A 56,181-nucleotide genomic window follows, 5' to 3' on the forward strand; every position below is an offset into this window, starting at 1 on the left:
AGCAGTCTGGAAGCAGGTTTGCCGCAGATTTGCCGCTACCGATGCAGGTAGCATTTTGTCAAAGCGCGCCATTGTACTGCAAGCCGTTGCCGCTGTCTGCGTTTTTCTGCGCGGACATTTTCTGCTGCGAATCCATCGGTAGTACCATGCCGGCTGGCTTATCACGGACCGGGAGTTGCATGACACGCTATCGTCATTACAAGGGCGGCATTTATGAATATGTCGATGAGGCCATTCTGGAAGCTGACCTGACGCCCATGATCATTTATCGTGCGGCCGATGGGCGCTTGTGGCTGCGCCCGCGCGAGGTGTTCTTCGAGATGGTGGAGGTGGAAGGCAAGCAGGTGCCGCGCTTTCAGAAGATCGAGGAATGAGGCAAGGCACGGCGTCTGGATGGCAAAGGCGATGCAAAGCTGTGTCGCGGAGCGGCGGAGCTGAACAATGCTCGGCGCTGTCGGTCTATCTGCAGAACCTTCCCTTAACTTATTCAGCTTTTCATCACTTTATATGAATCTTCAAACATGCCTGCGGGCTGGGGTGGCCTTTTCCGCGGTGCTTCTCGCTGTTGCTGTTGCGCCGCTGGCTTCGGCGGAAGAACTGGCCGATGTCAGCACGGCTTTCCGCTGGCTGGGCAAGAATGACCGCGTGGTCATCGAGGCCTATGACGATCCCAAGGTGGTCGGCGTGACCTGTTACGTGTCCCGCGCCCGCACCGGTGGCGTGAAGGGAACGGTGGGTCTGGCGGAAGACAAGTCCGAGGCCTCCATCGCCTGCCGCCAGGTGGCGCCCACCGTGCAGTTCCAGGGCAAGCTGCCGGTACAGGAAGACGTCTTCAGTGAGCGTATGTCCATCCTCTTCAAGCGTCTGCATGTGGTGCGGGTGGTCGATACCAAGCGCAATACGCTGGTCTATCTGACCTATTCCGACAAGCTCATCGATGGCAGTCCGATGAACGCCGTGACGGCCGTGCCGGTGTCGCCGTCCACGCCGATTCCGGTGAAATAGCGGAAATTTCCTTCTTGCTCTCCCTGTGACCGGGCCGGCGAGGCGGGCAAAGCTCTGTCGGCCCGGCCGTAGCCCGCCTGGGCGCTGGTCGTACGGGATATGCCGGGTTTTTGCAGCTGTTTGCAGGGTGGCAAGCCCATTTTTGGACTATCGGCGGTTTTTGCGTATAAAATAGAGAGCTTTAGCGCGGCCGGGCAGGGCGCTTGTCGTCTGCAGTCATTCGACTGGGACACAGCAGGAATGCTCCGGCTTACGGAATTCTTAACATTTGGACGATTTAAATGGCAACTGCAGTCGAAACCCTGAGCAAACTCGAACGTCGTATGACCCTGTCTTTCCCGCTGGCCGATGTTCAGGCTGAAGTGGAAAAGCGCCTGAAGGTGCGCGCCCGTACCGCCAAGGCGCCGGGTTTCCGTCCGGGTAAAGTGCCGATGAAGATGGTTGCCGCCCAGTTCGGCTACCAGGTCGAAACCGAAGTCCTGAACGACAAGGTCGGCCGCGCATTCAACGACGCCGCGGTCGAGAACAACCTGCGCGTGGCAGGTTTCCCGCGTATCGAACCTAAGACCAGCGAAGAAGCCGGCGAAGGCAAGCTGGCCTTCGACGCCACCTTCGAAGTCTATCCGGAAGTCACCCTGGGCGATCTGTCCGGCGCTGAAGTCGAGAAGACCACCGCTGCGGTCTCCGACGCTGAAATCGACAAGACCATCGACATCCTGCGCAAGCAGCGTGTGCACTACCACGTCAAGGGCGAGCAAGGCGCGCACGGCGACGGCGGTGCCGACCAGTCGGCGCAGAACGGCGACCGCGTAACCGTGGACTTCGTCGGCAAGATCGACGGCGTGGAGTTCCAGGGCGGCAAGGCTGATGCCTTCCCGTTCGTCCTGGGCGAAGGCCGCATGCTGCCGGAATTCGAAGCCGCCACCATCGGCCTGAAGGTCGGTGAATCCAAGACTTTCCCGCTGGCCTTCCCCGAGGACTATCACGGCAAGGACGTGGCCGGCAAGACCGCCGAGTTCACCATCACCGTCAAGCAAATCGAATGGGCGCACATGCCTGAAGTCGACGCAGTCTTCGCCCAATCCCTGGGTATCGAAGACGGCGATCTGACCAAGATGCGCGAAGACATCAAGAAGAACCTGGAGCGCGAAGTCACCGCCCGCACCAAGGCCAAGACCAAGGACAGCGTGATGAACGCCCTGATCAAGGCTTCCGAGCTGGAAGTGCCGAAGGCCCTGATCGACCAGGACGTTGAGCGTCTGTCCGAGATGGCTCGCCAGGACATGGCCCAGCGCGGCATGGATCCGAAGGGCATGCAACTGCCCAAGGAACTGTTCACCGCCCAGGCTGAGCGTCGCGTGCGCCTGGGTCTGATCCTGGCTGAAGTGGTCAAGCAGAACAAGCTGGAAGCCACCGAAGAACAGGTCAAGGCCCAGATCGAAGATTTCGCCCAGAGCTACGAAGATCCGCAGCAAGTGCTGAAGTATTACTTCTCCGACCGTCGTCGTCTGGCCGAAGTCGAAGCTCTTGTTTTGGAAGAAAACGTCGTCAACTACGTTCTCGGCAAGGCCAAGGTCTCGGAAAAGCCGGTTTCGTTCGACGAACTGATGGGTAATCAGGCGCAAGCGTAATCCGGTTTTCTCTAGTAGTATCAGAAAACTCTTACGCTTAAGGATGCATACATGACAGGTCTGATGAAGCAATCTGCACTGGATACGCAAATGCTCGGCATGGTGCCGATGGTGATCGAACAGAGTGGTCGTGGCGAACGTGCCTACGACATCTATTCGCGCCTGCTGAAGGAACGCATCATTTTCCTGGTCGGACCGGTCAATGATGCGATGGCCAACCTGATCGTAGCCCAGCTGCTGTTCCTGGAAAGCGAAAACCCGGACAAGGACATTTCCCTGTACATCAACTCGCCTGGCGGTTCGGTTTCGGCCGGCATGGCGATCTTCGACACCATGCAGTTCATCAAGCCGCAGGTGTCGACACTGTGCACGGGCCTGGCCGCCTCCATGGGCGCTTTCCTGCTGGCCGCTGGCGCCAAGGGCAAGCGTTTCTCGCTGCCGAACTCTCGCATCATGATCCACCAGCCTCTGGGCGGCGCCCAGGGCCAGGCATCGGATATCGAGATCCAGGCACGTGAAATCCTGTACCTGCGCGAGCGCCTGAACAGCATCCTCGCTGAAAAGACCGGCCGCAGCGTCGAGCAGATCAGCAAGGACACCGATCGCGACAACTTCATGTCGGCCGATGCCGCCGTGGAATACGGACTGATTGACAAGGTGCTGACCGAGCGCGGCTGAGTTGTCTGTATTTTCTGCAGCGCAAGTCTGAAAAATGCCCGAACGAAACATGTTCGGGCATTTTTTTTAGGTAAATTCTGATGAAATTGGCACAGAGCCAGATTTCCGCTTCTGTTTGCTTGATAAATGGCACTTGCGCTGACATATAACGGTCATACGGCAGTCCTGTGAAGCATTAAGGGGCAGCTTAAATGACCAAGCCGTGACGAATCCGGATTTCGCGGGTATGATCGGGTCGTAACTTCTATCCTAGTAGCTCTATGTCTGAGAAAAAATCTTCCAGCGGCGAAAAACTGCTTTACTGCTCCTTCTGCGGCAAGAGCCAGCATGAAGTCAAGAAGCTCATCGCCGGTCCTTCGGTCTTCATCTGCGACGAATGTATCGACCTGTGCAACGACATCATCCGTGATGAAGCCGCCAGCGTGGAAAGCGTGACCGGCGCCAAGTCGGATCTGCCGACTCCGCAGGAAATCACCGACCTGCTGGACCAGTATGTGATCGGACAGGCTACTGCCAAGCGCATCCTGTCGGTGGCGGTGTACAACCACTACAAGCGCCTGAAGCACCTCGGCAAGAAGGACGATGTCGAGCTGGCCAAGAGCAACATCCTGCTGGTCGGCCCCACCGGCTCCGGCAAGACGCTGTTGGCGCAGACCCTGGCACGCATGCTCAATGTCCCCTTCGTGATCGCCGACGCGACCACGCTGACTGAAGCCGGCTATGTCGGCGAGGACGTCGAGAACATCATCCAGAAGCTGCTCCAGAACTGTAATTACGAAGTCGAGAAAGCCCAGAAGGGCATCGTCTACATCGACGAGATCGACAAGATTTCCCGCAAGTCGGATAACCCGTCGATCACCCGCGACGTGTCCGGTGAAGGCGTGCAGCAGGCGCTGCTCAAGCTCATCGAAGGCACCATGGCTTCGGTGCCGCCGCAAGGTGGCCGCAAGCATCCGAACCAGGACTTCGTGCAGATCGACACGACCAACATCATGTTCATCTGCGGTGGCGCCTTCGACGGTCTTGCCAAGATCATCTCCGATCGCTCGGAGAAGAGCGGCATCGGCTTCTCGGCCAGCGTGAAGAGCCAGACCCAGAAGAGCAATTCCGAAGTGCTGCTCAATGCCGAGCCGGAAGACCTGGTCAAGTTCGGGCTGATCCCGGAACTGGTCGGTCGTCTGCCGGTGATCGCCACGCTCAACGAGCTGGACGAGGAAGCGCTGATCCAGATCCTGATCGAGCCGAAGAACGCCCTGATCAAACAGTATGCCAAGCTGTTGCAGATGGAAGGCGCGGAGCTGGAAATCCGTCCGGCCGCCATGCATGCCATTGCCAAGAAGGCGCTGGCGCGCAAGACTGGCGCTCGCGGTTTGCGTTCCATTCTGGAGCACGCTCTGCTGGACGTGATGTACGAGCTGCCCAGCGAGCAGAACGTCGCCAAGGTCGTGGTGGATGAAAACACCATCACCAATGGTGCCAAGCCGCTGTTGATCTATCATGACCAGCCCAAGGTGTCGGGCGGCTGATCGCCCGGCCAGCACTGCATTGAAGTAGTAGGCAGGATGGCGCAGTCCGTGAGGCCGTACCATCCTGCAGCAAGAAGCCACCCCGAAGTCCGGTCACCGCAAACACGGTAAAATAAACCGGCGCACAGACACTGGCTTCCATCGAAAAGCCACCCGGAGCTAGCTTCGCGTGTGGCTTTTTTATTTTGTTGCGATCATGACAACGCGCAACCGGCGAATATTTAGTCTGCCGGACTTGTGTTTTGGTCACTCGTGCCAACATCATTCACAGTACTTATTGATAAGGCCCGCCATGACGACTCCTATACTCACAGAACAATCGCAATTGCCGCTGTTGCCCTTACGGGATGTGGTTGTCTTCCCGCATATGGTGATCCCGCTCTTCGTCGGCCGCCCGAAGTCGATCAAGGCGCTGGAAGCGGCCATGGAGCAAGGCAAGAGCATCATGCTCGCCGCCCAGAAGGCTGCCGCCAAGGATGAGCCTTCGGCCGAAGACATCTATGAAATCGGTTGCGTGGCCAACATCCTGCAGATGCTGAAGCTGCCCGATGGCACCGTGAAGGTGCTGGTCGAAGGTGCTCAGCGTGCCCGCATCCATCACATCAGCGAACTGGAAACCCATTTCGTCGCCGACCTGACCCCGGTGGAATCCGAGCAGGGCGACGAGGCCGAAGTCGAAGCCATGCGCCGCACCATCGTGCAGCAGTTCGACCAGTACGTGAAGCTGAACAAGAAGATTCCGCCCGAAATCCTGACCTCGCTGTCCGGTATCGATGATGCCGGTCGCCTGGCCGACACCATTGCCGCGCACCTCCCGCTGAAGCTGGAGCAGAAGCAGGTGATCCTGGAGATCTTCAATGTCGCCAAGCGCTACGAGCATCTGCTCGGCCAGCTGGAAGGCGAACTGGATATCTTGCAGGTGGAAAAGCGTATCCGTGGTCGCGTCAAGCGTCAGATGGAAAAGTCGCAGCGTGAGTACTACCTGAACGAACAGGTCAAGGCCATCCAGAAGGAGTTGGGCGAAGGCGAAGACGGTGCCGATCTGGAAGAGCTGGAAAAGAAGATCCTGGCTGCCAAGATGCCCAAGGAAGCCCTGGAAAAGGCGCAGTCCGAGCTGAAGAAGCTCAAGCTGATGTCGCCCATGTCGGCCGAGGCTACCGTGGTGCGCAATTACATCGACACCTTGGTCGCGCTGCCCTGGAAGAAGAAGTCCAAGGTCAACAACGATCTGACCAATGCCGAGAAGGTGCTGGAAGGCGACCACTATGGCCTGGAGAAGGTCAAGGAACGCATCCTGGAATATCTCGCCGTGCAGCAGCGCGTCGACAAGCTGAAGGCGCCGATCCTGTGCTTCGTCGGTCCCCCGGGCGTTGGCAAGACCTCGCTGGGCCAGTCCATTGCCCGCGCCACGAACCGCAAGTTCGTGCGCATGGCGCTGGGTGGTGTGCGTGACGAAGCCGAGATTCGTGGCCACCGTCGTACCTACATCGGCTCCATGCCGGGCAAGATCCTGCAGAGCCTGTCCAAGGTGGGCGTGCGCAATCCGCTGTTCCTGCTTGACGAGATCGACAAGCTGGGCATGGATTTCCGTGGCGATCCGTCGTCTGCCTTGCTGGAGGTGCTGGATCCGGAACAGAACCACACTTTCTCCGACCATTACATCGAAGTCGATTTCGACCTGTCGGATGTGATGTTCGTGGCGACCTCGAACTCATTCAACATCCCGCCGGCACTGCTGGACCGGATGGAAGTGATTCGCCTGTCCGGCTACACCGAAGATGAAAAGACCAGCATTGCGCAGCGTTACCTGCTGCCCAAGCAGATCAAGAACAACGGCCTGAAGGAAGGCGAGATCAGCGTTGCCGAATCGGCCATCCGCGACATCATCCGCTACTACACCCGTGAGGCGGGTGTGCGCTCGCTGGAACGCGAAGTCTCGAAGATCTGCCGCAAGGTCGTGAAGATGCTGCTGCTGAAGAAGCAGGAGAAGAAGGTCACCGTCACCTCGCGTAATCTGGACAAGTTCCTAGGTGTGCGTCGCTTCGACTTCGGCATCGCCGAGAAGGAAAACCAGATCGGCCAGGTGGTCGGCTTGGCCTGGACCGAAGTGGGCGGCGATCTCTTGACCATCGAGGCGGTGAACATGCCCGGCAAGGGCCAGATCATCCGCACCGGTACGCTGGGCGATGTCATGAAGGAATCGATCGAAGCCGCCCGCACCGTGGTTCGCAGCCGTGCCCGCAAGCTGGGCATCAAGAGCGAAGTGTTCGAGAAGAGCGACATCCACATCCACGTGCCGGAAGGCGCGACACCCAAGGACGGCCCGTCCGCCGGTATCGCGATGACCACCGCGCTGGTATCGATCTTCAGCGGCATTCCGGTACGTGCCGACGTGGCGATGACTGGCGAGATCACGCTGCGGGGCGAAGTGCTGCCCATCGGCGGTCTGAAGGAAAAACTGCTGGCAGCGCATCGTGGCGGTATCAAGACCGTGCTGATTCCCGAGCAGAACGTGAAGGATCTGGCTGAGATTCCGGACAACGTGAAGAACAAGCTGGAGATCATCCCGGTGCGTTGGATCGACAAGGTCCTTGAAGTCGCCCTTGAACGTCAGCCGGTACCGCTGAGCGAAGACGAGGCCATTGTCGACACAGCGGTCGCCGCCAAGGAAGGCAAGACCGATCCTGTCGTCAAGCACTGAGATGCCTCGTATGTCCGACTAGCTGTGCAGGTAGCCTGCTGCACAGTGACTTGTCAAAAGCGCCTCTTGCGAGGCGCTTTTTTTTAAGCCTGTTCGCTGGATGATTCACGTTCCTGCGTCGTGGGATGAAGGGAAGAATACTCACTGAAAATCGCGGCAATGGCGGAAACCGGCTTGACACCTGGGGTTGCGGCTTGTTTAATAGCCGCTGCGGAATTTTTCCGTAAGGCAATCGACGGGCAGCAGGGCTCAGTCGTGATTTGTCCAGAGCCCGGATGTTGTCGTTTGAATTCAACAAATCAAATACTTGTTCGAGGGGCGTAAGTGAATAAAGGCGAACTGATAGAACACATTGCCGGTGCAGCGGATATTTCCAAGGCAGCGGCGGGACGTGCAGTGGACGCATTCATTGGGGCAGTCAAGACCACGCTGAAAAAGAACGGTACCGTGACCCTGGTGGGTTTCGGCACCTTCGCCGTCGGCAAGCGTGCAGCGCGGACTGGACGCAATCCCCAGACCGGTGCAGCCCTCAAGATCAAGGCATCCAAGGTTCCTAAATTTAAAGCTGGCAAAGCATTAAAAGATGCTATAAAATAATGTTCTTTCGTTGCAGCGGTAACAGAGCAACGAGACTGTTAAGGTTGCCGGGCGCTTAGCTCAGTTGGTAGAGCGGAGCCCTTACAAGGCTTAGGTCGGGAGTTCGAGCCTCTCAGCGCCCACCAGCATCTTGCAGTCGGCACCAGTTTAGGAGCGGTAGTTCAGTTGGTTAGAATACCGGCCTGTCACGCCGGGGGTCGCGGGTTCGAGCCCCGTCCGCTCCGCCAGATAAAACGCCCCGTTCGCAAGAACGGGGCGTTTTTGTTTTTGCGCAGCAAAAACATGCGGAGTGGAGAGAGCCGCCTGCGCGGCTCCCGGCGGGGCGAGAAGGGAATCGCTTGCAAGCGATTCCGCGGCCTGCGCATGTGTAGGAGAGCCCCGTCCGCTCCGCCAAATAAAACGCCTCGTTCGCAAGAACGGGGCGTTTTTGTTTTTGCGCATGTATAAGCAAGCGGACTAGCCGCGTTGCACGTGGTCTTCGCCGGGTTAGCCCGCGGCCGTACGTATCCATTCCCGGAATGCCTTCACCGCCCGCATGCCCGCGTCTCCCCGGCGATAGCACAGGAAGTGCATTTCCTTCTGGATGGACTTGAAGACATTCTCGTCCAGCCGTACCAGGTCTCCGCGCGCCAGTTCGGTCTCGGCGAAACGCGCCGTCTCCAGCGCCACGCCCAGGCCATCGACGGCGGCGGCTACCGCCAGCGAGCCACGGTCAAAGGAGGGATGGGCGCGCGGCGGCAGGCGTATGCCGTGCAGGTCGAACCAGTCCTTCCAGCGTACCGGATTGAGCTTGGATTCGATCAGGGTGAGTTCCAGCAGATCCAGCGGCCCCCGGATGGCATGGCGCTGCAGCAGAGCCGGGGCGCATAAAGGTACGGTCGGTTCCATGCCCAGGGCTTCGACGAGGACACCATCGCGGTGCGGCGGGGCGCCGTAGGCAATGTCGATATCGATGGCGGCATCGCGCTGCAGGTCGATGGGCTCGGCGCTGGTGGACATCTGCAGGGTAATCGCCGGATGCGCCTGCATGAACTGCCCCAGGCGCGGACTCAACCACTTGCTGGCAAAGCTGGGTGCGCAATGCACCGCCAGCACGGCCCGCTCATCGGCCTGGCGGAATACCGCACAGGCGTCTTCGATCGCATCGAAGGCCGGGGAGAGCTTGCCCAGAAACAGCTGCCCCTGGAGGGTCAGCGTCACCCGCCGGGTCTGGCGGATGAACAACTCCTTGCCGCACCACTCCTCGAGCGAGCGCACCTGGTGACTGATGGCCGATGTGGTCAGGTGCAGCTCCTGCGCCGCCAGCGTGAAGCTGCCCAGCCGGGCAGCAGCCTCGAAGGCGCGTAGCGAGAAGAAAGAGGGCAGTTTGCGCATGGCGGATGGCTGGCAGGGTGGAGTGTGCGGCGGATCGGCTTATGGTTGAGCCGGATTCAACAATCGGTGAAAACAGGTCTTTTGTCAACGCGCGGACGTACTGCCACCATGGCAGCCAGCCGTCAGGAAGACTACCTGCGCCCCTTCATTCCCGATAACAGGAGACCGCATCATGCTCGACACCGTCAAACGCACATCCGTCTACCAGCCCGAGCAATTGGGCCTGAGGTTCCCCGAGATTCCCGAGTTCAAGAGCTTCGACGAGCAGCGTCTCTACCTCAAGAAGCGGCTGGTCGCGGCTTGTCGCGCCTTCGCACAGCAAGGCTTCGACTACGGTTTCGCCGGCCACCTGACGGTGCGTGACCCGGAACGTCCCCACCTGTATTGGACCAATCCGATGGCCGTGCATTTCAATCAGGTGCGTATGTCCAACCTGATCCTGGTGGATCACGAAGGTCGCGTGGTCGAAGGTGACTATGCTGTCAACCGCGCCGGTTTCGTGTTGCATGCCGCCGTGCACGAAGCGCATCCCGAGATCGTCGCCATGTGCCATGCCCATACCGAATACGGCACCGCTTTCTCCACGCTGGGCCAGCCGCTGTTGCCGATCAGCCAGGATGCCGCCGCCTTCTTCGAAGACCACGTGGTCATCGGCGACGAGGCTGGCCAGGTCGCCGTCGAGGTCAAGGCCGGGCATCGCGTGGCCAATGCCTTTGCCGGCGTGAAGGCGGCCATCCATCAGAACCACGGGCTATTGACCGCCAGCCGCCACAGCATCGAATCGGCAGCCTTCTGGTTCATCGCCCTGGAACGCTGCTGCAAACAGCAGTTGCTCATCGCCGCCAGCGGCCAGACGCCGCGCCTGGTGCCCGAAGACAAGGCCCGCTACAGCCGCGAGCACGTCGGTAGTGACTATATCGGCTGGTTACACTTCCAGCCCATCTACGACGACCTGGTGGCGACCCAGCCCGACATGTTCACCTGAGCCGGCAATGACGGCCGAGCCCCCGCAGAGGCGGCCGGCCAGCAGTACCCCATCACAACGGAGACCCCATGACCACCACTATCGCCACCGGCCACGCCGGGTTTGCGCCGGCCGCCGAAGAGCGGCTCTATGCCAAAGTCACCTGGCGCCTGATTCCCTTCCTCTTCATCTGCTACGTGGTCGCCTACCTCGACCGCGTCAACGTCGGTTTCGCCAAGCTGCAGATGCTGAATGAACTGCAGTTTTCCGAGGCCGTCTACGGTCTGGGCGCCGGCATCTTCTTCCTCGGGTATTTCATCTTCGAAGTACCCAGCAACCTGATGCTGCATCGCTTCGGCGCGCGTCGCTGGATTGCCCGCATCATGTTCAGCTGGGGCATCATCTCCGGCGCCATGATGTTCGTGCAGACGCCTACCGTGTTCTACATCATGCGCTTCCTCCTCGGCGTGGCCGAGGCCGGCTTCTTCCCCGGCATCATTCTCTACCTGACCTACTGGTATCCCTCGGCCCGGCGCTCCAAGGTGACGTCGCTGTTCATGACCGGTATTCCCATGGCCGGGGTACTGGGCGGTCCGCTGTCGGGCTGGATCCTGGCCACCTTCGATGGTGCGCATGGCATGGCGGGATGGAAGTGGTTGTTCCTGATCGAAGCCTTGCCTTCGCTGCTGCTGGGCGCGATGGTGCTCAAATACCTGGACGACGGGATCAATAAGGCTTCCTGGCTCAACGATGACGAGAAGCGCTTGCTGCAGGCCAATATCGACGCCGACGACGCCAAGGTCAGCGAGCATTCGATGCTGGGTGGCTTCCGCCATCCTATGGTGTGGGTGCTGTCGGCGGCCTACTTCGGTTTCATCATGGGCCTGTATGGCATCGGCTTCTGGTTGCCGACGCTGATCAAGGCCTCCGGTGTGAGCAGCCCTGAAACCATCGGCTGGCTGGTCGCCATCCCCTATGCTGCGGCCACCCTGGCAATGATCTGGACCAGCACGCATTCCGATCGCACCGGTGAACGCCGCTGGCACGTGGCCCTGCCGGCCCTGTTGGGGATGGTCGGCCTGATCGCCAGTACCCTGCTGCCGCAGACGCCGCTGGTGGCCGTGGCCACGCTGACGCTGGCGACCATGGGCATCATTACCGGCCTGGCGCAGTTCTGGTGTTTGCCACCGGCCTTCCTGCGGGGTGCCGCTGCCGCCGCAGGGATCGCAGTCATCAACTCGGTGGGTAACCTGGCCGGCTTTGTCAGCCCCTTCATCGTCGGCTGGATCAAGGATGTCACGCACAGCACCAACAACGGCCTGTATGTGATCTCGGCCAGCCTGGTCGTGGCAGCGGCGATTGCCCTGTCGATGGCCAGGGAGAAGGTCAACCAGCCACGTTGACTGGCCGTCTCGTAAAAATAAAGCCGGGACATCACAAGATGCCCCGGCTTTGTGACTACCCGGCGTAGAACCCCGATTGCCTGCGCAGGCCAGGCAATCAGCCGCGGGCCTTGTTACCGGTCAACTGCTCCACCACCTGCCGTGGCGCCTCGGCATAGTGCTTGAACTCCATCGAGTAGGTAGCACGTCCCTGCGACAGCGAACGCAGCGTGGTCGAGTAGCCGAACATTTCCGACAGGGGGACTTCGGCGCGCACCAGCTTGCCGCCGCCGACCATGTCTTCCATGCCCTGCACCATCCCGCGCCGCGAGGACAGGTCGCCCATCACGTTGCCCATGAATTCCTCGGGCGTTTCCACCTCGACCTGCATCATCGGCTCCAGCAACATCGGGCCGGCGCGCTTCATCGCTTCCTTGAAGGCCATCGAGCCCGCCATACGGAAGGCGTTTTCGTTGGAGTCCACGTCGTGATACGACCCGAAGGTCAGCGTGGCCTTCACGTCCACCACCGGGTAACCCGCCAAGACACCGGCCTTGAGCGATTCCTGGATACCCTTGTCGACCGCCGGGATGAATTCGCGCGGGACCACGCCACCCTTGATGGCATCGACGAATTCATAGCCCTTGCCGGCCGGTTGCGGTTCCAGCTTGATCACCACATGACCGTACTGACCACGTCCGCCGGACTGCTTGACGAACTTGCCTTCCACGTCTTCCACGCCCTTGCGGATCGCTTCGCGGTAGGCCACCTGCGGCTTGCCGACGGTGGCTTCGACGTTGAACTCGCGCTTCATGCGGTCCACCAGGATTTCCAGGTGCAGTTCGCCCATGCCCGACATGATGGTCTGGCCCGATTCCTCGTCGGTATGCACGCGGAAGGACGGATCCTCCTGCGCCAGGCGGTTCAGGGCAATGCCCATCTTTTCCTGGTCGGCCTTGGTCTTCGGTTCCACCGCCTGCGAGATCACCGGTTCCGGGAAGATCATGCGTTCCAGGATGATCGGATGCTCCGGATCCGACAGCGTGTCGCCGGTGGTCACGTCCTTCAGACCCACGGCCGCCGCGATATCGCCGGCGAACACTTCCTTGATCTCCTTGCGCTCGTTGGCGTGCATCTGCAGGATGCGGCCCAGGCGTTCCTTCCTGCCCTTGAGCGGGTTGTAGACCGTGTCGCCGGAATTGATGAGGCCGGAATACACGCGGAAGAAGGTCAGCTGCCCCACGAACGGGTCGGTCATGATCTTGAAGGCCAGGGCCGAGAACGGTTCCTCGTCTGACGGATGGCGCTCGATCTCGCTGTCGTCCTCGCCATGGCCAGCGATGGCCGGCACGTCGATGGGCGAGGGCAGGTAGTCGATCACCGCATCCAGCATGGCCTGCACGCCCTTGTTCTTGAAGGCGCTGCCAGCCAGCATCGGCACGATCTCGTTGGCCACCGTGCGCAGGCGCAGGCCGCGCTTGATGTCGTCCTCGGTCAGGGGCGTGCCGGAGAGGTATTTCTCCAGCAATTCCTCGTTGGCCTCGGCGGCCTGCTCGACCATGCGGTCGCGCCATTCGCGTGCGGTCTCTTCCAGCTCCAGCGGGATGTCTTCGTACTTGAACAGCACGCCCTGGCTGGCCTCGTCCCAGATGATGGCCTTCATCTTGACCAGGTCGATCACGCCCGAGAAGTGGTCTTCCGCGCCCACCGGAATCTGGATGGGGACGGCTTTGCCTTTCAGGCGTTCCTCGATCTGGCGCTGCACGCGGAAGAAGTCTGCGCCGATGCGGTCCATCTTGTTGACGAAGGCGATGCGCGGCACCTTGTACTTGTTGGCCTGGCGCCAGACAGTCTCGGACTGCGGCTGCACGCCACCCACCGAGTCGTACACCATCACCGCGCCATCCAGCACGCGCATGGAACGCTCCACCTCGATGGTGAAGTCCACGTGGCCCGGGGTGTCGATGATGTTGATGCGGTGTTCGGGGTAATTGCCGGCCATGCCCTTCCAGAAGGCGGTGGTGGCGGCCGAGGTGATGGTGATGCCGCGTTCCTGCTCCTGCTCCATCCAGTCCATGGTGGCCGCACCGTTATGCACTTCGCCGATCTTGTGATTCACACCCGTATAAAAAAGAATGCGCTCGGTGGTCGTGGTCTTGCCCGCGTCGATGTGGGCGCTGATACCGATGTTGCGGTAGTTTTCTATTCGGGTCTTGCGGCTCATGGCATGTCCTTTCGATGGGTGCCTATTTGACTGATGAGGTGGAAAACAGGTGGTCATGGACCACCAATCCTGTTCGGTACACACTTATTTATGTAACGAGCATTAGATAATAGAAACGACTGCGGGATTATTCAAGGGGTTTGCATTTATTTTTGTAACCAGGATTAAAATAAACTACACTGCCTGACGAATCCATTACCGATTGGGGTAACACCCCGCAAAGGACACCGATGATAAGAACCCGCGGCCGCCCGCGCAGTTTCGATCGCGATCAGGCATTGCGCCAGGCCATGCAAGTCTTCTGGAACAAGGGTTACGAAGGCACCACCATGGCCGACCTGACCGATGCCATCGGCGTGAAGGCCCCGAGCCTGTACGCCGCCTTCGGCGACAAGGATGCCTTGTTCCGGGAGGTGGTGGAAGTCTATTCGCGCACCGTCAGCGCCGAGCCCTTGCGCCTGTTGCAGGCTGGAAAGGGCATACGCGAAGATCTGCAGGCCATGCTGCGCGCCAGCGTGCGCATGTATTCCGGCAAATCCGAGTTACCAGGATTGCCGGTTGGCAAAGGCTGCATGGTGGTGATTTCCGCCATCAACTGTGCCCCCGAGAACAGCGAACACAGCGATGCGCTGTCGCAACGCCGGCACAAGCGCCGCAACGAGATCCGTGCCCGCCTGCTACAGGCGCAACGCGATGGGGAGATTCGTGCCGATGCCGACGTGACTGCGCTGGGCGATTTCTATACCAGCTTCCTCAATGGACTGGCGCTGGGCGCCCGGGACGGAGTGTCCAATGCGCGGCTGGCCGCCACGCTCAAGCACGCCATGCTGCCGCTGGAGAACGTGCTGGTGGAGGCGGGCAGTTGACACTGCGATGCCAGTGCTGGCAAGGGACATAAAAAAACGGGAGCCGAGGCTCCCGTTGTTCATTGGCTTGCTTGCAGCAGCTCAGGCCTTAGTCCTCAGGCCGCTTGTGCCAGGGTGCCGTCATTTTCCTTCAACTGGCCGCCCAGGGCGTCCACCAGCGCGGCCAGCAGCTTGGCCAGTTCGCCGCTCATCAGCATGAAATCGCCGTCGAAGCGTTCGTCGTCGTTCTTGCCGGCGATCTCGCTGTCTTCCTTGAGCACATCCAGCGGCGCAATGCGCTTGACCGACAGGTTCTCGGTCAGCACGAAGGACACCTTGTCCGCCCAGGTCAGCGCCAGACGGGTGCATTGCTTGCCGGACTCGATATGGCGGCGGATGTCGTCCGCTTCCAGGGTGTGACGGACATAGCGCACGGTGGCCTTGCTCTCGGCGGTGGAGCGCAGTTCGGTATCCTGGTCCACGGTGAAACCGTTGGGGGCTTCATCGCTGACCAGCCAGTCGGTCATCGCCGCGCCTGGCGACATGACCGTGCGCAGCGTTTCCAGCGGGAACTTCGGAATGGCCTTGAACAGCAGTTTCAGGACTTCCTCGGCCTTGGAGGGCGAGCCGGCATCGACCAGCAGCCAGCCATTGACCGGATCGATCCACACCCAGGTGCTGCGTACCACGGAAAAGGCGCGCGGCAGCAGCTCATCGGTGACCTGCTCCTTCAATTCCTTGGTCTGCTTGCGGCCGGGCGGGAAGCCCTGCTGTTCTTCCAGCTCGGCGGCGCGGGCCTTGGTGACCTGGTTGATCACGGTCGAGGGCAGCAGTTTCTTTTCGGTATCGAGCTTGAGCAACAGCTGGCGGTTCACCACGTGCACCAGCCTTTCGTTGTTGCGCGGCGGGACCCAGCCCTGGCTTTGCATGTCCAGGCTGGAGCAGGCGGTGAAGGCCTGCGGAGCCAGCTGGGATTCGAGTTCGTCGGCATTGATCGCCCACGGTGCGGGCAGACGATAGATCTGTAGATTCTTAAACCACATAGGCTTCCGGGGGCAGGGGTAAAAGGGGAGATTTTACACGTCCCTCCCGGCACAAGCGATGTCGGATTGTCCATCTATGGCCCTGAATTCTCCGGGGCTTCTCCCCGCCCCCCAACGCGCGCGATGGTCAGGATGAGAAGGGCAGTTCCGCTTGTACCGCCGGCGAGGCCGCGGCATGTTCATCCCGTTTCGACAGCGCGCCCACGCGCACGCCCAGCAGGCGCAGCTTCTTTTCCAGCGGCACGCGCTTGAGGCATTCTCCGGCCGCCTGGCGGATGAGGGCGGCATCGCCGGTTGGCAACGGCAAGGTCACATCCCGCGTGACGCCCTGGAAATCGGCGTACTTGAGCTTGATGCCGATGGTGCGTCCGACATAGCCCTTGCGCTTGAGATCGTCGGCCAGCTTCACGCAGAGCGCAGTAAAGATTTCCGACAGTTGGGCACGGTCACCGCGGGCGTGCAGGTCGCGTTCGAAGGTCGTCTCGCGGCTGATGGACTTGGGCTCGGAATAGGTCTGTACCGGCCGCTCGTCGATACCCCGGGCCACCCGTCCCAGCCATTCCGAATAGCTGCGCCCGAAATGCGCGCGCAGCATTTCGGGCGCGGCGCCTGCCAGATCCGCCACGCTGTCGATGCCCAGCGTGGCCAGCTTTTCCGCTGCCTTGGGGCCGATGCCGTTGATCTTGCGGACTGGCAAGGGCCAGATGCGGCGCTCGATGTCGTCGCGGGTGAGAATGGTCAGGCCGTCGGGTTTGTCCAGTTCGGAGGAAATCTTGGCCAGCATCTTGTTGGGCGCCACCCCGATCGAGCAGGTCAGTGCCGTGGCCGCGTGGACCGCTTCCTTGATCTGCCTTGCCACCTCATGCGCAGTATCGGGCCAGGCCGAGAGGTCGATATAGATTTCGTCGATGCCGCGATCCTCGATCAGTGGCGCGATTTGACGTACGGCTTCCTTGAACAATCGTGAATACTTGCGATACGCCTCGAAGTCGGTTGGCAAGAGAATGGCATCCGGGGCCAGCTGCGCTGCCTTCATGATGCCCATGGCCGAGAACACGCCCAGCGCCCGCGCTTCATAGGTGGAGGTGGTAACCACCCCCCGCCCGGCGTAGTCGCGCATGCGGAAATACTGGCGGGTGCCATCGGGCAGTTCGAGCGGACGGGTGGCCGAGCCGCCGCCGATGACCACCGCCTGCCCGCGCAGGTCGGGATAGCGCAGCAGTTCCACCGAGGCATAGAAAGCGTCCATGTCGAGGTGGGCGATACGACGGTCTTGGGCCATGGGATTGCGGCGGATCGAAAGAGGGGAGCTCAGTAATGCGGCGGCTTCTCATTGGCCGCAGCTCGGTCCTGGCTGCTGTCGGACAATTCCCTGAAGCGCTTGGCCAGTGCATGCAGGAGCATCTCCAGTTCCTCGATCTTCTTTTCCTGGCGATAGACGGTGCGGTTGAGCTCGTCCACCAGGTCTTCCTGATGGGCGAGCTTCATCTCGATGTCGATAAGACGTTCTTCGTTGATCACTTGTATCCTTCCTTGTAGGGGGTGGCCAGTCCGGCCTCCCGGCCCTCGCTCTTGAGCCAGCGGGCCGCGCCGTGGCCCGCGGCGTGGCCGGTGGCGAAGCAGGCGGTGAGCAGGTAGCCGCCGGTGGGGGCTTCCCAGTCCAGCATCTCGCCGGCGCAGAAGACGCCAGGCAGGGCGCGCAGCATCAGCGCATCGTCCAGCGCCTCGAAGCCGACGCCGCCGGCGCTACTGATGGCTTCGGCAATCGGACGGGGTCGCAGCACCGGCAGCGGCAGCGCCTTGATGGCACGCGCCAGCTTGCCCATGTCGGCGAAATCTTCCTTGCGCATCAGCTCGCGCAACAGGCCGGCCTTGACGCCCTTGAGATGCAGGCGGCTCTGCAGGTGGCTCGACAAGGAGCGCGCGCCGCGTGGATGGGCCAGTTCGGTTTCCACCTTTTCCAGCGGCCAGTCCGGCAGTAGGTCCAGGTACAGGCGCGCCGATCCCTCCGCGGCGATACCCTCGCGTAGCGCCGCCGACAGGGCATAGACCAGCCCGCCTTCGATGCCTTGCGCGGTGATGATGAATTCGCCCCGGCGGTTCTGCATGCCGCCGTTGGGCAGCGCCACGCTGGCCACCACCGGCTTGACCGGTTCGCCGGCGAAGCGCTCGCGGAAATGCGTGCTCCAGTCCAGTTCGAAGCCGCAATTGGAGGGCAGCAGCGGCGCCACTTCCACCTGGCGCGCCTGCAGCAGCGGCACCCAGCTGCCATCCGAACCCAGACGTGGCCAGCTGGCGCCGCCCAGGGCCAGGACCACGGCATCGGCGCGCACGCTGGTTTCACCTTCCGGACCAGCCAGGCGCAGGCTGCCATCGTCATGCCAGCCCAGCCAGCGATGGCGCATGTGCAGGTGCACCCCGGCCTCGCGCAGGCGATGCAGCCAGGCGCGCAGCAGCGGTGCTGCCTTCATCTCACGCGGGAAGACCCGGCCGGAACTGCCGACGAAGGTCTCGATGCCGAGCTCATGGATCCACTGGCGCAGGCGATCGGCATCGAAGCGACGCACGAAGGGCGCCAACTGCTCGCGACGATTGCCGTAGCGCGGCAAGAAATCCGGCTGGGGTTCGGAGTGGGTGATGTTCATGCCGCCGCGCCCGGCCAGCAGGAACTTGCGTCCGGCCGAGGGCATGGCGTCATAGACGTCCACGGTCAGGCCATGGCCGGCCAGCACTTCGGCCGCCATCAGTCCGGCCGGGCCGGCGCCGATCACGGCCACCCGGGGAGTGCCGGGGCCGTTGGTGGGGAGGGTCTGCATCTGTGTCATGCGCGGGATGATACCGCCCGCCTGCGGTCAGCGCACGTGCTCGCTGCAATCGTGAGGGGTCAGCGGCGATGGGGCGCGCTGTACTTGTTTTCCATTCGCGCCACCACCAGCGCCAGGCAGATGGTCATGGAGAAATACAGCACCGAGATGGTGATATATGGTTCCCAGTAGCGGGCATAGGTGCCGGCCACGGTACGGGCCGCATACGCCAGTTCGGCCAGGCCGATGGCCGAGACCAGGGACGAATCCTTCAGCAGCGTGATGGCTTCGTTGCCCAGCGGAGGCAGCATGCGGCGAAAGGCCTGGGGCAGCACCACGTAGCGCATCGTCAGGCCGTAGTTCATGCCCAGGCTGGCGGCGGCATAGGACTGGCCGCGCTCGATGGACTGGATGCCGGCGCGGAAGATTTCCGAAATGTAGGCCCCGGCGTTGAGCGACAGCGCCACCGTACCCGACAGGAAGGCGCCGTAGTCCTGCTTGATGGTGCGCGCCAGCTCGCCCGTGATCAGGAGGCCATGCTCCTGCTGGATCAGCAAGGGCATCACCGCGAAGTGGATCAGCATGATCTGCACGAACAGTGGTGTGCCACGGAAGAAGGCCACATAGAAGTCGGACAGCCAGCGCAGGCATTTGAGCGGCCACTTCCAGGCGCCGTGTTGCACCTCGGCCAGGCGCAGCATGCCCACCAGCAAGCCGATCACGGTACCGATCAGGATACTGATCAGGGACACCTGCAAGGTCATGAGAACGCCCTTGGCGAACAGCGGCGCATAGCCTTGGATGATGCTCCAGCGGAAATCCATGTCGGACTCGATCGGTGATTGAAGAAATCGGGTGTCGAAAATGCAGGACGGCGGCATGGCGCCGCCGTCCTGTCTTGGCAGCGGTCTGCTTACTTGCCGAAGTATTGTGCGCTGATGGCGGCGAAGCTGCCATCAGCCTTCATCTCGGCCAGGCCCTTGTTGATCCTGGCCAGCAGTTCCGGATCATCCTTGCGCACGGCGATGCCGTAGTCTTCCTTGGGGAAATCCGGATCGGTGACGGTGCGCAGCTTGCTGTTGGGGTTGTTGGCGATGTAGTTCTTGACCACCGGCTCATCGGCCACGACCGCATCGACGCCGCCGCTTTCCAGTTCCTTCAGGGCCAGCGGGGTCGAGTCGAAGCGCTTGATCTTGGCGCTGTTCTTGCCCAGCACCTGCTGTACCAGTTCGTCACCGGAGGTGGCGCTCTGGGTACCCACGGTCAGGGGCTTCAGGTCGGTCATCTTGCTGACCTTGGTATCAGCGGCCGGCAGGGCGATGGTCTGGGTGGCCACGAAGTAGGGCTCGGAGAAGGCCACCGATTTCTTGCGCTCGTCGGTGATGGTGATGGCCGAGATCAGCAGGTCACGGTCGCCCTGCGCCAGGAAGTTGAAGAAGCCTTCGAACGGGGTCGGCACGAACTTGACTTCGATACCGATCTTCTTGGCCAGCGCCTTCATGATGTCGATGTCGAAGCCGACCACTTCCTTCTGTTCGTTTTCCGAGGAGAAGGGCGCATAGGCCGATTCCACCCCGACCACGTACACGCGTGCCGGGGTGGCCTGCGGCGCGGCGGCAGCGGCGCTCTTGTCTTCCTGCTTGCCGCAGGCAGCCAGGCCCAGCATGCCGACGAAGCCGGCGGTCAGCGCCAGCGCGCGGGCGTGGCGGGAGAACATCTTGATCATCTTGTGGATTTCCTTGTCTGGAATGGTTGGGCGGAGCAAGGCGGCACGCGCGGATGGCACAGCCGGTGGTGTTGCTCCGGTGAAACTCGGGGATTTTTTAGTAGGCGGCATTTTAAACCGCGAGACGGCCGGGGCGGGCGCTTGCACATCAAATCCGGGCAAATCGCACAATTTATGTGCGTGTGGACCACATTTTTGCCACGTTTTGAACACCCTGGCGCGGCCAGGCTCAACTTCCTTCCGGCGTCGGACGAGGTTTCTGCAACAAGGCCTTCAGGTTGGCCAGCCGCGCCTGGGGCGTGATCTTCTCGCTTTCCTGCGGCACTGCCTCGCCTTCGTCCAGCCGCATCTCCTTGACGAAGCGCGAAATCTGGCATTCGATCACTTCCTTGGCGCGCTTGCGGCGCTTGCACCAGGACAGGTGCAGCGAGCGCTGGGCGCGGGTGATGCCGACATACATCAACCGGCGTTCTTCTTCCACGCGTGCGGCGGCGGCTTCGGGCGGGGTATCGGGGTCGCCCTTGTGCGGCAGGATGCCTTCTTCCACGCCGACCAGGAACACGTGCGGAAACTCCAGTCCCTTGGAGGCGTGCAGGGTCGACATGCGCACCGCATCCTGCTCTTCATCGCGGCCTTCGAGCATGCTCATCAGGGCCACCATCTGGGTGATCTCCAGCAGGTTCTTTTCCTCGCCGTCGCCATCACGGCCACCGCAGGCGCGTTCCTTCAGCCAGTTGATGAAGTCCACCACGTTCTGCCAGCGTGCCTGGGCGGCGCGCTCCTCGAAGCTGTCATAGAGGTAGAACTCGTAGTTGATGGCCTCCATCATGTCGTCCAGCACGCGGCCGGCCTCGGCACCGCTGCCGGAGGGGCCGGGTCGGGTGGCGCGCGATTCAAGCGCATTGATGAAGTCGCAGAACTTGCGCAGCGGCAGCAGCTGGCGGTCGGTCAGCTTGTCTTCCAGTCCGCCCTTGTAGACGGCCTCGAACAGCGAGCACTGCCACTGCCCGGCCAGCGTGCCCAGCACTTCCAGCGTGGCCTGGCCGACGCCCCGGCGCGGGGTGGTGACGGCGCGGATGAAGGCGGGGTCGTCATCCTGGTTGGCGATCAGGCGCAGGTAGGCAATGATGTCCTTGATCTCGGCGCGGTCGAAGTAGCTCTGTCCGCCGGACATGACGTAGGGAATGCGTTCGCGCCGCAGCGATTTTTCCAGGATGCGGGCCTGATGGTTGCCGCGGTACAGGATGGCGTAGTCGGCGAACTTGGCGCGCCGTTCGAAGCGGTGCGCCGAGAGGGTGATGGCGATCTGGTCGGCCTCGGCTTCCTCGTCATCCATGGCCATCACGCTGATCGGATCGCCCAGGCCGTGTTCCGACCACAGCGTCTTGTCGAACAGCTTGGGGTTGTTGGAGATGACCGCATTGGCCGCCTGCAGGATGCGCGTGCTGGAGCGGTAGTTCTGCTCCAGCTTGATCAGGTGCAGGTTGGGGAAGTCCACGCCCAGCAGCTTGAGGTTTTCGATGGTGGCGCCGCGCCAGGCATAGATGGCCTGGTCGTCATCGCCCACGGCGGTGAACATGGGCTTCTTGCCCACGCCGGTGACCAGCAGCTTGACCAGTTCGTACTGGCAGGTGTTGGTGTCCTGGTATTCATCGATGAGCAGATAGCGCAGCTTGCGCTGCCAGCGGTCGCGTACTTCCTCGTTGCTGCGGAACAGTTCCACCGGCAGGCGGATCAGGTCGTCGAAGTCCACTGCCTGGTAGGCCTTGAGCGTGGCGACATAGCTGCGATAGATACGGGCCGCCTGGGCCTCGTCCTCGGTGCGGGCGTTCTTCTCGGCCAGTGTCGGATCGACCAGGCCGTTCTTCCACAGCGAGATGGCGTTCTGGATGCCTCGGATGATGGCCTTGTCGGTGGTCACCGCCAGTTCTTGCACCAGGGAAAAACAATCGTCGCTGTCCATGATTGAAAAGCGGTCCTTCAGCCCCAGATGCTTGGACTCCTGCCGCAGTATCTTCACCCCCAGCGAATGGAAGGTCGACACCGTGAGGTGCTTGGCCTGTTTCGGGTCCTTCAACAGCTTGGCGATGCGCTCCTGCATTTCCAGCGCAGCCTTGTTGGTGAAGGTCAGCGCGGCGATGTTGCGCGATTCGTAACCGCAGTTCTCGATCAGGTGTGCGATCTTCTGCGTGATCACCCGGGTCTTGCCCGAGCCGGCCCCGGCCAGCACCAGGCAAGGTCCGGCCATGTAGTGGACGGCTTCGCTTTGTGGCTTGTTCAGGCCGAAGGAGGGAGCGGACATACGGATCGGATCGGCGGTGGCGGGGGATGGCAGAGAGGCGCCATTGTAGCAGCCCGGCCATCCCCGCCGGACGGTGCTGTGGGACAATGCGCGCATGGCGCCCCACGGCGTGGACAGACTAAACGAGTGCAATCATGAAATTCAACCACCTCATCCAGATCAACGATCCGCTCAATCCGCTGATCGATCCCCTGAGCCGCGAACAGCTGTGGCGCGGCCTGGTGCTGCGCGCCGAGTCGCCGGGCCTGTTCATGCCGCACCTGGATGATTGCCGGCTCTCAGAGAAGAGCCTGGACAGTGTGCGCCGCGAGCTGCGTTATGGCGAGCTGGTGATCATCGACAAGGTGATCTACCTGCCGCAGATCCAGGTGCTCTACGAGGTGCCGGCGCAGGGCGAGATTCCCGCTTCGCGCATGAGCATGACCATCGAGGAGCCGCAGGCCGAAGTGTTGTTCGTGCGCTTCGAATACGACGACGGCCAGCCCGAGGATGTCACCGGCGAAGAGGCCTTCTATGACAACTTCCGCCGCTCCGCCTACCAGGAGGCCGATATCGATACGGTGCGCATCATCCGGGAACTGACCCAGCGCGGAAACCTGCACTGAGCCGGCAGCCCCCGGCGGCATCGGCCAGCAAAAAGCGCGACTCCTGCGGAGCCGCGCTTTTTTTTTCGGAGGTTGCCGACGCTCAGGCCAGCAGCCGTCCCAGTGCGCCGTTGACCAGTGCGCCGCCGATGACCAGCCAGGCGAACAGCACTGCACCCAGGATCATCGGCTTGATGCCGGCGCTGCGCAGGGCCGAGAGGTGGGTCGACAGGCCCAGGGCGGCCATGGCCATGGCCAGCATCAGGGTATCGATCTGCAGCAGAACCTGGTTGACCTGGGCCGGCAGCGGGAAGAAGGAGTTGAAGATGACCACGCCGATGAAGGCGAAGGCAAACCAGGGAATGGACAGCTTGCGATGCTGGTGCTGGTGACCCGAGCTGTGTGGGGCGACCTTCATCGACAGCATCAGCAGGAAAGGCGCCAGCATCATCACGCGGACCATCTTGGTGATCACCGCCACGTCGGCTGTGTGCTGGTCGATGGAGCGCGCTGCGGCCAGCACCTGCGCCACTTCATGCACGGTGGAGCCGATGTAGACGCCGAAGTCCGGCAGGCGCAGGCCCCACACCGGTTCGGCCTGCAGGGTGTAGAGCAGCGGATAGAGGAAGATGGCCAGGGAACCGAAGATCACCACCGTCGATACCGCCACGGTGACTTCTTCGCTGCGCGCGCGCAGCACCGGTTCGGTCGCCATCACTGCGGCTGCCCCGCAGATCGAACTGCCCGCGCCGATCAGCAGCGCGGCATCGCGATCCAGCTTCAAAAGCCGGGTACCGACCAGCCAGGCCAGGCCGAAGGTGGACAGCAGCATGGCCGCATCGATCACCACGCCGGAGATGCCGACATGGGCGATGTCCTGGAAGGTCAGGCGAAAGCCGTACAGGATGATGCCGGCGCGCAGCAGCGTCTGCTTGGAAAAGCGCACACCCTCGCCACAGTAGGCGCCCATGCGGGCGTAGACGGTATTGCCCAGGATGATGCCCAGCACGATGGCCACCGTCAGTGCCGAGAAGCCGTGGTTCTGCAGCCAGGCGATATCGCCCAGGCGCATGGCCGCCCAGGCCACCGCGCCGGACAGCACGAGGCCGGCCAGCGCCGGATGCAGGGGGGAAGTTTGGGTTGCGGTACGCATGATGTTCTCCACGCCGAGGTGTTCGAAGGATCGGGTCTGTCGATGGAGTGCACTTTACGTGGCCGGGCTATAAAAGAAAAACGCGTTATTTTGATAATATCTACCTACTAGATAGGTAAATCCGGCTTTCTTCCCGGATGCCGGGAATCCCACGGGGGAAATCATGAGAATCACGCTCAGACAATTGCAGATCTTCCTGGCCGTGGCCCAGTCGGGTTCGACCACGGCCGCAGCCGGGCTGGTCGCCTTGTCGCAATCGGCCGCCAGCGCCTCGCTCAATGAGCTGGAGAGCCTGCTGGGGGTGCAATTGTTCGACCGGGTCGGCAAGCGCCTGGTCTTGAACGACAGTGGCCGCCAATTGTTGCCGCAGGCGCGCCACATGCTGGATGCGGCGCATACCATCGAGCGCCAGTTCAACAATCCCGGCGCCGGCAGCGAGCTGCACCTGGGTGCCTCCACCACCATCGGCAGCTATCTGCTGCCGTCCATGATCGCGGCTTATCGCCGGGATCACACTGGCGCGCGGGTACGGGCTCTGGTGGCCAATACCGCCGACATCGTCGATGCGGTGGTCAATTTCGAGGTCGATGCAGGCCTGATCGAAGGCCCCTGCCATGCCGACGACGTGCAGGTCGAACCGTGGATGATGGACGAGCTGATCGTGGTGGCGGCGCCCGGGCATCCCATCGTCACGGGCGGGCGCAAGATCACGCTGAAGATGTTGCGCGAGGCCGACTGGCTGTTGCGCGAGGCCGGGTCGGGCACGCGCGAGGCGGTCGAGCATGCCCTGATTCCCTATCTGCACCACTTGCCGTCGTCGTTCGAATTCGGCAATTCGGAGGCGATCAAGCGCGCCACTGCCGAGGGCCTGGGTATTAGTTGCCTGTCGCGCTCGGTGGTGGAGGACCTGATCGAGTCCGGCAAGCTGGTCGAGCTGGACACTCCGTTGCCGACCTTGCGCCGGCATTTCTACATGGTGGTCAGCCGTCACCGGGCGCCATCGCCCAGCCTGGCCGCGCTGCTCTCGTTCTGTCGCGGGTGGGCGCAGCAACCTGCGCGCTGAACCCGCGCCGCCGCATCAGATCGGCTCGAACACGCCGGCACTGCGGTTCTTGGCGACCTTGTTCCAGGCGAAGATGCGCCCGTTCATCGCCACATACACACCCGCTGGCAGCACCTGTGCCACGCCGCAGGCAAAGCCGAAATTGAAGAGGGCATCGGAATTGGCGATCTCGTAAGGGATCATGGCGCCGGTCAGCACCACGGTCTTGTCGCTCAGCGCCTGGCCCAGCACCTGGGCGGTCTGCTGCATGGTATCGGTGCCGTGCACGATGACAATGGCCTGTTGCGGCGAGGCCTGGCAGGCCGCCAGTACGCGCTGGCGATCGCCATCCTGCATCTCCAGCGAATCGAGCAGACGCAGCGTTTCCAGCGACACTTCGGTGGTGATGCGGGCACGGGCGATGACGTCCGGCAGGTGGCTCTCGCCGAAGCCGAGCTGGCCTGCGATTTCGTCATAGTGCTTGTCGAAGGTGCCGCCGGTGGCGATGATGCGCAGGCTCATGGTGTTCCTATCTTCTACTGGTCAAAAAATTGTCGGGGAAGGCGTTCGCGGATCAAGCAAGGAACGCTCCAATGGCGCGGGGAACGGCAGTTCCGGCGCGGGCCAGCCGCTATCTTACACGCAGCGGCAACGGTTTCCCCGCCTGGCTCGACAGTGGCGCACGCGTCGCGGCCTGGTCGCCAATGCGATTCTGCAAGGACATCTATAATGGTTCGGATATGAAACCTTTGGCACCCGGCACCGTTATCTTCCACCGCCATCGCGGCTATGGCGTGATCGTGCTCGTCAACCTGTTGACGGGCTGGATTTCTGCGCGCTTCGGCAGTGAAGTGCGTACGCTGGATCTGAACCTGTCCTCCGACGAAGTGCAGCACGCCGATGGCACACCCATCCTGTTCCGTCGCACCCCCCCGGACCGCATGCCGCATGCCCGGCTCATGGAGATGGTGCGAGAACTGCATCGCGCCGGCTATCAACGGCTCTATCTTTACAGCTGGCCCAAGCCGTCCGGGCTGCACTGGCGCTGGCATCTGTTCAGCGGCCCGCGCAACTGGATCGAGCGGCCCTGGCGGGAGGGCTGGTATGGTTCGGGCGCCGATTACAACTTCAATCCGGTGCTGGGCTGGGGCGACGGTCCCTCGGCCTCGCCCCAGGAACTGGCACGCCTGCTGGCGCAGTTCGATCCGCACGGGCTGGCGCAGGCGCTGGGCGAGGACCAGGAGCACGCCAACTGGTTTGAGCTGGTGTGCGCCACCTTGTTGCCGGATTATGCGTTCAGCCTGGGCTGGCACTACAACGGCAGCATGCCGGAGCATCTGCCGGTGATCCCGGTGCGGCGCAACGTCCCCGAGTATGCGGGACCGCCGCTGCCCTGGCCGCCGGGCTGGCGGCATCTGTGGAAGTCAGGCGGCCCGATGCCGCAGTCGGTGTATCAGCCGCCGGTGCGCATCATTCATCGCATCACCCCAGAGCCTCAGGATTGAGTACGTTGGCGGGTTTGCCGGCGGCATAATCGACGATGTTCTGGAAGGCGGCGCGGAAGTAGAGTTCGTAGCCGTCCTTTTCCACATACCCCAGGTGCGGGGTGGCCACCACGTTATCCATCTTCAGCAGGGGGGAGTCCACCGGCAAGGGTTCGCGCTCGAAGACATCGAGCCCGGCCAGGCCGGGGAGTCCTGCCGCCAGTGCGGCTTCCAGCGCGTCCGGCTCGACCAGCTCGGCGCGGCTGGTGTTGACGAAGCAGGCCGTCGGCTTCATCAGCGCCAGGTCGGCCGCCTTGACGATGCCGCGGGTGGCGTCGTTCAGGCGCAGGTGCAGGCTCAGTACATCGGCCTGGGCGAAGAAGGCTTCCTTGTTGGCAGCGGCCTGATAGCCATCCTTGACTGCCTGTTCGCGGCTGGCCTCGCGGCCCCACACCAGTACCTGCATGCCGAAGGCGCGACCATAGCCTGCCACCATGCGACCGATCTTGCCGTAGCCCCAGATGCCCAGCGTGCGGCCCTTGAGTGCCGTGCCCAGCAGGTTCAGGTGCGGGGTGGGCGAGACCTGCTGCCACGCTCCGGCACGCAGCGCGCTGCAATACTGCGGTACCCGGCGCATGGCCGCCATGATCAGCGCCCAGGTCAGTTCGGCCGGCGCGGTCGGGTCGCCCACGCCTTCGACAATGGCGATGCCGCGCTCGGTGGCGGCAGCCACGTCGACATGGCCACTGACCTTGCCGGTCTGCGAGATCAGCTTGAGCAGGGGCAGCTTTTCCAGGACGGGTCGGGTCAGGGCAGTGCGTTCGCGGATCAGCACCACGGCGTCGAAGGGTGACAGGCGCGCGACCAGTTGGCCGGTGCCGCGGATGGTATTGGTGAATACCTTGACGTCGTGGCCATCGAGCAGGCTGAAGCAATCGAGGTGGCGCACTGCATCCTGGTAGTCGTCGAGGATGGCGATCTTCATGAGGGTCTCCGTGGCAGTCTTGCGGGGCTGCGCCGGCCAGGTGGGTGGCCGGCGTGGGCGTTCATCATAAAGCGATTGACAGGATTCGGCACGAGCTGACCCTAGCGGGCGATATCGATGACCATCTTGCCCGGGCCTTGGGCTGCGGTCATGACGAAGAGAAAAGCTCGCATATTTGCCGGAGCCTGGTGATGATGGACCACGTGGAGTCGCTCGTGGCGGCCGCCCAGGCCGGTTGCGGCATTATCCGGCAGATGTCGCTGACCCTCGCGCCGGCCTTGCAGGAGGGCAGACTGCTACCGGTGTTGTCGGAATGGCAGGCGGCTGGTCCCGATATCGTCGCGCTCTGTCAGCCCACATGTCGGGAAACCGCCCAGGTGAAAGTTTTCATCGAATTTCTGCATGAGATATTCATATCGTGAATGACAAATCGCCCGCAATCCCCCGCAAATCCAGTCTTCATGCGGTTTTTGACGAAATCGATGTTATGCGCCACAGTAATGAAAAAACAGAATTTTTTTGATTTGTAATTACCTACTACATAAGTCGGGTATTTTCCGCTACAAATTTGCGTAAATTCTTTTTTATCGGGGTACAATCGCTGCCACTTTCTTGCATTCTCGACTGTCGAAGAGTGAGCAAAACCCGCCGCCGCCCACGGTGACGGGCAAGGTGGCCGGCCTCGGCGAGGCGGTCGCCATCGACAAGACCGTCGTCTCGCAGCCTGATGTGAACACCCCATCGCCTGGAAACGACGATCCTGCCGTGCCAACCGAATTCATCAACTTAATGGCATTGGAGGTAGCATATGAACCAACCCCTCATGGCAGGCATTCCCGCAGTGAACGCCCCCGCCTACGTCAAACACCAGAAACTGATCAACTGGGTCGCAGAAATTGCCGCGCTGACCAAGCCGGCTCGCATTTACTGGTGCGATGGCTCCCAGGAAGAATATGACCGCCTGTGCGGCGAGATGGTCGCCGCTGGCACCATGAAGAAGCTGAACGCCGAAAAGCGTCCCAACAGCTATCTGGCCTGCTCCGATCCGTCCGACGTGGCGCGCGTGGAAGACCGCACCTTCATCTGCTCCAAGAACAAGGAAGACGCCGGCCCGACCAACAACTGGACCGATCCGGCCGAGATGCGCCAGACCCTCAATGGCCTGTTCGACGGTTGCATGGCCGGCCGCACCCTTTACGTGGTGCCGTTCTCGATGGGCCCGCTGGGTTCGCCCATTGCCCACATCGGCGTGGAACTGTCGGATTCGCCCTATGTGGCGGTGAACATGCGCATCATGACCCGCATGGGCAAGGCGGTGTACGACGTGCTGGGCAGCGATGGCGAGTTCGTGCCTTGCGTGCACACCGTGGGCGCGCCGCTGGCCGCTGGCCAGAAGGACGTGGCTTGGCCCTGCAACGCCACCAAGTACATCGTGCACTACCCGGAAACCCGCGAAATCTGGTCCTTCGGCTCCGGCTACGGCGGCAACGCGCTGCTGGGCAAGAAGTGCTTCGCGCTGCGCATCGCTTCCACCATGGGTCGCGCCCAGGGCTGGTTGGCCGAGCACATGCTGATCCTGGGCGTGGAATCTCCGGAGGGCAAGAAGCATTATGTCGCAGCGGCCTTCCCCTCGGCCTGCGGCAAGACCAACTTCGCCATGCTGATCCCGCCCAAGGCCTTCGGCGGCTGGAAGGTCACCACCATCGGTGACGACATCGCCTGGATCAAGCCGGGTGCCGACGGCCGCCTGTATGCGATCAACCCGGAAGCCGGCTACTTCGGCGTGGCCCCGGGCACCAACGAGAAGAGCAACTACAACTGCATGGCCTCGGTCTCGGCCAATACCATCTTCACCAACGTGGCGCTGACCGATGACGGTGATGTCTGGTGGGAAGGCATGACCAAGGAAGCCCCGGCCCACCTGATCGACTGGCAGGGCAAGGACTGGACGCCGGAAATCGGCAAGGAAACCGGCCGCAAGGCGGCTCACCCGAACGCCCGCTTCACCGTGGCCGCCACCCAGAACCCGGTGATCGACCCGGCCTGGGACGATCCGGCCGGCGTGCCGATCTCGGCCTTCATCTTCGGTGGTCGTCGTTCCACCACCGTGCCGCTGGTCACCGAAGCCCGCAACTGGGTCGAGGGTGTCTACATGGCCGCCACCATGGGTTCGGAAACCACCGCTGCGGCCGTCGGCCAGCAGGGCGTGGTGCGTCGTGACCCGTTCGCCATGCTGCCCTTCGCCGGCTACAACATGAGCGAATACTTCCAGCACTGGCTGGACATCGGCAAGAAGATCGCCGCCTCCCCGGCCGAGCTGCCCAAGATCTACTGCGTCAACTGGTTCCGTACCGATGCCGACGGCAAGTTCGTCTGGCCGGGCTTTGGCGACAACATGCGCGTGCTGAAGTGGATGCTGGACCGTATCGAAGACCCGCAAGGCGTCAAGACCGGCGGTGTCGAGCACCTGTTTGGCGTCACCCCGCGTTTCGACGACCTGCAATGGGAAGGCCTGGACTTCAGCGCCGAGCAGTTCTCCACCATCACCTCCATCGACAAGGCCGCCTGGGTCAAGGAACTGGAGCTGCATGCGGAACTGTTCGACAAGCTCAAGCACAAGCTGCCGCCCGAACTGCAGGGCGTGAAGGACAAGCTGGAGAAGAAGCTGGCAGCCTAAGCTGACCGGCACGGAGAAGACGAGAGGCGCCTGCCGCAGCGATGCGGCAGGCGTTTTCTTTTGCGGATCAGCCGTGTATCAGCCGTGTATCAGCCGTGTATCAGGCCGGCCAGCGCCTGACGCAGCGTGGCCGGCAATTCCACTGGCCGGCGCGTAGCGCGATCCACATACACATGCACGAAGTGGCCGCGTGCCGCCGTCAGCTCTTCCCCAGCCTTGAAGATCCCCAGTTCGTAGCGCACGCTGCTGCGCCCCATGTGTGCCACCCGCACACCGACCTCGATCGCATCGGGAAAGGCGACCGACGCAAAATAATTGCAGTGGGTCTCGATGACCAGGCCGATGACTTCCCCGCGCTCGATATCCAGCACGCCCTGTTGCACCAGGTAATGGTTCACTGCGGTATCGAACCAGCTGTAGTAGACGACATTGTTGACGTGACCATAGACGTCGTTGTCCATCCAGCGGGTCTGGATCGGGTGGAAATGCGGAAAATCGGCGCGCTGGCCGGCTTGCGGTCGGGAATCACTCATTTCGGGGGGGACCTCAGGATTGGTCGGCTTGTGCGGCTGCACAAGAACGGCATGCATGCAGTAACATTGCTCCCACTTTCGTCGCCCCGGTGTGCAGGGCAGCGGCGGAAGTGTTCCATCTTAAGCGATCGATATCGGATTTTGGCCAGCGCCGCGCTTGCATCCACACGCTGCGACGCCATGTAATCCTGGTGGCCGGCCATTTGCCGGCTGCCGTCGGCCCCGATAGCCTCGCCCGCAAGACTGATAGTTAAATCCAATCAAAAGTATTGATTAAATAAAATTGATCTATTTTGTTTGGCGTTCTACTATTCAACCCATCGCTTCACTCAACCCCCCTTAAAAGGAAATCGACATGTCCCTGATCAACACCACTATCAAACCGTTCAAGGCAACTGCTTACCACGATGGCAAGTTCGTCGACATCACCGAAGCCACCCTGAAGGGCAAGTGGTCCGTGTTCGTGTTCTACCCGGCGGACTTCACCTTCGTGTGCCCGACCGAACTGGAAGATCTGGCCGACAACTACGCTGAATTCAAGAAGCTGGGCGTTGAAGTCTATGGCGTGTCCACCGACACCCACTTCGCCCACAAGGCATGGCACGACACCTCCGACGCCATCAAGAAGGTCCAGTACCCGCTGGTAGGCGACCCGACCGCTACCCTGGCACGTAACTTCGAAGTGCTGATCGAAGAAGAAGGCCTGGCACTGCGCGGCACCTTCGTGATCAATCCGGAAGGCGAAATCAAGGTCATGGAAGTGCATGACAACGGCATCGGCCGTGACGCTTCGGAACTGCTGCGCAAGGTCAAGGCTGCACAATACGTCGCCTCGCACCCGGGTGAAGTCTGCCCCGCCAAGTGGGAAGAAGGCGCTGCCACCCTGAAGCCGTCCCTGGATCTGGTCGGCAAGATTTAATTACCGATTGGGCTACTGCGCGGCCCGATCTCTGCGCTGCGATGCTCACCGTACTGAAGTACGGTTGCGCTTCTCCCGCAGACCTCGGGCCGCTCGCTACGCCCACTCGGCAATTAAATTCAGTTAGAAATTATCCTGTAGTACCTGTCTGGAGCGGCCCCTGTGGGCCAGCGGCGGATCCCCACAAGGGCCAAGCCGTGCTCCAGAAGACTCGAATCTCCCAACTAGGAAGTAATCATCATGCTTGATGCCAATCTCAAGACCCAATTGAAGGCCTATCTGGAAAAGGTCAGCCACCCGATCGAGATCGTCGCGTCGCTCGATGATGGCGCCAAGTCCCGTGAGATGCAGGAACTCCTGCAGGAAATCGTGCTGCTGTCGGACCGCATCAAGCTGGTCGAGCAACGCGACTCCAGCGCGAACGCACGTACCCCGTCGTTCACACTGAACCGCCCCGGGACCGATATCAGCGTCGAATTCGCCGCGATCCCGATGGGCCACGAATTTACCTCCCTGGTGCTGGCCCTGCTGCAAGTGGGCGGGCACCCGATCAAGCTCGATGACAAGGTCATCGAGCAGATCAAGAACCTGGATGGTGACTACAGCTTCGAGACCTATGTCTCGCTGACCTGCCAGAACTGCCCGGAAGTCGTGCAGGCCCTGAACGTGATGTCCATCATCAACCCGCGCATCCGCTCGGTGACCATCGATGGCGCGCTGTTCCAGGGTGAAGTCGAACAACGCCAGATCATGGCCGTGCCGACCGTGTACATGAATGGTGAAGTGTTCGGCCAGGGCCGTACCGGCGTGGAAGAAATCCTCGCCCGTCTGGACACCGGCGCCGCCGCCCGCAAGGGTGAGGAATTGAGTGCCAAGGAAGCCTACGACGTACTGATCGTCGGCGGCGGCCCCGCTGGCGCGGCTGCTGCGATCTACGCCGCCCGCAAGGGTATCCGTACCGGTGTGGTGGCCGAGCGTTTCGGCGGCCAGGTACTCGATACGCTGGCGATCGAAAACTTCATCTCGGTGAAGGAAACCGAGGGCCCGCAATTTGCCACCGCGCTGGAACAGCACGTCAAGGCGTATGACGTCGACATCATGAACGTGCAACGCGCCGAGGCCCTGGTGCCGGGCGACAAGCTGATCGAAGTGAAGCTGGCCAACGGCGGCGTGTTGAAGGGCAAGACCGTGATCCTGTCCACCGGCGCCCGCTGGCGCAACGTGAACGTGCCGGGCGAGCAGGAATACAAGAACAAGGGCGTGGCCTATTGCCCGCACTGCGATGGTCCGCTGTTCAAGGGCAAACGCGTGTCGGTGATCGGCGGCGGCAACTCGGGTGTGGAAGCGGCCATCGACCTGGCCGGGATCGTCGCCCATGTGACCCTGATCGAATTCGCTGCCGAGCTGAAGGCCGATGCAGTGCTGGTGCGCAAGCTGAAGAGCCTGCCCAATGTCACCATCGTGACCTCGGCGCAGACTACCGAGATCACCGGCGACGGCCAGCGCGTCAACGGCATCAGCTACAAGGAGCGTGACACCGGCGAGGTCAAGCACGTGGAACTGGAAGGCGTGTTCGTCCAGATCGGCCTGGTGCCCAATACCGAATGGCTGAAGGGAACGCTGGCGCTGTCCAAGCATGGCGAGATCGAGATCGATGCCCGCGGCCAGACGTCGATCCCCGGCGTGTTTGCAGCCGGTGACGTGACCACCGTGCCGTTCAAGCAGATCGTCATCGCCGTGGGTGCTGGCGCCACTGCAGCCCTGTCGGCCTTCGATCACCTGATCCGCTCGTCGGCCGACGACGTCGCGCCGGCCGTGACCCAGGAAGCCGTGGCTGCCTGAGCATCATCGCAGTCCTGAGCAAAACGCCACCGGTTCGATGCCGGTGGCGTTTTTGTTTGTGGGATGCCTGCATCGGAGTCGGCATCTCACGCATTTCACGCATCGCATGCCTACCCAGGAGGCATAAAAAAACGCCATCGATTGCTCGATGGCGTTTTGCTGGGTGCCCAAGCAGCCGGAATACCTGCTTACTTGAACATCAGGCGCAGCGAATCCCAGGCGCGGCCGATGAAGCCGGCCGGTCCGACCGATTCCAGTGCGACCACCGGCAGTTCTGCCACGGTCTTGTCATCGATGGTCACCTTCAGGGTGCCGATCTTGGCGTTTTCCGAGATCGGGGCGATCAGCGGGTCGTTGCGATCCAGCTTGGTCTTGACCTTGTCGGCCGTGCCCTTGGGGATGGTGATGTAGACGTCGTTCTTGAAGCCGACCTTGATCTTGCTCTGCGAACCCTTCCACACATCGGGGGTATCGACCGGCTGGCCCTTGGCATACAGCTTGACGGCGTCGAAGTTCTGGAAGCCCCAGTTCAGCAGCTTTTGGCTTTCCTGCGTACGGACCTGGTCGGAGACGGTACCAATCACCACCGAGATCAGGCGGCGTTCGCCGTTGGGTACCGGGCGATGGGCCGAGGTGATCAGCGAATAGCCGGCGCTGGAAGTGTGACCGGTCTTCATGCCGTCCACTGTCGGATCCAGCCACAGCAGCCGGTTGCGGTTGGGCTGGGTGATGTTGTTGTAGGTGAACTTCTTGACCGAGTAATAGCGCTTGTAATAGTCGGGGAAGTCGTTGATCAGGTTGCGGCACAGGATCGAGAGGTCGCGCGCGGTGGTGTAGGTATCCGGGCTGGGCAGACCGTGCGGGTTGCTGAAATGGGTATTGGTCAGGCCCTGGCGCTGCGCCTCGCGGTTCATCAGTTGCACGAAGGCGTCCTCGGTGCCGGAGACGGCTTCGGCCACGGCCACGGCGGCATCATTGCCGGAGACCGAGATCAGGCCATACAGCAGGTTGTCGATGGAGACCGGCTTGTTGGGCTCGATGAACATCTTGGAGCTGCTCGGGTCGACTTTCCAGGCATTGACCGAGACGTTGACTTCCTGCTCCAGGCTCAGGCGCTTGTCGCGCAGGGCGGCGAAGGCCAGGTAGGCGGTCATCAGCTTGGTCAGGGAGGCCGGCTCCACGCGGGTGTCCGGATCGGCGGAGGCGATCACCTGGTTGGCCGAGGCATCGAGCAGCAGCCAGCTCTTGGCAGCCACGGTAGGCGGCGGCAGACTCTGGGCGGAAGCGGTAAGGGCGGAAACGGAAAGGACGGTTGCGGCGAGCGCCGCGAGAAGCTTTTTCATCGGTGCCTAAGAAAAATTGCCAGCACGGGGGGACATCGTAGCTGTTGGTTTGAAAAGAGGGTAAGGCAGGGCAGGTTCAGTTTGAGGCGGCAGCGTGGCGAAGGCGCCGAGGACACCGGGCCGGCTGCACGCACTGAATTATAAACGTCATGTGGCTTCGTTCCCAATTGAATGGATCTTCACCCCGAAAATCCCCTCACGAAACCGGCATGGCGCCCTGTGCTTCACAGCGCCGCCATGCCTTCGGGCCGTCGGTGAAAACGCTCAGGCCTGAAGCTGCGCCGGGCGGCGATGCCAGCTTTCGACCACGACGTTCTTGATATGTTGCAGCTTGCGGTGAAAAAAGTGGTCCGATCCCGGAATCACGACTACCGGCAGTTCCTGCGGGCGGGCCCAGTCCAGCACGGCGGTCAGGGGAATGGTGTCGTCCTGCTCGCCGTGGATCAGGATGGTGTTGGCCGGAGCCGGTGGCATGGGCCACTTGCCGGCGGCGGTGCCGACCAGCACCAGGCGCTCGGCGGCCGAGGCCGCATCCTGTTGCAGCAGGCGCTGCTGCAGTTGGGCCTGGACGAAGGTACCGAAGGAAAATCCGCCCAGCGCCAGCGGCAGGTCCGGGTACTGGCTGCGCATGTGTTGCAGCAGCAGGGCCATGTCGTCGGTCTCCCCGGCGCCATGGTCGTGCACGCCTTCGGACTTGCCCACGCCACGGAAATTCATGCGCACTGCCACATAGCCGAGCGCCAGGAAGGTGCGGGCCAGGGTCTGCGCGACCTTGTTGTCCATGGTTCCGCCATAGAGCGGGTGGGGATGGGCCACCAGGGCCAGGCCGACCGGGGCGGCGAAGAGTTCGGGGTCAGGCAGGTCGAGTGCGCATTCGAGCTGGCCGACGGCACCTGCGATCATGAAATTCTGGGTGTGTGCGTTCATGGCTTGCTAGCTTGCTAAACAGGGGGGAGCGGAGAGGCTAGATCTTGAGGCGATCGACGACCTTGCCACCGACGATGTGGCTGTCGATGATCTCGTCGATGTCTTCGTTGTCGACGTAGGTGTACCAGGTGCCTTGCGGGTAGATCACCACCACCGGTCCTTCTTCGCAGCGCTCCAGGCAGCCGGCCTTGTTGATGCGCACCTTGCCGGGCGCGGACAGGCCCAGCTGCTTGATGCGTTTCTTGGCATGTTCCTGGGCGGCCTGGGCGCCCTTGTCGGCGCAGCAGGTGCGCTCACCGGGCTTGCGCTGGTTCAGGCAAAAGAAGACGTGGTGTTCGTAGTAGGGTTGATCGCTCATGGATGAAGACCTCTGGACAGTGGCGACGCTGCCGACGCAGGCCGGCAAAGCGTCAATGATACACCCCGCTCAGACTTGCCTGCGGTGCACCGGATGGAACAGGAACCAGATCGCCAGGAAGGGCCACAGCACCGACAGGAACTGGGCGGCACCGTCGAAGTTGAGGAACTTGCCCTGGACCCAGGTCTCCAGTGTGGAGAGATAGTAGGGGTTGGCTGGCACCGCATTGGTTACCACCAGGCTCAGGATCAGCGCCAGTGCGGCGATGCGCCGCTGCGCCGTGGGCGGGGCCCAGATCAGTCCGGCAATCATCAGGGTGCCCAGCATGATGCCGCCCACGGCGCTGGGCGAAATCCATACAAACGCATTCTGCGGCGCGAAGAACAATGCGCAGGCCAGCGACTTGGCGGCGATGCAGGCCAGCAGGTAGAGCGCCACCAGGCGCCGTCGCGGTGCCTGCCGGCGCAGCAGCAGCAGGAACAGCAGGGCCGCGCCGGTCAGGCCGCAGGCGGTGACGATGACATCGGCCAGCCAGTATTGCTCGGCACTGAGCTGGGCGCTGTTGAGCCAGCTGGTGGCCAGGTCGATGGGAGTGTCCAGCAGGTCGGAGAAGAAGGCCGACAGCGGTGGCACCAGATGGCCCAGGCCGAACAGGTGGTTCTGCGGATAGATCAGCGCCAGCGGCCACAGTCCGGCTACCGCCAGGCCGCGGCTGGCCTCGCCCGAAAACCAGCGCCGCCGCACCAGCAGGAAGCGGCTCTCGTGCAGGAAATAGCGGCTGCACAGCGCGCCCAGCAGGGCCCCCAGGGCGGTGCCGGCGGCGTTGGTGAGCAGGTCCAGGTTGGACGATACGCGGGTCGGCAGGTAGGTCTGCACCGCCTCCATGCCCGCCGACAGCAGCACCCCCGCCAGCGTGGCAGGCCAGATCGCCTGCCAGGGCCGGATGCGCGGATACATCGCCAGCACCAGCAGCGCGCCCAGCGGCGCGTAGCCGGCGACATTGGTCCACACGTCGAAGACGGTCCAGTAGTAGGGCAGCCGCGCCGTCAGGTAGTCGAAGGGGCCGAGGCCCATGTCGCGCCAGCCGGAGAAGGGATACCAGCTGGCATAGACGATCAGCAGCGTATAGACCAGCAGGCTGACCCGCGCAAATGCCGACGCCACCGGCGCGGCGGGCGCAGGTGCGGCACTGGAAGCTGGGGCAGCGCGTGGGGCGGCGCGCTCGGCGGAGTCGGACGGGGCGGGCATGCGCCAGAGGGTAACCGATTTCGCGGCGGTCCGCGCCGCTCCGCCCGCCGGCGCGGCGCGGACCGCCGCACTGGCGCGCTCTGCCGTTACAATGTGGGCCATGACTCTGACTTTTCCCATGCCCGCCGAATCCGATTCGGTACCGCTGGTGCGCCCCGAGCGCATCGGCATGCTGCTGGCCGGCTCCGATCGCGAAGGCCAGCAACGCATCGATGTCGAGGCGGTGGTCCAGACCGGTTCCACCAACGTCGACCTGATGCAGCGCCTCAGTGGCCTGCACCGCCCCCTGCTGCTGGTGGCCGACCGCCAGACCGCCGGGCGCGGCCGGTCCGGTCGTCCCTGGCATACCGTGCCCGAGGATTCGCTGACCTTTTCGCTGGCCTGGCGTCTGCAGCGGCCCACCCATGCCCTGCTGGGTTTGCCACTGGCCGTTGGCGTGGCGCTGGCCGAGTCGCTGGAAGTGTTCGGCGTGCGACCGCAGCTGAAATGGCCCAATGACGTGCTGCGCGATGGCGCCAAGCTGGCCGGTATCCTGATCGAGACCGCATCCGACGGCCGTCGTGGCGATGCCACCTGGGCTGTGATCGGCATCGGCATCAACCTGGCCGTGCCGCCGGGTCTGGCCGATGAGCTGCAGCGTCCGGTGGCGGCCGCGCCTGAACTGCATCGGGCGCCCCGCGAGACGGTGCTGGCCATCATCACCAGTGTGCTGTCCGGCGTGCTGGAGGAGTTCGAACAACGCGGCTTCGGTGCCTTCGTCAAGCGCTGGCAAGCCTTCGATGCCTATGCCGGCCAGGCCGTGAAGATCGTCGACAACGGTCGCGTGGTCCATGAAGGGACCGCTGTCGGGGTGGACATGATGGGCCGCTTCCTGATGGATACCGAGGCCGGCCAGGTCGAGGTGCTGGCCGGTGACCTTTCGCTGCGCCTGCAGGACGGATGATGCTGCTGGTCGACGCCGGCAATACCCGCATCAAGTGGGCCCTGTCCGATCCGCGCCGCGCCATGCCGGGCGGCTGGCTGCAGCAGGGCGCGGTCGAGCGCGCCGAGGTGGCCACGCTGCTGCAGGCCTGGTCGGCCATGGCGGTGCCGGCCGCCGGCATGCAGGTGTGCGTGTCTAATGTGGCCGGCCCGGCATTGCGGGACAGCCTGCAGGCCATCTTGCAGGAGGCTTTCGGGCCGCGCGTCATCGTCGAATGGTTTGCCTCCACCGCCGAGCGTGCCGGCGTGCGCAACGGCTATCGCCATCCCGGCCAACTCGGTTGTGACCGTTTCGCCGCCGCCATCGGTGCGCGTACCCTGTTTCCGGACCAGGAATTGCTGGTCGCCACTTGTGGCACGGCCACCACCATTGACCTGCTCAGTGCCGCCGGTGTCTTCGAGGGCGGCATGATCCTGCCCGGCTTCGGTACCATGGCGACCTCGCTGGCGCTGAACACTGCACAACTGCCGCGCATCGATGGCGCCGGACCACCGGAACAGGTGTTTGCCGACAATACGGTGGACGCCATCGTTTCCGGTTGTATCGCCGCCCAGGTCGGCGCGATCGAACATGCACTGGCGCAACGGCGGCTGGCGCGGCCGCAGGCGCGGGTACGCTGCCTGCTGGCCGGTGGTGCGGGCGTACTGCTGGCGCCTTACCTGGCCCTGGGCGATACGCCGCTGGAAAAGGTGGATAATCTGGTGCTGGTCGGCCTGCAGACGGTCATGAACCATGGGCGCTGAAGTCAGTCCATCGCGTCAGGCGAATCAACCAAGGCAAGGAAAGACAAGGCACGGATGAAGCTGAAACTGCTTTTTTGGCTATTGCTGGTCGGTAACGTGGTCCTGTTCGGATTGCCGCGTGGCTATTTCGGTGCCAGCGCCACCGAAAGGCGCGAGCCGCAGCGCCTGGCCGAGCAATTGCATCCGGAACTGTTGAGCGTGCTGCCGGCCAACAGCGAGAAGCTGGTGTCGCAGCTGCGCGCGCAGCCGCCGGCCAGCCAGCCGGCTGGCGCCGAAGCGATGGCTGCCGCCCCCGCTGCACCTGCCGGCGCTCCTGCCACTACCGCCACCGCAACGGATCCTGCGGCCGCCACCCAGGCGGTACCCGCTGCTCCGGCCGCGGGTGCCTCCCAGGTCGCTGCCGTCACCCCCTCCTGTACCGAGGTCGGCAACTTCACCGCCACCGACGCCCGGCGCTTTTCGGCCCAGCTGGCCAGTCTCAACCTGGGCGACAAGGTGGTCCAGAAGCTGACCCAGGACGTCACCAGCCACATGGTCTACATCCCGCCGCAGGATGGCCGCGAGGGGGCCGAGCGGCGCACTGCCGAGTTGCGGCGCCTGGGGATCGGCGATTTCTACGTCATTCCTGACAGTTTCCCCAATCCGGCGCTGCGCAATGGCGTGTCGTTGGGAATCTTCCGCACCGAGGATGCCGCCAAGGCCTATGTCGGCCAGCTCATCTCGCGCGGGGTGCGCAGCGCGCGCATCATCGCCCGGCGCTCGGGGGCCGGCAAACAGGTGTTCCAGCTGCGTGACCTGAGCCCGGAAGCACGCACTGCGCTGGACAACATCAAGAGCGCGTTCCCGGACCAGGAAATCCGCGCCTGCACCGCCTGAGCGCGGCGGCGTTGTCTGGATCGGACACGCCGCATGTTGCGCTGCGAAGACGGGCGGCTTTCCATGTAAAATCCCGTCCCTAACCGCTTCACCCCCATCACCCCATCACCCATTCATCATCGCATCGACAGGACATTGCCATGACCACCGACCTGACCAACGTAGCCCCCCAGATCAAAGCCGAAATCCTGGCCGAGGCGCTGCCGTATATCCGTAAATTCCACGGCAAGACCATCGTGGTCAAGTACGGTGGCAATGCGATGACCGAGGAAAGCCTCAAGCACGGCTTCGCCCGTGACGTGATCCTGTTGAAGCTGGTCGGCATGAACCCGGTGGTGGTCCACGGTGGCGGCCCGCAGATCGATGCAGCGCTCAAGAAGATCGGCAAGCAAGGGACCTTCGTGCAGGGCATGCGCATCACCGACGAAGAGACCATGGAAGTGGTGGAATGGGTGCTGGGCGGCGAAGTGCAGCAGGACATCGTGATGCTGATCAATCACTATGGTGGCCAGGCGGTGGGCCTGACCGGCAAGGACGGCGGCCTGATCCGCGCGCGCAAGATGCAGATGCCGGACAAGGAGCATCCGGGCCAGTTCCTGGACATCGGCTACGTGGGCGAGATCGAGGCGATCAACCCGGCGGTGGTCAAGGCGCTGCAGGATGATGCCTTCATCCCCATCATTTCGCCCATCGGCTTCGGTGACGACGGCCAGGCCTACAACATCAATGCCGACGTGGTGGCCGGCAAGATCGCCGAGATCCTGCATGCCGAAAAGCTGATCATGATGACCAACATCGCCGGTGTCCAGGACAAGGCTGGCAATCTGCTGACCGACCTGTCGGCCCGCGAGATCGACGAGATGTTTGCCGACGGCACCATTTCTGGCGGCATGCTGCCCAAGATTTCCTCGGCCCTGGATGCGGCCAAGTCGGGCGTGAACACGGTGCACATCATCGACGGTCGTATCGAACACTCGCTGCTGCTGGAAGTGCTGACCGAGCAGGCCTTCGGGACCATGATCCGTTCGCACTGATGCTGGCCTGAGCGGGCGGCAGCAACAGCAAAGGGATGCACTGCGGTGCATCCCTTTTTTTTGTGGGTGTTCAGTACAGTTGCCGGACCGTTAATCCGCGCCTGGCCAGCAGCTCAGGTACGCTGTCAGGGCCGGTCAGGTGCAGGATGCCGATGCCGGCCACCGCCCCGTCCTGGCGGTGCAGCAGGTCTGCCACGCCGGTCGCCAGGCCGGGGTTGCGCTGTTGCAGCAGGGTCGTGAGCGTGAAACGGGTGGCAAAGCTGTCATCCTGGCGCATTTCGTCGAGGGCAGCCTTGAAGCCGGGGCTGTCGGCGTGCCGCCAGGCGTCCACCAGAGTATCGAGCTTGCGGCTCAGGCCAGCGCCTTCCAGCTCCTGCAGGGTATCGGCCAGGAACCGGGCCTGCTGGGCCTGGCTGAGGTGGGCGAACAGGCTCATCTGGCGCTCGGCGCCTTCCAGTTCGATCACCTTGCCGCCGTGGGCGCGCACGGCGGCGGCCAGATGGCTGTCCACGGCGAGGTCGGTGCGGTAACCGTGGTGCAGGTATTCCTGCACCGTCAGCACCATGGCCAGCATCCACGGCCGCATCGCCTGCATGCCCTCGGGTGACAGCCCGTAGCGCTGCAGCGCGGCCAGCGTGCGCTGCGCCAGGGCGGGATCGAGATGGTCCTGGAAGCGCTGCCCGGCGGGATAGAGTGCATGGCGCTGCAGGGCGCTCTGCAGCGCGCCGGCATTGTCGGGGTCCAGTTCCAGCGCCAGGACCGGCGCGCCGGCCAGGGCCTGCTGCAGGCGCGGTTCCAGCGGATAGAAATCGGCTGCGCCGACATGGATGGTGCCGAACAGCAGCAGGCGATGGCGCCCATCCGAGACTTCGAACAGCGCGCCGCGCGGCGGCGCAGCCGGTGCCGCATCGGCTGCGGGAGCGGCGCGGGCGGGAAGTGCGAAGTTAAAGCAGGACAGCCAGGTCAAACTCACTATAATCAGTCGTTGCATCAATCCGGTCACTGCTGGCCTTTCCATCCTAGCTTGCTGAAGGCGCGTCTACGCTTGTCGCGGGGCGCGCCCGTTCGATTCATGGCGTCCAATACTACACCGCTCTGGCTGTTCGATCTCGACAATACCCTGCACAACGCTTCGCACGCGATCTTCCCGGCCATCAACACCAACATGAACCGCATCATCCAGCGCGTGCTGGAAAACGACGGGCAGCCCAGCGACGAGGCGGCGGTGAACTATCTGCGCCGGCATTACTGGAAACTGTACGGTGCCACCCTGCTGGGCCTGGTGCGCCATCACGGCATGGATATCGACGAGTTCCTGCACGAGGCCCACCTCTTCGATGACCTGCCCGGCATGGTGCGCGCCGAGCGCGGCATCGGGCGCTGGCTGCGGCAGCTGCCGGGACGCAAGATCCTGCTGACCAATGCGCCGCGCCGTTATTCGCACGAACTGGTGCGGCATCTGGGGCTGCACCGGCACTTCTCGCACCACATTTCCATCGAGAGCATGCACGTGCATCGCCAGTTGCGGCCCAAGCCGTCGCGGCTGATGCTGCGCAAGCTGCTGGCGCGCCACAAGATCGCGCCGCGTCGCTGCATCCTGGTCGAGGACACCGTGGACAATCTGAAAAGCGCCCGTGAACTTGGTGTACGCACTGCCTGGGTGACCCAGTACCTGCGCGGCAGCCAGGCGCTTTTGGGGCATATGGGCGGGCAACGCGCCTTGAGTCGCTTACCGGGTTTCGTTGATGTGAAGGTCCGTTCAGTGCGGCAATTGCCGCGTCGGCTGGCGGCGCTGGGAGCCGTGCGCTAGGTGGGGTCGAGTGGGCGAAGCAGCCCGACTCGTCTTAGTCGGCGCAATCGGCGCACCAGCCCTTGATGGTCAGCTCCACTTCATGGCTCTGGAAGCCCTTGCCCAAGGTCTTGCGTAATGCCGACTGCAATTGCGCGGCGGTGGAGCGATGGCGATCCGCATCGGGCAGCACGGTGGCCAGGAAGTCGGTGCCGTCGCTGGCATCCAGGCAAAACACGCGCTGGCAGCGGGTGCATTTGAAATGGCCGTGCTGGTGCTGCTTGCCGTGGGAATGGTCATGCAGGCCGTGTTCGGCGTGATCGGTGCCGGCGCTGTAGCGGAAGATGCGATCGTCGCTGGAGATCTTGTGCGCCAGGCCCGCCTCGGTCAGGCAGTCCAGGGCGCGGTAGAGCGTGACCCGGTCCATGTCGGCGAAGCGGTCCTGGATATCCTGATGGGAAGCGGCACTGCGGGTTTCCAGCAAGGCGCCCAGCACGTTCACGCGGGCCTGCGTCACGCGCACGCCGGCCTCGCGCAGCTGCGCCTCGGCCAGCGCCGCCACGGTTGCGGCTTGCGCACTGGGGCTGGCGGAAGAATGGTCGGCGGCTTTGGCTTTCATGGTCGGCATCTGCTGGAACGATCGATGGGCCAGGGCAACTGGCGGAGAAACAGGACGACGCAACGGGCGCCGTTCACCGTATTTTAGCCCATGCCGCCACCGCCCTTCGACGGCCACGGCGCGGTGACCTATTTGTCGCCGCTCTTGCGGGCGCGTGGATGGGCCTGGTCGTAGACCTGGGCCAGGCGCTGGAAGTCCAGCGCGGTATAGACCTGGGTCGCGGTGATGGAGGCATGGCCCAGCATTTCCTGCACGGCGCGCAGGTCGCCCGAGCTTTGCAGCACATGCGAGGCGAAGGAGTGACGCAGCATGTGGGGATGCACGTCGGAGGCCATGTCCAGGCCCTTGCCGTGCGCCTTGAGCCTTAACTGCGTGACCCGCGGCGACATGCGGGCACCGCGCTCATTGAGGAACAGCGCATGGCAGTCGGGGCCGAGGTCGGCGCGCACCAGGGTGGCGCGCAGCGGCAGCCAGTCGCCGATGGCCTGCAGGGCGGCCTGCCCGACCGGTACCTTGCGTTTCTTGCCACCCTTGCCGGTGACGGTGACCTCGGCTTCGCCCAGATCGATCCAGCCGGCCGATGCATAGCGACCTTCGCGGATATCGGCCACATCAATCCCCACCAGTTCGGAGACCCGCAGACCGCTCGAATAGAGCAGTTCGAACATGGCACGATTGCAGGCCGCCAGCGTGGAGTCGGGATCGCGTCCCGGTGCATTCTGTGCCACCAGGCGGATGGCATCGTCGGCGGCCAGGGCCTTGGGCAGGGGTTTGCTTTTCCTGGGCGGCTTGATGCCATCGACCGGATTGGCCGCTAGTGCGCTGTGCAGCGAGAGCCAGCCGAAGAAACCGCGCCAGGCCGACAGCTTGCGCGAGATCGAACGTGCATTCAGGCCGCGGGCATGCAGTCGGGCCGCACATTTGCGGATCTGGGTCTGGGTCACGCGATGCAGGTCGGGTTCGGCTGCGGCGGCCGCTTCGTCGGCGGGCGCCAGCAGGCTGCGCAGTTCCTTCAGGTCGCGCCCATAGTTGTCCAGCGTATGCGGCGACAGCTTGCGCTGTGCGCGCAGGAAGGAAAGATAGTGATCGATCAGGGCAGAAGCGCTGCCATCCATGGCGTCATCCTTGACGGTGCCAGGCTGCACGGTCTGGTGCGGGCCGATGCCGCCGTGCATGGGCTCAGCGCAGCAGGCAAGCCAGCGCCGCGCTGCCGGTCTCACCGATGCGGGTCAGGAAATCAGTCCCCATGTCGGAAGTAAAGCGGTTGGGGTCTGGCGAGCCCAGCACCAGCAGGCCGAAGGCTTCCGGCGAGGCGCCCACGCGCAGTGGCAGGATGGCGACCGACTTCACCGACGCCGCATCGTCCAGCCAGCTGGCGGCCTCGAATTCCTTGTTGGGGCCACAGAACGGCGCCGACAGGCCATTGGCGAAGATGCGGGCATCGTCCGAGACTGCCTGCGTCGCCCAGTTGCCGGCATGGCTTTCACCCAGGTTCCAGAGACGCACCGTCACTTGCGGGACGTGGAATATCTCCTGTAGCTGGCTCACCAGCACGCGCGGCAGATCGGCGGCATCGCGCGTGAGCAGCAGGGCGCGGCTCCAGGCCTGGAACTTGTTGGTGATCTCGTCGTTTTCCTGGGCGATACGCATCAGGTCGGCCATGCGCAGCTCCTGAACACGGATCTTTTCGCGCAGGATCTCCATCTGACGCTCCTGCAGCGAGACTGCGCGGCCCATCACCGGGCTGGTCAACTTGATGGTCGAAAGCAGCTCGGCATGCTCCTCGAAGAAATGAGGATGGTCCAGCAGGTAGTCGGCAATCAGGTTGGAATCCAGTTCGGAGGTCATCGTCGAGGGTCTGTGAGTGAGGTACCAGCGGCAGGCAAAAGGTGGCGTGCCGGAAATATCGCGAGATTATCCTCGCTATCGGACATGCTGACAATCATCGCCGGCGCGGGAAGCTCGCCGTGTGTCGCTCGGGGCAGCACCAAAGAAAAAGGCCTGCATGATTGCTCATGCAGGCCTTTTTCGTTCCAACTCAGGCTCAATTCAGGTTGAAACCGGCACATTTATGCCAGTTTCAGATCCATGAATTAGAACTTGTGACGGATACCAACGGCAACAGCGGTTTGGCTGTCGCTGGCGTTGCCAATTGCAGCGGTACCGGTTGCATCGCCGAACACGCCGGTGTTGGCCATGTCGGTTGCGCGGATGTTAGCCACGAATGCGTACAGGTCGGTACGCTTGGACAGCCAGTAGTCGGTGCCCAGGCTGATTTGGGTCAGCTTGCCCTTGGAGGACGAGTTGAAGTCAGCACGGGTGTGGGTCACTGCGCCCAGCAGCTTCAGGGACGGGGTCAGGGAGTAAGCGGTACCCAGTTCATAGATGTCGGCCTTGTTGGCAGCACCCAGAGTCTTGGCAGCAACGGCGGTCGGCGAACCGGTGTTCAGGTCTTGCTTGACGCGCGAGTAGTTACCGTACACGCGGGCCGGGCCGAACTGGTAGGAAGCCACGACGTTCAGGCTCTTCAGGGCGCTGTTGCCAGCTTGAGCGACGCTAGCGGTCGACAGCAGGCTGGTGTCCGAAGGAGTTGCGCCTTGCTTGGACTGGTAGTAGTTGATGCCCAGACCCAGAGGACCGTTGTCGTACTTACCACCGATGCCGAAGGACTGACCAGCGGAGGTCTTGCCAGCGGTTTCGCCGAAGCCGTAGATCAGGTTACCGGTGAAGCCGCTCAGGTTGGCGGTGGTGTAGCTGATCGAGTTGTTGGTACGGGTACCTTCCAGGCGGTCCAGGTTGTGACCGACGGCGCCGGTGATGCCACCGAAGTCGTTGACGGAAGTGTAAGCCGAGATGGTGTCAGCGAAGTCGGTTTGACGACCGACCAGAACGCTACCGAAGCCACCGGCCAGACCAACGACCGACTTACGACGGAACAGGTTGGTAGCGCCAGGATCTTGGCCGTTCAGAGCGCCGTTGTCGTTGTTGAAGCCGGTTTCCAGTTGGAACAGAGCCGACAGACCGCCGCCCAGATCTTCAACGCCCTTGAAGCCGATACGCGAACCTTGGATGACGCCCGAGTTCAGACCGAACTTGCTGCCGGTGCTGCCGGTGCCGGCAGTGTTGACTGCCTTGCTGGTGTAGACGATACCGGTATCAACGATACCGTAGATAGTAACGGAGCTTTGTGCTTGAGCAGCACCTGCGAACGCGCCGAGGACGGCCAGTGCCAGCAGAGATTTTTTCATTTGACATCCTTCTATAAAAATAGTCTTGAGGATCCGTACTTCTGGTCGGATGGTGAGACATTAAGGGTTCTCATTTGGCGTGGCCGCAGATTGGTCACGTGGAGGGAGGAATTTTGGTTGAAAGCGCCAAAGAGCCGGATGAGTGTTGTTTTTTTCAAACGCTTTCCTGCCCGTCAATGCATGACAGGCAAATTTTGGCTTGCACCTTGTCACTCATTAACGGCAACTTGGGGCCAAACTTGATCCGGCCCGTCTCGTCAATGCTGTTGTTGTTTAAACGATGCATTTCAATAGTTTTCGAGACGATTTTAAAAAAATGTCGATTGTGGGGCATAATTTTGGCTTTCTGACCTGACGTGGAGGTCTGATGGCCAATCGCGAGGATCTAGCAATCATCCGCGCCGCGCGTGCCGGACAGGCACAAGCGCAATTGACGCTGGGCAAGCGTTACCTGTTTGGCGGCAATGGTTTGCCGCAAAGTGCCGGCACCGCCTTCCACTGGCTGGAGCGCGCTGCGCGCCAGGGGCTGGCCGATGCCTGGATGCTCATCGCCCAGCATATTCCGTATGAAGTGGTAACGCCGCTGGCCAGGCCGCAGGAGGCGGCGCAGTGGTACGAACGTGCTTTCGACGCCGGGCTGACCCGGGCCGGCCTGGTATTTGCGCGCCTGGTACTGGATCATCCCGGTGCCGGTGGCGCGGCGGATGTCGACCTGCAGCGCAAGGCCATCCGTGCGCTGGAAGTGGTCGCCCGCGAAGGTGATCCGGACGCACAGTGGCTGCTGGCGCGTCAGGGCGATCGCTTGCTGGCGCCGAAGGCGGCAGCGGTGGCTGCCGAGGCCGCTGCCGACCGGACGCCCGCGGAACCGGTGGTCAAGCCCGAGGATTTGCATCAATGGACCCGCAAGGCCGCCGATGCCGGCATCGAGCAGGCCCAGCATGCGCTGGCCGATGCGGCCTGGCGGCAGTCCGACTTCGCCGGCTTCCGCCAGCGCGCGCAGCCGCTGGCCGACGCCCTGTTGCGCCAGCATGAAGCGCTGGTGGCGCAGCTCAATGCTCCCTCCGACGCCCTGGCGGCGGCGCTGGGTGCGCAGAACATCCAGTTGCTGCGGCGTCTGGCTGAGGTGCATATGGCCGACAAGCGTCCGGACCTGTTGCTCGCCCAGCAATTGCTGGAACTGGCTGCGCTGGCCAGTGACCGCGATGCACAGCTGGCCCTGGGCCTGCTGTACGGGCGTATCGACCAGGCCGGCGTGCGCCGCTTTGCCGGCCAGGGGTCGGCCAACTACAAGAAAGCCGTCCGCTGGCTGACCCTGGCCGGGGAGCAGGGGATGGCGGCAGCCTGGTATGTCCTCTCGCGTATCTATCTGAAGCCCGAGTTTTCGCAGCGCAATCTGGCGGACGTGCAGCATTATCTGGAGCGCGCCGCAGAAATGGGCCACGTGGAGGCCCAGGTCGAGTGCGGCATCGGCGCCTGGCGCAACCGGCGCGATGAAGCGGGCAACGATGTGCGCGCCTTGTATTGGCTGCAGAAGGCGGCCACCCAGGGGGCGCAGCAGGCGCAGACGCTGCTGGACAAGGTCGCTGATCGTCCGCAGGCCGCCGAGTGGGCGGTGCGCGCACGCGCCCAGCTCAGCCGCGAACAGACCAATGCCCATCCATTCCTGGCCGCGCGCATCGAATTGGCGGCCCTGTTCGGCCTGACCCGGCCGGAAGCGCTGCTGATCGATCTGAAACAGGCCGATTGCGGCCACTGCCTGATGGTGGACATCCGCAGCCAGTATGCGCGCAGCAAGCGGCGCCTGATCCTGGTCGAGACCGGTGAGCAGCGCGGTACGCTCAACCGCATCGGACGCTTGTTCGAAGACATGGATTGCGGCCCCAGCGGCCCGGAGGGCAACTATCGTCAGCGCCTCTATCGCCTCAAGAGCGTGTTGCCGCAGACACAGGAAGACGACGAAGTGGAAGAGCAGGACCTGGCGGCCTGACCCTCTCGCCACCGGCGGCCCTGGCGTCCCAACGAAGAACGGCTTGCCGAAATTCATCGGTAAGCCGTTTTTTCTTTCACCCTTCTGCGATCTGGTCGCCGGGTCAGAGCTGATCGGGCAGCTCGATCTCGCCTTCGAACACGGTCACCGCCGGGCCGGTCATCATCACCGGCTCGCCCGGGCCGGCCCAGGCAATATTGAGTACGCCCCCATGCGTCTGCACCGCCACCGGCGAATCCAGCAGGCCGCGCCGGATGCCCGCGACCACGGCGGCGCAGGCGCCGGTACCGCAGGCCAGCGTCTCGCCGGCACCGCGTTCATAGACGCGCAGATTGATATGGTGGCGATCGACCACCTGCATGAAACCGGCATTGACGCGCCTGGGGAAGCGCGGATGATGCTCGATCAGCGGGCCGTCGCTCAGTACCGGCGCCGCTTCGCTGTCCTCGACCAGTTGCACTGCATGCGGATTGCCCATCGAAACCACCGAGATCCAGATTGTCTTGCCGGCCACGTCCAGTGGCCACAAGTTGTCCTCGGCCTCGCTGCGGTGCTGCAGGCCGCGGCTGTCGAATGGGACGTCGGCCGGGGTGAGGATGGGTGCGCCCATGTCCACGGTGATCTGGCCATCGTCTTCCAGGCGCGGTTCGATCACGCCGGACATGGTTTCCACGCGGATGGCGCGCTTGTCGGTGAGGCCCTTTTCAGTGACGAAACGGACGAAGGCGCGGGCACCGTTGCCGCACTGCTCGACCTCGCCGCCGTCGGCGTTATAGATGCGATAACGGAAATCGATGTCTTCGCCTTGGGCTTTTTCGACCACCAGCATCTGGTCGGCGCCGACGCCGAAGCGCCGGTCGGCGATGAATTGCCACTGGGTGGGCGTGAGCGAAATGGCCTGGTGGATGGCGTCGAGCACGACGAAGTCGTTGCCGGCGCCGTGCATCTTGGTAAATTTGATTTTCATGGACACATTATAGGATGGCCCCGGCCGCCCGCGCTTGCCGTCAGCTTTCGTCCTGGTCGCGGCCGTAGACGTCGGGCTCGCCAGGCGGGCGGGTCTTGAAGCGCTTGTGGGCCCAGAAGTATTCGGCCGGGTGTTCCCGTACCCGCTCCTCGATGAAGGCATTCATGCGGCGGGTGGCCGCCACGATGTCATCGCCCGGGTAATCGGTCCAGGCCGGGTAGTAGGTTGCCTTCCAGCCCTTGTAGTCGGGCAGGAAGGTGCATACCACCGGCACCACGGCTGCGCCGGTGGCGGCGGCGATGCGGGCGGTGGCGGTCAGGGTCGCCGCTGGCACCCCGAAGAAGGGGACGAACTCGGCGTCGCGGATGCCGAAGTCCATGTCCGGCAGCATCAGGAAGGGAAGGCCCTTGCGCATGGCGCGGATGATGGGTTTGACGCCCTGCTCGCGCGAGAGCAGTGTGGCCGGACGGAAACGCAGGCGGCCCTTCAGCAGGGCGCGGTCGATGACCTCGTTGCGTTGCTTGGTATAGATGGTGCAGGCCGAGTATTCGGAGAATACGCCCAGGGTGGCGCCGGGAATCTCCAGGCAGACGAAATGCGGGGCCAGCAGGATGGTCGGCCCCTTGGCGAAGGTCTCCAGCGGCATGCCCGGTTCGACCCGGATCAGCCGACGCAGGCGCGAGACCGGCGCCCACCACAGGATGCCGCGTTCCAGCGCACTGCGGGCGAACAGCCGGAAATGCTCACGGGCAATGCGTACGCGCTCTTCCTCGGTCTTTTCTGGGAAGCACAGGCGCAGGTTGGTCAGCGTGATATGGCGCCGGGGGCGCATATAGATATAGAGCAGGGAGCCGATGCCTTCACCCAGGCGTCCCAGGATGGGCAGGGGCAGCCAGTGCAGCAGCCACATGATGGCCAGGAGCAGTCTCATGCGCGGGCCTCCCCGGGCCGGGTCACCCCGGGTGGCGTCTTGTAGCGGTTGTAGCTCCAGATATATTGGGCCGGGCAGTGTGCGATCAGTTGCTCCATGGCGGCATTGATGGCCCGCGCCTGCTGCTCGGGGGAGCCGTCGAGTTCACCCTCGAAGGGGACGAAGCGGACCGCGAAGCCGCGCCCCCAGGACAGCCGCTCGGCGTAGGCCAGCAGGATCGGCGCCCCGCTCATCTGTTGCAGCTTGGCCGGCAGGGTCATGGTGTAGGCGGGCTTGCCGAAGAATTCGGCCCACACGCCCTCTCCGTTCTGCGGCACCTGGTCCGGCAGCAGGCCGATGGCCTGGCCGTTCTTCAGGGCCTTGAGGAGGATGCGTACACCGGCCAGGTTGGCCGGCGCCAGATGCAGGTTGGCGCGGGCGCGGGCGCCCTCGATCAGCGGCTTCAGGGCGGCCTTGCGGGGCGGGCGGTACAGCACGCTCAGACTGGCATGGTGCGCCACCGATTGCGCCGAGATCTCGAAGCAGCCCAGGTGCGGGGTCAGGAAGACGATACCCTTGTGCGCATCCAGCGCCTGCTGGACCAGCTCCCAGTTGACGATGCGCGCGGTGCGCAGCACCCGGTCCGGATGGGCACACCAGATGAAGGGCAGCTCGAACATGCCCTTGCCTGCCTCGCCGACCGCTTTGAACAGGCTGGCGCGATGGCCGGCCAGAGTGATGTTGTCGCGCAGCCGGCGGCGATAGGAGGGGGACAGCAGGAAGACCAGCCAGCCCACGATCACGCCCATGGCATGCAGGACAGGCAGGGGCAGGAAGGACAGCAGGCGGAATAAAGAAACGAGCATACGTGCCGATAACGGTTGGGCGGAGTGCTTCCGCCGCCAAATTGCAGAAAATTGCAAGAGGCGTAAAATAGCACAAGCCGTCGAGTTAATGACAACTTGCGAGACGGGGTACAAATTTCGCTAAAGCGTCGCAGGCACGACTAACGATGGGCCGCGACATGGGTAAATCGTTTCCAGTCAGAGGCTTGCATGTCCAACGAATATCTCTTCACTTCCGAATCCGTTTCCGAGGGTCATCCCGACAAGGTCGCCGACCAGATCTCGGATGCCATCCTGGATGCCATCTTCACCCAGGATCCGCAATCGCGCGTGGCCGCAGAAACCCTATGCAACACCGGTCTGGTGGTGCTGGCCGGTGAAATCACCACCCGCGCCAATGTCGACTACATCGATGTGGCCCGCGAAACCATCAAGCGCATCGGCTACGACAATGCCGACTTCGGCATCGACTACAAGAGCTGCGCCGTGCTGGTCGCCTACGACAAGCAATCCCCTGACATCGCCCAGGGCGTCGACGAGGGCAAGGGAGTGGACCTGGAGCAGGGCGCCGGCGACCAGGGCCTGATGTTCGGCTACGCCTGCAACGAAACCCCGGAACTGATGCCGGCTGCCATCTACTATGCGCACCGCATCGTGGAACGCCAGTCGCAACTGCGCAAGGATGGCCGCCTGCCCTGGCTGCGTCCGGACGCCAAGTCCCAGGTCACCCTGAAGTATGTGGACGGCAAGCCGGTCGCCATCGACACCGTGGTGCTGTCGACCCAGCACTCGCCCGAGATGGACCAGAAGGACATCCGCGAAGCTGCCATCGAGGAAATCATCAAGCCGGTGCTGCCGGCCGAATGGCTCAAGAACACCCGTTACCTGATCAACCCGACCGGCCGCTTCGTCATCGGCGGTCCGCAGGGCGACTGCGGCCTGACCGGTCGCAAGATCATCGTCGATACCTACGGCGGTGCTGCACCCCATGGTGGTGGCGCCTTCTCCGGCAAGGACCCGTCCAAGGTGGACCGTTCGGCCGCCTATGCCGGCCGTTACGTGGCCAAGAACATCGTCGCTGCCGGCCTGGCCGAGCGTTGCCAGATCCAGGTGTCCTATGCCATCGGCATCGCCAAGCCGACTTCGGTGATGGTGACCACCTTCGGCACCGGCAAGATCAGCGACGAAAAGCTGGCGCAATTGGTGATGGAACACTTCGACCTGCGTCCCAAGGGCATCGTGCAGATGCTGGACCTGCTGCGCCCGATCTACGCCAAGACCGCCGCCTATGGTCACTTCGGCCGCGAAGAGCCGGAATTCACCTGGGAACGCACCGACAAGGTCGCCGCCCTGCGCGCTTCGGCCGGCCTGTAATACGCACCCTGCCAGCGCGGACCGGGCATTGACTAACGCCCGGCCCGCGCTACAATGCTGTTCCCGCGGATGAACGTCTTCATCCGCTCCCCGTACCGATGTCGGCATTGCGTCCGGTACGTCAATCCTCACAATGCCTCACCGCCGCAAGGAGCGTTGCGACAGGGACAACCCCTGCCAGGCTTGCAGCGATGAACAGGTGCACTGCGCCTGGCAACCGCGCTCACGTTACTTTTTTTCTGGCTTTTTCATGAAAGGAGGGCGTGAACAGCGCCATTGCCATGACTACTCAACAAGACTACATCGTCGCCGACATCAACCTGGCCGACTGGGGCCGCAAGGAAATCAAGATCGCCGAGACCGAAATGCCGGGCCTGATGGCGATCCGCGAGGAATTCGCTGCTTCCCAGCCCCTGAAGGGTGCCCGCATCACCGGTTCGCTGCACATGACCATCCAGACCGCCGTGCTGATCCAGACCCTGGAAGCATTGGGCGCGCAAGTGCGTTGGGCTTCCTGCAACATCTACTCCACCCAGGATCACGCTGCCGCTGCCATTGCCGCCAACGGCACCCCGGTGTTCGCCGTCAAGGGCGAGAACCTGGACGAATACTGGGAATACACCCACCGCATCTTCGAATGGACCGACGGTGGTTATTCCAACATGATCCTGGACGACGGCGGCGACGCCACCCTGCTGCTGCACCTGGGTGCCCGCGCCGAGACCGACATCTCTGTCCTGGCCAAGCCGGACTCGGAAGAAGCGGTCTGTCTGTTCAACTCCATCAAGCGCTACCTGGCCAAGGATGCCAACTGGTACTCCAAGCGCTTGAAGGAAATCAAGGGCGTCACCGAAGAGACCACCACCGGCGTGCACCGCCTGTACCAGATGCACAAGGAAGGCAAACTGGCCTTCCCGGCCATCAACGTCAACGACTCGGTCACCAAGTCCAAGTTCGACAACCTGTACGGCTGCCGCGAATCGCTGGTGGACGGCATCAAGCGCGCCACCGACGTGATGATCGCCGGCAAGGTCGCCATCGTGGCCGGCTACGGTGACGTCGGCAAGGGTTCGGCCCAGGCCCTGCGCGCGCTGTCGGCCCAGGTCTGGGTCACCGAGATCGACCCGATCTGCGCCCTGCAGGCCGCCATGGAAGGCTATCGCGTGGTGACCATGGACTATGCCGCCGAACATGGCGACATCTTCGTCACCTGCACCGGCAACTACCATGTGATCACCCATGAGCACATGAAGAAGATGAAGGACCAGGCCATCGTCTGCAACATCGGCCACTTCGACAACGAAATCGAAGTCGCCGCCCTGAAGCAGTACACCTGGGAAAACATCAAGCCGCAGGTCGACCACGTGATCTTCCCGGACGGCAAGCGCATCATCCTCTTGGCCGAAGGTCGTCTGGTCAACCTGGGTTGCGCCACCGGCCACCCGTCCTACGTGATGAGCTCGTCGTTTGCCAACCAGACCATTGCCCAGATCGAACTGTTCGTCAACACCAAGGCCTACCCGGTCGGCGTGTACACCCTGCCCAAGCACTTGGACGAGAAGGTCGCCCGTCTGCAGTTGAAGAAGCTCAACGCGCAACTGAGCGAACTGACGCCGGAACAGGCTGCTTACATCGGCGTGAAGATCGAAGGCCCGTACAAGGCTGAGCACTACCGTTACTGATCCCTGTCCGGGCCGGCCAATGCCGGCCCGGCAGCCTCAGCATCGTTTCGCGCCCGTGCGCTTGCAAGGCCCCTGCGGGTATTGCAAGCTCACGGGTGTCACCATCATTCCCCGACGGGGTCGAAAGGATTTTCCGTGCGCCTGTTGCTGACCTGGCTCATCAATGCCCTGGCCTTGCTGGCCGTTCCCTACCTGATGCACTCGGTGCAGGTCGATAGCTTCGGTTCGGCCCTGCTGGCCGCGCTCATCCTGGGCTTCGTCAATACCATCGTGCGTCCGGTGCTGGTCGTGCTGACCCTGCCGGTGACCGTGGTCACGCTGGGTCTGTTCATCCTGGTCATCAACGGCCTGATGTTCTGGGTGGTGGCGCAACTGGTGGGCGGCTTCCACGTGGCCGGATTCTGGTCTGCCGTGGGCGGCGCGCTGCTCTATAGCATCGTGTCCTGGGCCCTGTCCACCCTGTTGCTGAAATCGGGATCGAATCAATGAGTACACATAATTTCAGTATCGAATTCTTTCCGCCCAAGACCGCAGAGGGCGCGGAAAAACTGCGCACCACCCGCGCCAGGCTGGCCGCGCTCGCACCCAAATATTTCTCGGTGACCTTCGGCGCCGGTGGCTCGACCCAGCAGGGCACCCGTGACACCGTGCTCGAAATCATCGGCGAAGGCCATCAGGCTGCACCGCACCTGTCCTGCATCGGCAGTTCGCGTGCCAGCCTGCGCGCCATCCTGGACGATTACCGCACCAACGGCATCAGGCGTCTGGTGGCGCTGCGCGGTGACCTGCCCAGCGGCTATGGCGCCATGGACCAGGCGTCCAGCGAATTCCGCCATGCCAACGAACTGGTCGAGTTCATCCGTGCCGAGACCGGCGACTGGTTCCACATCGAAGTGGCGGCCTACCCGGAAATGCATCCCCAGGCCCGCTCGCCGCAGGATGATGTCCAGAATTTCGCGCGCAAGGTCAAGGCCGGCGCCAATGCGGCCATCACCCAGTATTTTTACAACGCCGATGCCTATTTCCGCTTCGTGGACGAAGCTGCTCGCCTGGGCGCGACCGTGCCGGTGGTCGCCGGCATCATGCCCATCACCAATTACTCGCAGCTGATGCGCTTCTCGGACATGTGCGGCACCGAGATCCCGCGCTGGATCCGCCTCAAGCTGGCCAGCTATGCCGACGATACCGAATCGATCCGCGCCTTCGGCCTGGAAGTGGTGACGCAGCT

General features: G+C 62.8%; 52 protein-coding genes, 2 tRNA genes and 1 riboswitch (1 of these 55 only partly in view). Of the genes, 29 read left to right on the forward strand and 25 right to left on the reverse strand.

From position 1 onward, the window contains the following. Positions 1-179 precede the first annotated feature (179 nt). The 9 genes from VE092_RS17170 (at position 180) to VE092_RS17210 (ending at position 8,365) form a co-directional block, all read left to right on the forward strand. On the forward strand, positions 180-374 hold the full coding sequence (locus VE092_RS17170; RefSeq protein ID WP_006463925.1) for a DUF1653 domain-containing protein: 195 nt from the start codon (positions 180-182) through the stop codon (positions 372-374). A 133-nt stretch (positions 375-507) separates the two neighbouring features. After that, entirely contained in the window at positions 508-1,005 is a 498-nt protein-coding gene (locus VE092_RS17175; RefSeq protein ID WP_324878834.1) for a CreA family protein, read from the forward strand. 281 nt (positions 1,006-1,286) lie between these two features. Continuing rightward, complete coding sequence (gene tig / locus VE092_RS17180) at positions 1,287-2,636, forward strand: trigger factor (protein WP_324878836.1); 1,350 nt, start codon at positions 1,287-1,289, stop codon at positions 2,634-2,636. A gap of 51 nt (positions 2,637-2,687) precedes the next feature. Next, a complete protein-coding gene (gene clpP / locus VE092_RS17185; protein WP_324878839.1) occupies positions 2,688-3,314 on the forward strand; it encodes an ATP-dependent Clp endopeptidase proteolytic subunit ClpP in 627 nt (208 codons plus the stop codon). A 260-nt stretch (positions 3,315-3,574) separates the two neighbouring features. Then, positions 3,575-4,840, forward strand: coding sequence for an ATP-dependent Clp protease ATP-binding subunit ClpX (gene clpX, locus VE092_RS17190; protein WP_324878841.1), 1,266 nt, complete (start codon positions 3,575-3,577; stop codon positions 4,838-4,840). Positions 4,841-5,132: 292 nt separating this feature from the next. Continuing rightward, the gene (gene lon / locus VE092_RS17195) at positions 5,133-7,541 is read left to right on the forward strand and encodes an endopeptidase La (protein ID WP_324878843.1); all 2,409 of its coding nucleotides are present in this window, start codon (positions 5,133-5,135) and stop codon (positions 7,539-7,541) included. A 324-nt stretch (positions 7,542-7,865) separates the two neighbouring features. Then, positions 7,866-8,138, forward strand: a complete 273-nt coding sequence (locus tag VE092_RS17200) for an HU family DNA-binding protein (protein ID WP_006463919.1) — start codon at positions 7,866-7,868, stop codon at positions 8,136-8,138. Between the two features lie 49 nt (positions 8,139-8,187). Then, positions 8,188-8,263 (forward strand) — tRNA-Val (locus tag VE092_RS17205). A 25-nt stretch (positions 8,264-8,288) separates the two neighbouring features. Next, a tRNA-Asp gene (locus VE092_RS17210) sits at positions 8,289-8,365 on the forward strand. Positions 8,366-8,624: 259 nt separating this feature from the next. Here the strand turns inward: VE092_RS17210 and VE092_RS17215 are convergent. Continuing rightward, positions 8,625-9,512, reverse strand: a complete 888-nt coding sequence (locus VE092_RS17215; RefSeq protein WP_324878846.1) for a LysR substrate-binding domain-containing protein — start codon at positions 9,510-9,512, stop codon at positions 8,625-8,627. Positions 9,513-9,684: 172 nt separating this feature from the next. On the opposite strand from VE092_RS17215, the gene VE092_RS17220 reads away from it, so the two are divergent. Continuing rightward, a complete protein-coding gene (locus VE092_RS17220) occupies positions 9,685-10,497 on the forward strand; it encodes a class II aldolase/adducin family protein (RefSeq protein WP_006461377.1) in 813 nt (270 codons plus the stop codon). Positions 10,498-10,565: 68 nt separating this feature from the next. Continuing rightward, positions 10,566-11,879: an MFS transporter gene (locus tag VE092_RS17225; protein ID WP_324878848.1), complete on the forward strand. Its 1,314-nt coding sequence runs from the start codon at positions 10,566-10,568 to the stop codon at positions 11,877-11,879. 97 nt (positions 11,880-11,976) lie between these two features. Here the strand turns inward: VE092_RS17225 and fusA are convergent, their stop codons facing one another. Next, a complete protein-coding gene (fusA, locus tag VE092_RS17230; protein WP_324878851.1) occupies positions 11,977-14,082 on the reverse strand; it encodes an elongation factor G in 2,106 nt (701 codons plus the stop codon). Positions 14,083-14,312: 230 nt separating this feature from the next. Here fusA and VE092_RS17235 point away from each other — a divergent pair, with 230 nt between their 5' ends. Further along, positions 14,313-14,948 (forward strand): TetR/AcrR family transcriptional regulator, encoded by a 636-nt coding sequence (locus VE092_RS17235; protein ID WP_102662794.1) that lies wholly within the window; start codon positions 14,313-14,315, stop codon positions 14,946-14,948. 95 nt (positions 14,949-15,043) lie between these two features. Here the strand turns inward: VE092_RS17235 and VE092_RS17240 are convergent, their stop codons facing one another. The 7 genes from VE092_RS17240 to VE092_RS17270 all read right to left on the reverse strand — a co-directional run bounded on the left by VE092_RS17240 (position 15,044) and on the right by VE092_RS17270 (position 22,802). Next, positions 15,044-15,970 carry a recombination-associated protein RdgC gene (locus VE092_RS17240; RefSeq protein ID WP_324878855.1) on the reverse strand — a complete coding sequence of 309 codons (927 nt, stop codon included), beginning with the start codon at positions 15,968-15,970 and terminating at the stop codon, positions 15,044-15,046. Positions 15,971-16,097: 127 nt separating this feature from the next. Further along, a complete protein-coding gene (dinB, locus tag VE092_RS17245) occupies positions 16,098-17,252 on the reverse strand; it encodes a DNA polymerase IV (RefSeq protein WP_324878857.1) in 1,155 nt (384 codons plus the stop codon). A 29-nt stretch (positions 17,253-17,281) separates the two neighbouring features. Continuing rightward, a complete protein-coding gene (locus VE092_RS17250) occupies positions 17,282-17,458 on the reverse strand; it encodes a SlyX family protein (RefSeq protein WP_414653508.1) in 177 nt (58 codons plus the stop codon). Positions 17,459-17,487: 29 nt separating this feature from the next. After that, positions 17,488-18,786 carry a TIGR03862 family flavoprotein gene (locus VE092_RS17255; protein WP_324878861.1) on the reverse strand — a complete coding sequence of 433 codons (1,299 nt, stop codon included), beginning with the start codon at positions 18,784-18,786 and terminating at the stop codon, positions 17,488-17,490. A 68-nt stretch (positions 18,787-18,854) separates the two neighbouring features. Beyond that, positions 18,855-19,598, reverse strand: coding sequence for an amino acid ABC transporter permease (locus tag VE092_RS17260; protein WP_324878863.1), 744 nt, complete (start codon positions 19,596-19,598; stop codon positions 18,855-18,857). A gap of 89 nt (positions 19,599-19,687) precedes the next feature. Further along, entirely contained in the window at positions 19,688-20,500 is an 813-nt protein-coding gene (locus VE092_RS17265; protein ID WP_324878865.1) for a basic amino acid ABC transporter substrate-binding protein, read from the reverse strand. Positions 20,501-20,729: 229 nt separating this feature from the next. Then, positions 20,730-22,802: a UvrD-helicase domain-containing protein gene (locus tag VE092_RS17270; RefSeq protein ID WP_077236217.1), complete on the reverse strand. Its 2,073-nt coding sequence runs from the start codon at positions 22,800-22,802 to the stop codon at positions 20,730-20,732. A gap of 134 nt (positions 22,803-22,936) precedes the next feature. Between VE092_RS17270 and VE092_RS17275 the strand changes: the two genes are divergently transcribed. After that, positions 22,937-23,407: an SRPBCC family protein gene (locus VE092_RS17275; RefSeq protein WP_324878868.1), complete on the forward strand. Its 471-nt coding sequence runs from the start codon at positions 22,937-22,939 to the stop codon at positions 23,405-23,407. Between the two features lie 82 nt (positions 23,408-23,489). On the opposite strand, the gene VE092_RS17280 is transcribed toward VE092_RS17275, so the two are convergent. Continuing rightward, positions 23,490-24,539 carry a YeiH family protein gene (locus VE092_RS17280; protein ID WP_324878870.1) on the reverse strand — a complete coding sequence of 350 codons (1,050 nt, stop codon included), beginning with the start codon at positions 24,537-24,539 and terminating at the stop codon, positions 23,490-23,492. Between the two features lie 163 nt (positions 24,540-24,702). Between VE092_RS17280 and VE092_RS17285 the strand changes: the two genes are divergently transcribed. Continuing rightward, the gene (locus tag VE092_RS17285) at positions 24,703-25,602 is read left to right on the forward strand and encodes a LysR family transcriptional regulator (protein WP_324878872.1); all 900 of its coding nucleotides are present in this window, start codon (positions 24,703-24,705) and stop codon (positions 25,600-25,602) included. A 15-nt stretch (positions 25,603-25,617) separates the two neighbouring features. Here the strand turns inward: VE092_RS17285 and VE092_RS17290 are convergent, their stop codons facing one another. Beyond that, positions 25,618-26,103 carry an asparaginase domain-containing protein gene (locus VE092_RS17290; protein ID WP_324878874.1) on the reverse strand — a complete coding sequence of 162 codons (486 nt, stop codon included), beginning with the start codon at positions 26,101-26,103 and terminating at the stop codon, positions 25,618-25,620. 218 nt (positions 26,104-26,321) lie between these two features. Here VE092_RS17290 and VE092_RS17295 point away from each other — a divergent pair, with 218 nt between their 5' ends. After that, positions 26,322-27,086 (forward strand): L-asparaginase, encoded by a 765-nt coding sequence (locus VE092_RS17295; protein WP_324878876.1) that lies wholly within the window; start codon positions 26,322-26,324, stop codon positions 27,084-27,086. Here the strand turns inward: VE092_RS17295 and VE092_RS17300 are convergent. Further along, complete coding sequence (locus VE092_RS17300; RefSeq protein ID WP_324878878.1) at positions 27,064-28,050, reverse strand: D-2-hydroxyacid dehydrogenase family protein; 987 nt, start codon at positions 28,048-28,050, stop codon at positions 27,064-27,066. The genes VE092_RS17295 and VE092_RS17300 overlap by 23 nt on opposite strands. A 53-nt stretch (positions 28,051-28,103) precedes the next feature. Between VE092_RS17300 and VE092_RS17305 the strand changes: the two genes are divergently transcribed. Together VE092_RS17305 and VE092_RS17310 are read left to right on the forward strand one after the other, a co-directional pair. Then, positions 28,104-28,472, forward strand: coding sequence for a LysR substrate-binding domain-containing protein (locus tag VE092_RS17305; RefSeq protein WP_324878879.1), 369 nt, complete (start codon positions 28,104-28,106; stop codon positions 28,470-28,472). Between the two features lie 386 nt (positions 28,473-28,858). Further along, positions 28,859-30,727: a phosphoenolpyruvate carboxykinase (GTP) gene (locus VE092_RS17310; protein ID WP_324878881.1), complete on the forward strand. Its 1,869-nt coding sequence runs from the start codon at positions 28,859-28,861 to the stop codon at positions 30,725-30,727. An 89-nt stretch (positions 30,728-30,816) separates the two neighbouring features. On the opposite strand, the gene VE092_RS17315 is transcribed toward VE092_RS17310, so the two are convergent. Beyond that, complete coding sequence (locus VE092_RS17315) at positions 30,817-31,260, reverse strand: thioesterase family protein (RefSeq protein WP_324878883.1); 444 nt, start codon at positions 31,258-31,260, stop codon at positions 30,817-30,819. 355 nt (positions 31,261-31,615) lie between these two features. Between VE092_RS17315 and ahpC the strand changes: the two genes are divergently transcribed. Both ahpC and ahpF read left to right on the forward strand, forming a co-directional pair. Further along, on the forward strand, positions 31,616-32,179 hold the full coding sequence (gene ahpC, locus VE092_RS17320) for an alkyl hydroperoxide reductase subunit C (protein WP_006461404.1): 564 nt from the start codon (positions 31,616-31,618) through the stop codon (positions 32,177-32,179). Between the two features lie 240 nt (positions 32,180-32,419). Next, complete coding sequence (gene ahpF, locus VE092_RS17325; protein WP_324878885.1) at positions 32,420-34,021, forward strand: alkyl hydroperoxide reductase subunit F; 1,602 nt, start codon at positions 32,420-32,422, stop codon at positions 34,019-34,021. Between the two features lie 188 nt (positions 34,022-34,209). Here ahpF and VE092_RS17330 read toward each other — a convergent pair whose 3' ends face one another. From VE092_RS17330 to VE092_RS17345, 4 genes are all read right to left on the reverse strand, one after another. After that, entirely contained in the window at positions 34,210-35,364 is a 1,155-nt protein-coding gene (locus VE092_RS17330) for a D-alanyl-D-alanine carboxypeptidase family protein (protein WP_324878887.1), read from the reverse strand. A 264-nt stretch (positions 35,365-35,628) separates the two neighbouring features. Then, the gene (locus VE092_RS17335) at positions 35,629-36,291 is read right to left on the reverse strand and encodes an alpha/beta hydrolase (protein WP_324878889.1); all 663 of its coding nucleotides are present in this window, start codon (positions 36,289-36,291) and stop codon (positions 35,629-35,631) included. A 37-nt stretch (positions 36,292-36,328) separates the two neighbouring features. After that, positions 36,329-36,649: a (2Fe-2S) ferredoxin domain-containing protein gene (locus VE092_RS17340; protein WP_006461409.1), complete on the reverse strand. Its 321-nt coding sequence runs from the start codon at positions 36,647-36,649 to the stop codon at positions 36,329-36,331. 69 nt (positions 36,650-36,718) lie between these two features. Then, on the reverse strand, positions 36,719-37,897 hold the full coding sequence (locus tag VE092_RS17345) for a VanZ family protein (protein WP_324878962.1): 1,179 nt from the start codon (positions 37,895-37,897) through the stop codon (positions 36,719-36,721). A 100-nt stretch (positions 37,898-37,997) separates the two neighbouring features. Between VE092_RS17345 and VE092_RS17350 the strand changes: the two genes are divergently transcribed. The 4 genes from VE092_RS17350 (at position 37,998) to argB (ending at position 41,532) form a co-directional block, all read left to right on the forward strand. Beyond that, positions 37,998-38,840, forward strand: a complete 843-nt coding sequence (locus tag VE092_RS17350) for a biotin--[acetyl-CoA-carboxylase] ligase (RefSeq protein ID WP_324878891.1) — start codon at positions 37,998-38,000, stop codon at positions 38,838-38,840. Continuing rightward, a complete protein-coding gene (locus VE092_RS17355) occupies positions 38,837-39,622 on the forward strand; it encodes a type III pantothenate kinase (RefSeq protein ID WP_324878894.1) in 786 nt (261 codons plus the stop codon). The genes VE092_RS17350 and VE092_RS17355 overlap by 4 nt, the downstream gene beginning before the upstream one ends. A gap of 54 nt (positions 39,623-39,676) precedes the next feature. After that, positions 39,677-40,498, forward strand: coding sequence for a hypothetical protein (locus tag VE092_RS17360; protein ID WP_324878896.1), 822 nt, complete (start codon positions 39,677-39,679; stop codon positions 40,496-40,498). 140 nt (positions 40,499-40,638) lie between these two features. Then, positions 40,639-41,532, forward strand: coding sequence for an acetylglutamate kinase (argB, locus tag VE092_RS17365; protein WP_006465160.1), 894 nt, complete (start codon positions 40,639-40,641; stop codon positions 41,530-41,532). Positions 41,533-41,602: 70 nt separating this feature from the next. Here the strand turns inward: argB and VE092_RS17370 are convergent, their stop codons facing one another. Then, positions 41,603-42,505, reverse strand: a complete 903-nt coding sequence (locus VE092_RS17370) for a TraB/GumN family protein (RefSeq protein WP_324878899.1) — start codon at positions 42,503-42,505, stop codon at positions 41,603-41,605. A 99-nt stretch (positions 42,506-42,604) separates the two neighbouring features. Between VE092_RS17370 and VE092_RS17375 the strand changes: the two genes are divergently transcribed. Continuing rightward, the gene (locus VE092_RS17375) at positions 42,605-43,342 is read left to right on the forward strand and encodes an HAD-IA family hydrolase (protein ID WP_324878901.1); all 738 of its coding nucleotides are present in this window, start codon (positions 42,605-42,607) and stop codon (positions 43,340-43,342) included. A 34-nt stretch (positions 43,343-43,376) separates the two neighbouring features. Here VE092_RS17375 and VE092_RS17380 read toward each other — a convergent pair whose 3' ends face one another. The 4 genes from VE092_RS17380 to VE092_RS17395 all read right to left on the reverse strand — a co-directional run bounded on the left by VE092_RS17380 (position 43,377) and on the right by VE092_RS17395 (position 47,188). Continuing rightward, positions 43,377-43,949 (reverse strand): Fur family transcriptional regulator, encoded by a 573-nt coding sequence (locus tag VE092_RS17380; RefSeq protein ID WP_324878902.1) that lies wholly within the window; start codon positions 43,947-43,949, stop codon positions 43,377-43,379. Positions 43,950-44,068: 119 nt separating this feature from the next. Next, positions 44,069-45,055 (reverse strand): tyrosine recombinase XerC, encoded by a 987-nt coding sequence (locus VE092_RS17385; protein WP_324878964.1) that lies wholly within the window; start codon positions 45,053-45,055, stop codon positions 44,069-44,071. A 64-nt stretch (positions 45,056-45,119) separates the two neighbouring features. Beyond that, the gene (locus tag VE092_RS17390; protein WP_324878904.1) at positions 45,120-45,788 is read right to left on the reverse strand and encodes a DUF484 family protein; all 669 of its coding nucleotides are present in this window, start codon (positions 45,786-45,788) and stop codon (positions 45,120-45,122) included. Positions 45,789-46,033: 245 nt separating this feature from the next. Next, positions 46,034-47,188, reverse strand: coding sequence for a porin (locus tag VE092_RS17395; protein ID WP_324878906.1), 1,155 nt, complete (start codon positions 47,186-47,188; stop codon positions 46,034-46,036). A gap of 367 nt (positions 47,189-47,555) precedes the next feature. On the opposite strand from VE092_RS17395, the gene VE092_RS17400 reads away from it, so the two are divergent. After that, positions 47,556-49,175, forward strand: coding sequence for a hypothetical protein (locus tag VE092_RS17400; protein WP_324878908.1), 1,620 nt, complete (start codon positions 47,556-47,558; stop codon positions 49,173-49,175). 103 nt (positions 49,176-49,278) lie between these two features. On the opposite strand, the gene dapF is transcribed toward VE092_RS17400, so the two are convergent. The 3 genes from dapF to VE092_RS17415 are packed head-to-tail and all read right to left on the reverse strand — an operon-like array spanning position 49,279 to position 51,918. Further along, positions 49,279-50,142: a diaminopimelate epimerase gene (gene dapF / locus VE092_RS17405; RefSeq protein ID WP_324878910.1), complete on the reverse strand. Its 864-nt coding sequence runs from the start codon at positions 50,140-50,142 to the stop codon at positions 49,279-49,281. Positions 50,143-50,182: 40 nt separating this feature from the next. After that, positions 50,183-51,073 (reverse strand): lipid A biosynthesis acyltransferase, encoded by an 891-nt coding sequence (locus VE092_RS17410; RefSeq protein WP_324878912.1) that lies wholly within the window; start codon positions 51,071-51,073, stop codon positions 50,183-50,185. Next, positions 51,070-51,918 carry a lysophospholipid acyltransferase family protein gene (locus tag VE092_RS17415; RefSeq protein WP_324878914.1) on the reverse strand — a complete coding sequence of 283 codons (849 nt, stop codon included), beginning with the start codon at positions 51,916-51,918 and terminating at the stop codon, positions 51,070-51,072. Before VE092_RS17415 ends, VE092_RS17410 begins: the two co-directional genes overlap by 4 nt. 189 nt (positions 51,919-52,107) lie before the next feature. Here VE092_RS17415 and metK point away from each other — a divergent pair, with 189 nt between their 5' ends. The 4 genes from metK to metF form a co-directional block, all read left to right on the forward strand. After that, positions 52,108-53,271, forward strand: coding sequence for a methionine adenosyltransferase (metK, locus tag VE092_RS17420; protein WP_324878916.1), 1,164 nt, complete (start codon positions 52,108-52,110; stop codon positions 53,269-53,271). A 142-nt stretch (positions 53,272-53,413) separates the two neighbouring features. Beyond that, a riboswitch (S-adenosyl-L-homocysteine riboswitch) is annotated at positions 53,414-53,503 on the forward strand. 49 nt (positions 53,504-53,552) lie between these two features. Beyond that, a complete protein-coding gene (gene ahcY, locus VE092_RS17425; RefSeq protein ID WP_414653507.1) occupies positions 53,553-54,953 on the forward strand; it encodes an adenosylhomocysteinase in 1,401 nt (466 codons plus the stop codon). Positions 54,954-55,088: 135 nt separating this feature from the next. Beyond that, the gene (locus VE092_RS17430) at positions 55,089-55,442 is read left to right on the forward strand and encodes a phage holin family protein (protein ID WP_006465147.1); all 354 of its coding nucleotides are present in this window, start codon (positions 55,089-55,091) and stop codon (positions 55,440-55,442) included. Continuing rightward, positions 55,439-56,181, forward strand: partial view of a methylenetetrahydrofolate reductase [NAD(P)H] gene (gene metF, locus VE092_RS17435; protein WP_324878920.1) — the 5' portion only. 100 nt of this gene lie beyond the right edge of the window; 743 of the gene's 843 nt are visible here — the first part of the coding sequence; the start codon lies at positions 55,439-55,441; its stop codon lies beyond the right edge, outside the window. Before VE092_RS17430 ends, metF begins: the two co-directional genes overlap by 4 nt.

Origin of the sequence: Herbaspirillum sp. (assembly GCF_035644555.1) — a bacterium.
Lineage (GTDB): Bacteria > Pseudomonadota > Gammaproteobacteria > Burkholderiales > Burkholderiaceae_D > Herbaspirillum.

Excerpts from the sequence above, each read along its gene's own strand:
- argB (WP_006465160.1), top strand. The coding sequence starts at position 40,639 with ATGACCACCGACCTGACCAACGTAGCCCCCCAGATCAAAGCCGAAATC.
- metK (WP_324878916.1), top strand. The coding sequence starts at position 52,108 with ATGTCCAACGAATATCTCTTCACTTCCGAATCCGTTTCCGAGGGTCAT.
- VE092_RS17260 (WP_324878863.1), bottom strand. The coding sequence starts at position 19,598 with ATGGATTTCCGCTGGAGCATCATCCAAGGCTATGCGCCGCTGTTCGCC.
- ahpF (WP_324878885.1), top strand. The coding sequence starts at position 32,420 with ATGCTTGATGCCAATCTCAAGACCCAATTGAAGGCCTATCTGGAAAAG.
- VE092_RS17250 (WP_414653508.1), bottom strand. The coding sequence starts at position 17,458 with ATGAAGCTCGCCCATCAGGAAGACCTGGTGGACGAGCTCAACCGCACC.
- VE092_RS17415 (WP_324878914.1), bottom strand. The coding sequence starts at position 51,918 with ATGCTCGTTTCTTTATTCCGCCTGCTGTCCTTCCTGCCCCTGCCTGTC.
- VE092_RS17225 (WP_324878848.1), top strand. The coding sequence starts at position 10,566 with ATGACCACCACTATCGCCACCGGCCACGCCGGGTTTGCGCCGGCCGCC.
- VE092_RS17355 (WP_324878894.1), top strand. The coding sequence starts at position 38,837 with ATGATGCTGCTGGTCGACGCCGGCAATACCCGCATCAAGTGGGCCCTG.
- dinB (WP_324878857.1), bottom strand. The coding sequence starts at position 17,252 with ATGGCCCAAGACCGTCGTATCGCCCACCTCGACATGGACGCTTTCTAT.
- VE092_RS17390 (WP_324878904.1), bottom strand. The coding sequence starts at position 45,788 with ATGACCTCCGAACTGGATTCCAACCTGATTGCCGACTACCTGCTGGAC.
- clpP (WP_324878839.1), top strand. The coding sequence starts at position 2,688 with ATGACAGGTCTGATGAAGCAATCTGCACTGGATACGCAAATGCTCGGC.
- ahcY (WP_414653507.1), top strand. The coding sequence starts at position 53,553 with ATGACTACTCAACAAGACTACATCGTCGCCGACATCAACCTGGCCGAC.
- VE092_RS17275 (WP_324878868.1), top strand. The coding sequence starts at position 22,937 with ATGAAATTCAACCACCTCATCCAGATCAACGATCCGCTCAATCCGCTG.
- VE092_RS17315 (WP_324878883.1), bottom strand. The coding sequence starts at position 31,260 with ATGAGTGATTCCCGACCGCAAGCCGGCCAGCGCGCCGATTTTCCGCAT.
- VE092_RS17345 (WP_324878962.1), bottom strand. The coding sequence starts at position 37,897 with ATGCCCGCCCCGTCCGACTCCGCCGAGCGCGCCGCCCCACGCGCTGCC.
- VE092_RS17360 (WP_324878896.1), top strand. The coding sequence starts at position 39,677 with ATGAAGCTGAAACTGCTTTTTTGGCTATTGCTGGTCGGTAACGTGGTC.
- VE092_RS17395 (WP_324878906.1), bottom strand. The coding sequence starts at position 47,188 with ATGAAAAAATCTCTGCTGGCACTGGCCGTCCTCGGCGCGTTCGCAGGT.
- VE092_RS17175 (WP_324878834.1), top strand. The coding sequence starts at position 508 with ATGAATCTTCAAACATGCCTGCGGGCTGGGGTGGCCTTTTCCGCGGTG.
- VE092_RS17280 (WP_324878870.1), bottom strand. The coding sequence starts at position 24,539 with ATGCGTACCGCAACCCAAACTTCCCCCCTGCATCCGGCGCTGGCCGGC.
- VE092_RS17310 (WP_324878881.1), top strand. The coding sequence starts at position 28,859 with ATGAACCAACCCCTCATGGCAGGCATTCCCGCAGTGAACGCCCCCGCC.
- VE092_RS17295 (WP_324878876.1), top strand. The coding sequence starts at position 26,322 with ATGAAACCTTTGGCACCCGGCACCGTTATCTTCCACCGCCATCGCGGC.
- VE092_RS17380 (WP_324878902.1), bottom strand. The coding sequence starts at position 43,949 with ATGCCGACCATGAAAGCCAAAGCCGCCGACCATTCTTCCGCCAGCCCC.
- VE092_RS17255 (WP_324878861.1), bottom strand. The coding sequence starts at position 18,786 with ATGCAGACCCTCCCCACCAACGGCCCCGGCACTCCCCGGGTGGCCGTG.
- ahpC (WP_006461404.1), top strand. The coding sequence starts at position 31,616 with ATGTCCCTGATCAACACCACTATCAAACCGTTCAAGGCAACTGCTTAC.
- VE092_RS17385 (WP_324878964.1), bottom strand. The coding sequence starts at position 45,055 with ATGGATGGCAGCGCTTCTGCCCTGATCGATCACTATCTTTCCTTCCTG.
- VE092_RS17290 (WP_324878874.1), bottom strand. The coding sequence starts at position 26,103 with ATGAGCCTGCGCATCATCGCCACCGGCGGCACCTTCGACAAGCACTAT.
- VE092_RS17270 (WP_077236217.1), bottom strand. The coding sequence starts at position 22,802 with ATGTCCGCTCCCTCCTTCGGCCTGAACAAGCCACAAAGCGAAGCCGTC.
- VE092_RS17330 (WP_324878887.1), bottom strand. The coding sequence starts at position 35,364 with ATGAAAAAGCTTCTCGCGGCGCTCGCCGCAACCGTCCTTTCCGTTTCC.
- VE092_RS17340 (WP_006461409.1), bottom strand. The coding sequence starts at position 36,649 with ATGAGCGATCAACCCTACTACGAACACCACGTCTTCTTTTGCCTGAAC.
- fusA (WP_324878851.1), bottom strand. The coding sequence starts at position 14,082 with ATGAGCCGCAAGACCCGAATAGAAAACTACCGCAACATCGGTATCAGC.
- VE092_RS17235 (WP_102662794.1), top strand. The coding sequence starts at position 14,313 with ATGATAAGAACCCGCGGCCGCCCGCGCAGTTTCGATCGCGATCAGGCA.
- VE092_RS17170 (WP_006463925.1), top strand. The coding sequence starts at position 180 with ATGACACGCTATCGTCATTACAAGGGCGGCATTTATGAATATGTCGAT.
- VE092_RS17375 (WP_324878901.1), top strand. The coding sequence starts at position 42,605 with ATGGCGTCCAATACTACACCGCTCTGGCTGTTCGATCTCGACAATACC.
- VE092_RS17240 (WP_324878855.1), bottom strand. The coding sequence starts at position 15,970 with ATGTGGTTTAAGAATCTACAGATCTATCGTCTGCCCGCACCGTGGGCG.
- lon (WP_324878843.1), top strand. The coding sequence starts at position 5,133 with ATGACGACTCCTATACTCACAGAACAATCGCAATTGCCGCTGTTGCCC.
- VE092_RS17335 (WP_324878889.1), bottom strand. The coding sequence starts at position 36,291 with ATGAACGCACACACCCAGAATTTCATGATCGCAGGTGCCGTCGGCCAG.
- VE092_RS17410 (WP_324878912.1), bottom strand. The coding sequence starts at position 51,073 with ATGAGACTGCTCCTGGCCATCATGTGGCTGCTGCACTGGCTGCCCCTG.
- VE092_RS17400 (WP_324878908.1), top strand. The coding sequence starts at position 47,556 with ATGGCCAATCGCGAGGATCTAGCAATCATCCGCGCCGCGCGTGCCGGA.
- VE092_RS17285 (WP_324878872.1), top strand. The coding sequence starts at position 24,703 with ATGAGAATCACGCTCAGACAATTGCAGATCTTCCTGGCCGTGGCCCAG.
- dapF (WP_324878910.1), bottom strand. The coding sequence starts at position 50,142 with ATGAAAATCAAATTTACCAAGATGCACGGCGCCGGCAACGACTTCGTC.
- VE092_RS17300 (WP_324878878.1), bottom strand. The coding sequence starts at position 28,050 with ATGAAGATCGCCATCCTCGACGACTACCAGGATGCAGTGCGCCACCTC.
- VE092_RS17350 (WP_324878891.1), top strand. The coding sequence starts at position 37,998 with ATGACTCTGACTTTTCCCATGCCCGCCGAATCCGATTCGGTACCGCTG.
- clpX (WP_324878841.1), top strand. The coding sequence starts at position 3,575 with ATGTCTGAGAAAAAATCTTCCAGCGGCGAAAAACTGCTTTACTGCTCC.
- VE092_RS17215 (WP_324878846.1), bottom strand. The coding sequence starts at position 9,512 with ATGCGCAAACTGCCCTCTTTCTTCTCGCTACGCGCCTTCGAGGCTGCT.
- VE092_RS17220 (WP_006461377.1), top strand. The coding sequence starts at position 9,685 with ATGCTCGACACCGTCAAACGCACATCCGTCTACCAGCCCGAGCAATTG.
- tig (WP_324878836.1), top strand. The coding sequence starts at position 1,287 with ATGGCAACTGCAGTCGAAACCCTGAGCAAACTCGAACGTCGTATGACC.
- VE092_RS17265 (WP_324878865.1), bottom strand. The coding sequence starts at position 20,500 with ATGATCAAGATGTTCTCCCGCCACGCCCGCGCGCTGGCGCTGACCGCC.